The 57,671-nt window shown below is 56.3% G+C and carries 58 protein-coding genes (1 of these 58 only partly in view); 24 read left to right on the forward strand and 34 right to left on the reverse strand.

Going from position 1 to position 57,671, the window contains the following annotated elements:
- The 10 genes from CLV44_RS04110 to CLV44_RS04155 form a co-directional block, all read right to left on the reverse strand.
- Positions 1 to 548, reverse strand: the beginning of a protein-coding gene (locus CLV44_RS04110; RefSeq protein ID WP_106590838.1) for a CpaE/TadZ family protein. Its footprint begins 700 nt before the window's first position; the window shows 548 of its 1,248 coding nt (coding positions 1-548); its start codon is at positions 546 to 548; its stop codon lies beyond the left edge, outside the window.
- Between the two features lie 66 nt (positions 549 to 614).
- Positions 615 to 1,094 (reverse strand): TadE/TadG family type IV pilus assembly protein, encoded by a 480-nt coding sequence (locus tag CLV44_RS04115; protein ID WP_106590839.1) that lies wholly within the window; start codon positions 1,092 to 1,094, stop codon positions 615 to 617.
- Position 1,095: 1 nt separating this feature from the next.
- Entirely contained in the window at positions 1,096 to 1,596 is a 501-nt protein-coding gene (locus tag CLV44_RS04120) for a TadE/TadG family type IV pilus assembly protein (protein WP_170069256.1), read from the reverse strand.
- The gene (locus CLV44_RS04125) at positions 1,596 to 2,978 is read right to left on the reverse strand and encodes a pilus assembly protein TadG-related protein (RefSeq protein WP_106590841.1); all 1,383 of its coding nucleotides are present in this window, start codon (positions 2,976 to 2,978) and stop codon (positions 1,596 to 1,598) included. Before CLV44_RS04125 ends, CLV44_RS04120 begins: the two co-directional genes overlap by 1 nt.
- A gap of 70 nt (positions 2,979 to 3,048) precedes the next feature.
- On the reverse strand, positions 3,049 to 3,321 hold the full coding sequence (locus CLV44_RS04130; RefSeq protein ID WP_106590842.1) for a hypothetical protein: 273 nt from the start codon (positions 3,319 to 3,321) through the stop codon (positions 3,049 to 3,051).
- Positions 3,322 to 3,348: 27 nt separating this feature from the next.
- Positions 3,349 to 4,851 (reverse strand): type II and III secretion system protein family protein, encoded by a 1,503-nt coding sequence (locus CLV44_RS04135; protein WP_245912597.1) that lies wholly within the window; start codon positions 4,849 to 4,851, stop codon positions 3,349 to 3,351.
- Positions 4,852 to 4,960: 109 nt separating this feature from the next.
- Complete coding sequence (cpaB, locus tag CLV44_RS04140; protein WP_106590844.1) at positions 4,961 to 5,776, reverse strand: Flp pilus assembly protein CpaB; 816 nt, start codon at positions 5,774 to 5,776, stop codon at positions 4,961 to 4,963.
- Entirely contained in the window at positions 5,769 to 7,160 is a 1,392-nt protein-coding gene (locus CLV44_RS04145) for an AAA family ATPase (RefSeq protein ID WP_106590845.1), read from the reverse strand. The genes cpaB and CLV44_RS04145 overlap by 8 nt, the downstream gene beginning before the upstream one ends.
- Positions 7,157 to 7,741 carry an A24 family peptidase gene (locus CLV44_RS04150; RefSeq protein ID WP_106590846.1) on the reverse strand — a complete coding sequence of 195 codons (585 nt, stop codon included), beginning with the start codon at positions 7,739 to 7,741 and terminating at the stop codon, positions 7,157 to 7,159. The genes CLV44_RS04145 and CLV44_RS04150 overlap by 4 nt, the downstream gene beginning before the upstream one ends.
- A gap of 46 nt (positions 7,742 to 7,787) precedes the next feature.
- Positions 7,788 to 7,994 (reverse strand): Flp family type IVb pilin, encoded by a 207-nt coding sequence (locus CLV44_RS04155; RefSeq protein WP_106590847.1) that lies wholly within the window; start codon positions 7,992 to 7,994, stop codon positions 7,788 to 7,790.
- A 353-nt stretch (positions 7,995 to 8,347) separates the two neighbouring features.
- On the opposite strand from CLV44_RS04155, the gene CLV44_RS04160 reads away from it, so the two are divergent.
- The gene (locus tag CLV44_RS04160; protein ID WP_106590848.1) at positions 8,348 to 9,241 is read left to right on the forward strand and encodes a helix-turn-helix transcriptional regulator; all 894 of its coding nucleotides are present in this window, start codon (positions 8,348 to 8,350) and stop codon (positions 9,239 to 9,241) included.
- A gap of 46 nt (positions 9,242 to 9,287) precedes the next feature.
- Here CLV44_RS04160 and CLV44_RS04165 read toward each other — a convergent pair whose 3' ends face one another.
- Positions 9,288 to 10,583, reverse strand: coding sequence for a uracil-xanthine permease family protein (locus tag CLV44_RS04165; RefSeq protein WP_106590849.1), 1,296 nt, complete (start codon positions 10,581 to 10,583; stop codon positions 9,288 to 9,290).
- Between the two features lie 14 nt (positions 10,584 to 10,597).
- On the reverse strand, positions 10,598 to 11,224 hold the full coding sequence (gene upp, locus CLV44_RS04170) for a uracil phosphoribosyltransferase (RefSeq protein ID WP_106590850.1): 627 nt from the start codon (positions 11,222 to 11,224) through the stop codon (positions 10,598 to 10,600).
- A 206-nt stretch (positions 11,225 to 11,430) separates the two neighbouring features.
- On the opposite strand from upp, the gene CLV44_RS04175 reads away from it, so the two are divergent.
- Positions 11,431 to 11,991, forward strand: coding sequence for a hypoxanthine-guanine phosphoribosyltransferase (locus CLV44_RS04175; protein WP_106590851.1), 561 nt, complete (start codon positions 11,431 to 11,433; stop codon positions 11,989 to 11,991).
- Between the two features lie 326 nt (positions 11,992 to 12,317).
- On the opposite strand, the gene CLV44_RS04180 is transcribed toward CLV44_RS04175, so the two are convergent.
- Positions 12,318 to 13,091, reverse strand: coding sequence for a ParA family protein (locus CLV44_RS04180; protein WP_106590852.1), 774 nt, complete (start codon positions 13,089 to 13,091; stop codon positions 12,318 to 12,320).
- Positions 13,092 to 13,109: 18 nt separating this feature from the next.
- Positions 13,110 to 14,138, reverse strand: coding sequence for a DUF2333 family protein (locus CLV44_RS04185; RefSeq protein ID WP_106590853.1), 1,029 nt, complete (start codon positions 14,136 to 14,138; stop codon positions 13,110 to 13,112).
- Between the two features lie 278 nt (positions 14,139 to 14,416).
- Here CLV44_RS04185 and aroQ point away from each other — a divergent pair, with 278 nt between their 5' ends.
- The 21 genes from aroQ to CLV44_RS04290 all read left to right on the forward strand — a co-directional run bounded on the left by aroQ (position 14,417) and on the right by CLV44_RS04290 (position 36,362).
- Positions 14,417 to 14,866, forward strand: a complete 450-nt coding sequence (gene aroQ, locus CLV44_RS04190) for a type II 3-dehydroquinate dehydratase (protein ID WP_106590854.1) — start codon at positions 14,417 to 14,419, stop codon at positions 14,864 to 14,866.
- Positions 14,867 to 14,914: 48 nt separating this feature from the next.
- Entirely contained in the window at positions 14,915 to 15,364 is a 450-nt protein-coding gene (gene accB, locus CLV44_RS04195) for an acetyl-CoA carboxylase biotin carboxyl carrier protein (protein WP_106590855.1), read from the forward strand.
- A gap of 22 nt (positions 15,365 to 15,386) precedes the next feature.
- Positions 15,387 to 16,727: an acetyl-CoA carboxylase biotin carboxylase subunit gene (gene accC / locus CLV44_RS04200; protein ID WP_106590856.1), complete on the forward strand. Its 1,341-nt coding sequence runs from the start codon at positions 15,387 to 15,389 to the stop codon at positions 16,725 to 16,727.
- A gap of 175 nt (positions 16,728 to 16,902) precedes the next feature.
- Entirely contained in the window at positions 16,903 to 17,808 is a 906-nt protein-coding gene (prmA, locus tag CLV44_RS04205) for a 50S ribosomal protein L11 methyltransferase (RefSeq protein WP_106590857.1), read from the forward strand.
- Positions 17,809 to 17,811: 3 nt separating this feature from the next.
- Entirely contained in the window at positions 17,812 to 18,672 is an 861-nt protein-coding gene (locus CLV44_RS04210; RefSeq protein ID WP_106590858.1) for a DUF3426 domain-containing protein, read from the forward strand.
- Between the two features lie 134 nt (positions 18,673 to 18,806).
- Positions 18,807 to 19,784: a tRNA dihydrouridine synthase DusB gene (dusB, locus tag CLV44_RS04215; protein WP_106590859.1), complete on the forward strand. Its 978-nt coding sequence runs from the start codon at positions 18,807 to 18,809 to the stop codon at positions 19,782 to 19,784.
- Entirely contained in the window at positions 19,774 to 20,091 is a 318-nt protein-coding gene (gene fis / locus CLV44_RS04220; protein ID WP_425436394.1) for a DNA-binding transcriptional regulator Fis, read from the forward strand. Before dusB ends, fis begins: the two co-directional genes overlap by 11 nt.
- 29 nt (positions 20,092 to 20,120) lie before the next feature.
- Entirely contained in the window at positions 20,121 to 21,704 is a 1,584-nt protein-coding gene (purH, locus tag CLV44_RS04225) for a bifunctional phosphoribosylaminoimidazolecarboxamide formyltransferase/IMP cyclohydrolase (protein WP_106590861.1), read from the forward strand.
- Positions 21,705 to 21,731: 27 nt separating this feature from the next.
- Entirely contained in the window at positions 21,732 to 23,018 is a 1,287-nt protein-coding gene (gene purD, locus CLV44_RS04230; RefSeq protein WP_106590862.1) for a phosphoribosylamine--glycine ligase, read from the forward strand.
- 62 nt (positions 23,019 to 23,080) lie between these two features.
- Positions 23,081 to 23,695, forward strand: a complete 615-nt coding sequence (locus CLV44_RS04235) for a LysE family transporter (protein WP_106590863.1) — start codon at positions 23,081 to 23,083, stop codon at positions 23,693 to 23,695.
- A gap of 18 nt (positions 23,696 to 23,713) precedes the next feature.
- Positions 23,714 to 24,154 (forward strand): hypothetical protein, encoded by a 441-nt coding sequence (locus CLV44_RS04240; protein ID WP_106590864.1) that lies wholly within the window; start codon positions 23,714 to 23,716, stop codon positions 24,152 to 24,154.
- A 201-nt stretch (positions 24,155 to 24,355) separates the two neighbouring features.
- Complete coding sequence (locus tag CLV44_RS04245) at positions 24,356 to 25,411, forward strand: Leu/Phe/Val dehydrogenase (protein ID WP_106590865.1); 1,056 nt, start codon at positions 24,356 to 24,358, stop codon at positions 25,409 to 25,411.
- Positions 25,404 to 26,504: a pyruvate dehydrogenase (acetyl-transferring) E1 component subunit alpha gene (gene pdhA, locus CLV44_RS04250; protein WP_106590866.1), complete on the forward strand. Its 1,101-nt coding sequence runs from the start codon at positions 25,404 to 25,406 to the stop codon at positions 26,502 to 26,504. Before CLV44_RS04245 ends, pdhA begins: the two co-directional genes overlap by 8 nt.
- On the forward strand, positions 26,476 to 27,486 hold the full coding sequence (locus CLV44_RS04255) for an alpha-ketoacid dehydrogenase subunit beta (RefSeq protein ID WP_245912598.1): 1,011 nt from the start codon (positions 26,476 to 26,478) through the stop codon (positions 27,484 to 27,486). The genes pdhA and CLV44_RS04255 overlap by 29 nt, the downstream gene beginning before the upstream one ends.
- On the forward strand, positions 27,483 to 28,595 hold the full coding sequence (locus CLV44_RS04260) for a dihydrolipoamide acetyltransferase family protein (RefSeq protein ID WP_106590868.1): 1,113 nt from the start codon (positions 27,483 to 27,485) through the stop codon (positions 28,593 to 28,595). The genes CLV44_RS04255 and CLV44_RS04260 overlap by 4 nt, the downstream gene beginning before the upstream one ends.
- A 223-nt stretch (positions 28,596 to 28,818) precedes the next feature.
- On the forward strand, positions 28,819 to 30,741 hold the full coding sequence (locus CLV44_RS04265) for a PrkA family serine protein kinase (RefSeq protein ID WP_106590869.1): 1,923 nt from the start codon (positions 28,819 to 28,821) through the stop codon (positions 30,739 to 30,741).
- 88 nt (positions 30,742 to 30,829) lie between these two features.
- Positions 30,830 to 32,125: a YeaH/YhbH family protein gene (locus CLV44_RS04270; RefSeq protein WP_106590870.1), complete on the forward strand. Its 1,296-nt coding sequence runs from the start codon at positions 30,830 to 30,832 to the stop codon at positions 32,123 to 32,125.
- Positions 32,112 to 33,644, forward strand: coding sequence for a SpoVR family protein (locus CLV44_RS04275; RefSeq protein ID WP_106590871.1), 1,533 nt, complete (start codon positions 32,112 to 32,114; stop codon positions 33,642 to 33,644). Before CLV44_RS04270 ends, CLV44_RS04275 begins: the two co-directional genes overlap by 14 nt.
- A 48-nt stretch (positions 33,645 to 33,692) precedes the next feature.
- Positions 33,693 to 34,064: a histidine triad nucleotide-binding protein gene (locus CLV44_RS04280; RefSeq protein ID WP_106590872.1), complete on the forward strand. Its 372-nt coding sequence runs from the start codon at positions 33,693 to 33,695 to the stop codon at positions 34,062 to 34,064.
- A 154-nt stretch (positions 34,065 to 34,218) separates the two neighbouring features.
- On the forward strand, positions 34,219 to 35,181 hold the full coding sequence (locus tag CLV44_RS04285) for a bifunctional enoyl-CoA hydratase/phosphate acetyltransferase (RefSeq protein ID WP_106590873.1): 963 nt from the start codon (positions 34,219 to 34,221) through the stop codon (positions 35,179 to 35,181).
- On the forward strand, positions 35,181 to 36,362 hold the full coding sequence (locus CLV44_RS04290) for an acetate/propionate family kinase (RefSeq protein WP_106590874.1): 1,182 nt from the start codon (positions 35,181 to 35,183) through the stop codon (positions 36,360 to 36,362). The genes CLV44_RS04285 and CLV44_RS04290 overlap by 1 nt, the downstream gene beginning before the upstream one ends.
- Positions 36,363 to 36,382: 20 nt before the next feature.
- Here the strand turns inward: CLV44_RS04290 and rlmB are convergent, their stop codons facing one another.
- The 18 genes from rlmB to rpoE all read right to left on the reverse strand — a co-directional run bounded on the left by rlmB (position 36,383) and on the right by rpoE (position 54,951).
- Positions 36,383 to 37,132 (reverse strand): 23S rRNA (guanosine(2251)-2'-O)-methyltransferase RlmB, encoded by a 750-nt coding sequence (rlmB, locus tag CLV44_RS04295; protein ID WP_106590875.1) that lies wholly within the window; start codon positions 37,130 to 37,132, stop codon positions 36,383 to 36,385.
- 104 nt (positions 37,133 to 37,236) lie between these two features.
- Positions 37,237 to 37,893: an adenylate kinase gene (gene adk / locus CLV44_RS04300; protein ID WP_106590876.1), complete on the reverse strand. Its 657-nt coding sequence runs from the start codon at positions 37,891 to 37,893 to the stop codon at positions 37,237 to 37,239.
- Positions 37,894 to 38,117: 224 nt separating this feature from the next.
- Complete coding sequence (gene ppc, locus CLV44_RS04305; RefSeq protein ID WP_106590877.1) at positions 38,118 to 40,724, reverse strand: phosphoenolpyruvate carboxylase; 2,607 nt, start codon at positions 40,722 to 40,724, stop codon at positions 38,118 to 38,120.
- Between the two features lie 112 nt (positions 40,725 to 40,836).
- A complete protein-coding gene (gene mazG / locus CLV44_RS04310; protein WP_106590878.1) occupies positions 40,837 to 41,640 on the reverse strand; it encodes a nucleoside triphosphate pyrophosphohydrolase in 804 nt (267 codons plus the stop codon).
- A complete protein-coding gene (gene relA, locus CLV44_RS04315; protein WP_106590879.1) occupies positions 41,640 to 43,910 on the reverse strand; it encodes a GTP diphosphokinase in 2,271 nt (756 codons plus the stop codon). The genes mazG and relA overlap by 1 nt, the downstream gene beginning before the upstream one ends.
- 155 nt (positions 43,911 to 44,065) lie before the next feature.
- On the reverse strand, positions 44,066 to 44,962 hold the full coding sequence (cysM, locus tag CLV44_RS04320) for a cysteine synthase CysM (protein WP_106590880.1): 897 nt from the start codon (positions 44,960 to 44,962) through the stop codon (positions 44,066 to 44,068).
- A 102-nt stretch (positions 44,963 to 45,064) separates the two neighbouring features.
- A complete protein-coding gene (acpS, locus tag CLV44_RS04325) occupies positions 45,065 to 45,442 on the reverse strand; it encodes a holo-ACP synthase (protein ID WP_106590881.1) in 378 nt (125 codons plus the stop codon).
- Positions 45,439 to 46,212, reverse strand: coding sequence for a pyridoxine 5'-phosphate synthase (pdxJ, locus tag CLV44_RS04330; protein WP_106590882.1), 774 nt, complete (start codon positions 46,210 to 46,212; stop codon positions 45,439 to 45,441). The genes acpS and pdxJ overlap by 4 nt, the downstream gene beginning before the upstream one ends.
- Complete coding sequence (recO, locus tag CLV44_RS04335) at positions 46,205 to 46,897, reverse strand: DNA repair protein RecO (protein ID WP_106590883.1); 693 nt, start codon at positions 46,895 to 46,897, stop codon at positions 46,205 to 46,207. Before recO ends, pdxJ begins: the two co-directional genes overlap by 8 nt.
- On the reverse strand, positions 46,897 to 47,799 hold the full coding sequence (era, locus tag CLV44_RS04340) for a GTPase Era (RefSeq protein WP_106590884.1): 903 nt from the start codon (positions 47,797 to 47,799) through the stop codon (positions 46,897 to 46,899). Before era ends, recO begins: the two co-directional genes overlap by 1 nt.
- Positions 47,796 to 48,482 (reverse strand): ribonuclease III, encoded by a 687-nt coding sequence (gene rnc / locus CLV44_RS04345; protein WP_106590885.1) that lies wholly within the window; start codon positions 48,480 to 48,482, stop codon positions 47,796 to 47,798. The genes era and rnc overlap by 4 nt, the downstream gene beginning before the upstream one ends.
- The gene (locus CLV44_RS04350; RefSeq protein WP_106590886.1) at positions 48,479 to 48,859 is read right to left on the reverse strand and encodes a DUF4845 domain-containing protein; all 381 of its coding nucleotides are present in this window, start codon (positions 48,857 to 48,859) and stop codon (positions 48,479 to 48,481) included. The genes rnc and CLV44_RS04350 overlap by 4 nt, the downstream gene beginning before the upstream one ends.
- Before the next feature lie 13 nt (positions 48,860 to 48,872).
- Positions 48,873 to 49,685, reverse strand: a complete 813-nt coding sequence (lepB, locus tag CLV44_RS04355) for a signal peptidase I (protein ID WP_211298076.1) — start codon at positions 49,683 to 49,685, stop codon at positions 48,873 to 48,875.
- 9 nt (positions 49,686 to 49,694) lie between these two features.
- A complete protein-coding gene (lepA, locus tag CLV44_RS04360) occupies positions 49,695 to 51,494 on the reverse strand; it encodes a translation elongation factor 4 (protein ID WP_106590887.1) in 1,800 nt (599 codons plus the stop codon).
- 135 nt (positions 51,495 to 51,629) lie between these two features.
- Complete coding sequence (locus CLV44_RS04365; RefSeq protein WP_106590888.1) at positions 51,630 to 53,033, reverse strand: DegQ family serine endoprotease; 1,404 nt, start codon at positions 53,031 to 53,033, stop codon at positions 51,630 to 51,632.
- A gap of 22 nt (positions 53,034 to 53,055) precedes the next feature.
- Positions 53,056 to 53,484, reverse strand: coding sequence for a SoxR reducing system RseC family protein (locus tag CLV44_RS04370; protein ID WP_106590889.1), 429 nt, complete (start codon positions 53,482 to 53,484; stop codon positions 53,056 to 53,058).
- A 2-nt stretch (positions 53,485 to 53,486) separates the two neighbouring features.
- Positions 53,487 to 54,317, reverse strand: coding sequence for a MucB/RseB C-terminal domain-containing protein (locus CLV44_RS04375; RefSeq protein ID WP_106590890.1), 831 nt, complete (start codon positions 54,315 to 54,317; stop codon positions 53,487 to 53,489).
- A gap of 46 nt (positions 54,318 to 54,363) precedes the next feature.
- Positions 54,364 to 54,951, reverse strand: coding sequence for an RNA polymerase sigma factor RpoE (gene rpoE / locus CLV44_RS04380; protein WP_106590891.1), 588 nt, complete (start codon positions 54,949 to 54,951; stop codon positions 54,364 to 54,366).
- 240 nt (positions 54,952 to 55,191) lie between these two features.
- Between rpoE and nadB the strand changes: the two genes are divergently transcribed.
- Positions 55,192 to 56,829, forward strand: coding sequence for an L-aspartate oxidase (nadB, locus tag CLV44_RS04385; RefSeq protein ID WP_106590892.1), 1,638 nt, complete (start codon positions 55,192 to 55,194; stop codon positions 56,827 to 56,829).
- Here nadB and CLV44_RS17205 read toward each other — a convergent pair.
- Complete coding sequence (locus CLV44_RS17205) at positions 56,783 to 57,202, reverse strand: hypothetical protein (RefSeq protein WP_146139979.1); 420 nt, start codon at positions 57,200 to 57,202, stop codon at positions 56,783 to 56,785. The two genes, nadB and CLV44_RS17205, sit on opposite strands and share 47 nt — an antisense overlap.
- Positions 57,203 to 57,230: 28 nt before the next feature.
- Positions 57,231 to 57,485 (reverse strand): FAD assembly factor SdhE, encoded by a 255-nt coding sequence (locus CLV44_RS04390; RefSeq protein ID WP_106590893.1) that lies wholly within the window; start codon positions 57,483 to 57,485, stop codon positions 57,231 to 57,233.
- Between the last annotated feature and the right edge of the window lie 186 nt (positions 57,486 to 57,671).

Below are 57,671 nucleotides of genomic sequence, written 5' to 3' on the forward strand. Positions count from 1 at the left end.
CTGCCATTCGCCAGCTGATGCGCAAGGTTGGTCGCGATCAGGCTGGCACCCGATCCACCCTTGGCATTCATCACTACGGTCAGGCGGGCATTCAGTGTCCCCTGCTGGTCCAGCGTTTCCCGATACAGTTGATCAACGACACGCTGCAGCTCCCCACTTTCCAATGGTTCGGGGAAAAAATCCCGGGCCCCCGCCTTCATCGATAGGCGCATCGCCTGCGAGGGTGACTCGGAACTGACGATCAAGGTCGGTATCCGCATATCCTGCGGACGTGAGCAGAGTGACTCCAGCTCCGCCTGCCAGCACTCGCCGATGCGGAAAATCAGCAGATCAGGCAACCGCTCCAGCCCATGGAGCGGGTCCGAATGGCCATTGCTGATCAAACGGCAACTGATATCCACACCGGCAGGCATCAAGGCCAATGAAGTCTTGAGTTGAGCCAAAGCGTCAGTTGAACGGCTCGCGATCAGAATCGAGAACTGCTGCGCATGCTCGCGCTTGATGCTCGTCGGTTTTTTTACTTCATAGAGCAAGTTCTGTTTCATCATGGCAGCTTTCCTCTCCAGCTGATCGTTTCCGTCAGATACCGAGATAATTCAACCTCTGGGCTGTGGTTAACTCCCGCAAGCTGCTGGGCCTGCTCCCGGAGCATGTACGCCAAGGCTTTCTGCCGGCAGCGTGGTTTCAAACCTCAGCGCATCCAGGGTAATGTCGAAAAACGGAATCAGCATCTGGTGCGTGTAGCCGGTAATACCGGCGCTTACGTAATAGGTATTTGCAGTTGCGGTTGCTGGCGTAATGCCGTCTTCCTGCCAGTAACCGAGCGCAATATTGGCTTCAGTAAAACCGGGGAGTAAAGTGCCCCCGAATGCACCGGTTGCCCGTGCAAAAGCTTGTCCCTCATTTGTTACCGGACAAACCACGGCAATGCGTGCCGCGCGTCGCGTCGCCTCATCCAACACATTCCAGGTAAACATCAACCGGCCAAATTCGATCAGCCCGAACAACACGACAAACAAAACCGATCCGATCAATGCAAATTCAACGGTCGCAATACCCTGCTGACGTGTGCGGTTAGTAATATGCGGCATCATCTCAGCCTCCCCCCAGCACACGCATGCTGATTGAGCTGTCGAGCGTAAATTCCAGATCGATTGGGTCTCCACCGAAGGTCGGTAGCTGCGTGAACATCATCGGCGTGAAATCATATTCCAGATGCACCTGTACCTCGTTCAAGGCAGGCACTTCACAGAACCCCACTCCGGCAGTCGTGAGCCCGGGGAGCACGGCCTCGCCAGCTCCCACCTCTGAACCGTACACAATCAGGTTACTGGCCCGGTTAATCAGGTTATCGGGAAGTGTTCCACCCAGCATAGGGCACTCACTCAGCGTCGACTGCTGACCATAATTCAACTGGGTCGCCAACAGGCGTACCCCGTTTCGCTGCGCCTTGGTCAGGGTGTTGTATTGGTATAACATCCGGCCAACCTCGGCCGTTGCCAGCATCAGCAGCAGCAGTACCGGGAGCACCAATGTCATCTCCACAGCGGCCACCCCCTGCTGACGTTTTTGCCTCCCTTTTGCCTGTCTGCTCATCATGAATCTCCGCTGTCCGTATTGCGAAACAGAACAATCTTGAACGTCGAACTAGGGTCAACCGCGTCATCGGTAAAGGTCCCGATGGCATCACAGCCTTCCGACTCGGTGAAGAACTGGCCGAAAACTTCGGCATCATTACCGACATCAACGTCCTGCATCAGGAAAAAGCACCCAGCGCTGTAGATATGAACATCTTCACTGGTCCCGGATATTTCCCCGGTACAATCACCAATCGGCAATACCAGTTCCCGGCGCTTACAGGCATCGCCTTCGCAGTCGGGAAAGTTGGATGTGTATTCGGCCAAGTAGTCCTGATAATCAAATATACCGTCGATGCTGGTGCTGCCATCCTCACGTTTGATGACCGGTTTACCCTCTGCGTCAAACCCATCCAGAATCAATCGATTGGAGCTTTGGGGAGTAGGCCCGGCAGGAGTCGTACCATTGAAATGGGTATAACTGACTTGATCGGCAGGGGCTTCGTCCTGATTTACCGGCCCCTGATAAAGACCCAACCGCGTATTCAACCCCTGCCCCGTCGGTCCGGCCTTGTTACCGGGTTCGGTATCAGCCGCGTTGTCATCGCCGATACTTGCACACTGGTTCGCCGTACCGGCCAAGGCATCACGCAGATCGGCACCACCGATCCCGTCCAGACGCAGCAATCGGAAGTTCCCCGGGCCTACATCGGTCCCGCTGCCTCCGGCCAGCTTGATCACGCTGATATCAGCCAAGCTGGCAACATTGTTATCGTCGTTATCGGGATAGCCGAAATAAGTGTTAGGGTCGCTGCAGTCATCCTCCGGATTAAACGGGGTATGTGTCCCATCGGTATCACAGCCGCAAGCTAGTATCGGCAACACATCACACACCATCGCGTTGAGCCCTATCGGCCCGGCCACCGCACTGGCACTGACAGCTTTATCTGTCCATCCGACGACCTGTAGCAACCAGGTATCCAGCTCCAAATCACTAACAATGACGCGGACATACGGCAAGGCGGTAGCATCAGGGTTGAAGGGGTTCAACGTGGTCGAAAATTCCACAACCAATGCATTGCCACCCTCGGTGTATGCCGCGTTGAGTTCACCGTTATCAGCCAATCCCATATTACTCATGAAGGTGGCCAGCGCGGCCGCTTCGGCGGAAGCATGTACAACCGCTACGGAGCTGTCCTCCGGGAAATCGGCCATGGTGCGGGCGGCGCTCAGTGCTGCCGCATCAACTGCATTCTGCAATCGGGTCTTATTCAGTAACAGATGCCCACCATCAAGTGCCAGACCGGCCATTGCCAGCAGAGCCAGCATGGCGATGGCGACCAGCACCAGCACCACCCCCTGCTGTTTTTTTCTCATCACTGTTTCGATTCGGCGTTTCATCTTCGCCTCCTTTCAGTGTCCAGGTATAAAACCCTATTCCTGAAAGTTGTTAACGGTTTTTCATCCCTGTTCAATTACCGATATTGATCTTGATATCGCCTGCGATGCCTGTGGCACTTTGCGCTTCGCCACGATAGCCCGTGATCACCTGCTGGGCCTTGTTGCCATCCAGGCGCAAGGATTGCGGGTCGTCCGCTGCATCAGGATTCTGTGTCTGTGCCTGCATCATCGCCTGTACTGCCATGCCCATCGGTTCAGGAGGCGGGTTGCCATACCCGCTGCACCCCTGAATCAGCAGCACAGCTGCGGCGAGAATACTCAGTGTCCAGTTCGATCTATTCATGACTCTGCTCTCCACTCAATGCTTGCGCTACTCGATGCTATGGCCGAAGGTCGACTCTGTTCCGTTGCTGACCGGAAACACTCTGACACTTGAGTCGCCGGACATGTCACCCGCCGTCGCGCCGGTGTCCATGCCTGCAGCCATTGCGTCTGTATCAGCAGCAGCCGTAATCATTCCATTACTGGCATGACGCCCATGGGTGCGCCCCAACAGGTAGAACTCCGCATCGCTGGGTTCGACAAAACCATCCCCCGGAAGCACCAGCCCTTCATTCTTGAAGGGTTTTGCCAGCGTCGGCGTTACCAGGATAACCAGCTCCGATTCACCACTCTCAAACTCCTGACTGCGGAACAGGTGACCCAGCACCGGCACATCTCCCAGCCCAGGAAACTTGTTCACCACTTCACGGGTACTCTGGTTAATCAACCCGGCAATACCGATCGTCTGACCATCACCCAGTTCAACGGTGGCACGGGCACTGCGCTTGGTCAGTGCCGGAACAAAGAAGGTATTACTGGAATCGACGCTGTTATTGATTGAATTGAGTCCGGTCAATTCGGTTACAGCCACGTTTAGACTGAGGTTAATCGTGCCTGAGTCGAGAACCACCGGTACGAATTTCAGCCCAATCCCGAATTCCTTGAATTCTATGGTGACACCATCTTCATTCGGTACAGGTATCGGGAATTCGCCACCGGAGAGGAATTCAGCTTCCTGGCCGGTGAGAGTCGTCAGCGTGGGTTCAGCCAGTACGCGAGCACTACCATTTTCCTTGGCGGCATCAAATGCGATATTAAACAGCAAGTTACTGTCAGCATATTTCGCCAACAATCCCTTACCCACAAAGCCGACATCGCCCAAACCGTCAGCTACAGATCCACCGGTACTACCTGCTCCTATACTCCAGAGGTTATCCCGCGAATCCAGAAGATTGAACTTGAGCCCCATGCGTTTCATCGTGTCACGCGACATTTCCGCCACGGTCACTTTCAGCATCACCTGTTGAGACCCACCGACCTTGAGCAAGTTAACGACTTCGCCTGCCTGGGACGCCCCCTCTCCGGAAGGTTTCTGTAGGAAACTATCTGCCAGGCGTACTGCCATATCCATGGTCCCCACATTGGAAACTTCGCCACTGAGCAGGATCGAGCCTTGGGAAGAGTTGACCCGGATGCTCTCATTGGGTGCCATCTCATAAAGCTTGGATTTAAGGCTGTTCACATCCGGTGTCACCTCCACATCAATGGAAGCAGTCAGCCGATTGCTTTTATCCCACAGCAGGACGTTGGTGGTGCCGATCCCCTTGCCCAGTACATAGATTTGTTGGGAACGCATCACCAGAATATCGGCAACTTCTTCATTGCCGATCGAGACTTTGTGTACCGGGCCATTCAGTTGCACCACCTTGGATTTGTACAAGGGAACCGACAGGTGCTGTACACCCGCATCACTCGATGTGTCGACTGCAGCCGCCTGGAGCCCTTGCCCGGTCAGTAGTGCCAGCAGCAAGATCAGTATGAGCGCGGGCACAAGTCCCTCATACCTCGGATGATCTCGACTTGTACTGGCTGTTTTTTGTTGTATTCGTATAGCCATTGTCCTGTCTCCTCAATCGACCTGTCCTGCTGGCACCGTGTGACTACATGGGTACCCGTTTGCGTTCCCAATTTACCCCTTTGATCACGATGACAGACGGCGGAGCACTGTAGCTCCGGCTCGGTTGTCGTTTCACCGGCACCGGAGCCACAACCGGCTCACCGACCGGCAATGCTTCGGCCACGACCGGGGTCAACGCTTCCTCACTCAGAGGATTACGCAGTGTCAGCTGGATCCGCCCTTCTTCCCGCGCCATCGCCAGTTCTTCCGATTCTTTCGGCGTCAGTTCCAGCGTCACCGCGCGCACAACCACCGGATCGTTCTTGTCCGTCCGCGCTTTCTGATCCACGGCCAACACCTTGATATCCTTGAGTACCGTCTTCGCTTTAACGTTGTCCCCTTGCGTTTTCGTGGCGATGATATCGACATGATTGCCCGGTAACAGGAAACCCGCGACCCCGACCACATCATTCACGCGCACGGTAAATGCCCGTTTTTCAGGATCGATCAACGCCGCCAGTGTTGCACCCTCCTTAAGTTCGCTGAGACGTTCCTGGCGCAAGGCATCACCGGCCAGAATATCCTGGATTGGAATCATCCCTTCCACGATCATCGGGTCGGTGAAGCTGCTGGCCGGTACCAGATCGTCCGGCATCCACTTGATCTTCAAGTGACGCTGTTCAATCGGCTGGCCATAGGGAATATCCATCGCAGCATAGACCACCGGCGTACCCTCTGTTGCAGCCCTATCGGTACTGCCAGGCATCTGCTGTTTCAGCCAGGTATTGGTATATATTGCTGCTCCGGCGGCCAACAAAACCGACAGAACCAGCAGTAAAAATGTTCTCCCTTTAAACATGACTATTCCTCCCGGTTACGGAGTTCGGTGACATCTCCACGTCCGCATCAAGGCTGACGAAGTAGCTGTCCCAGGCCCAGCTCAGTGACTGGGTGTCCAGTGAGGCGGCATCACCGCCGAGATAGCGTACGCGGTCCTGCGCCATGCCCAGCAGATCTCGCGGATGACAAGGACGTAATCCGACCTCGTGCCGTGCATGCAGTTGCGTCAATGCAAAGTCGAGCAGTTCGGGGGTGAAATCGATCCCCTTCTCTGCGCACACCTGCTGCCAGATACGGCTGTATTCATCCGGTTGCAGATAGCCAAAATAGATTTTGTAACCGATACGACGCAGGAAAGCCTCATCGGCAAGATCCAGCGGATTGATGTTGGACGAGAACACCAGTATCTGGTCGAACGGGGTCTGGAAGTGACGTCCTGCCCCCAAGGTCAGATAGTCCTGCTTCTCTTCCATCGGCACGATCCAGCGGTTGAAAATCTCCATCGGTGTTGCCCGTTGACGCCCCATGTCGTCAATAATGAAGATGCCGTTGTTGGCCTTAAGCTGCAGTGGCGCCTGATATTCCTTGGTTACCGGGTTGAAATGCACCTCAAGCATATCCATTCCCAGCTCCCCACCGGTAATGACTTCCGGGCGTCGGCAATTGACAAAGCGAGGGTCGTAACCCTGATCGAACATCAGACTTGGGGCTTGGACTGTTTCCTCAACTGGCTGGTGTAGCAGGGGGTCAAACAGTGAAATCACCTGTTCGTTGACCGAAATCGCATAGGGAATAAGGCAACTATCCGTGAACAGGCCGGTCAGCTTCTGGGTAATGTAGGTTTTGCCGGTCCCGGCCGGACCGTAAATAAACATGGCACGGCCGGAATTCATCGCCGGGCCGAGTTGTTGCTTAAGGGAATCTCGCAGCACCACATTGGTAAACAACTGGTTCATCGACTCGGCAGTCACGTTGGTGTGATGCACGGTCTGTGCAGCCACGACCTCGCGATAACGCTGAATCGGTACCGGGGCGGGCCCCAGATAACCGCTACGGGCGTAGGCATCAATGGCCGATTCCCGTCCCCGCTGGGTCAAGCCATAACTCAGTTCGCGCTTATCGAAGCCCTGACCATGCACATCAATCATGACTTCCTTGCGCAGGAATTCGATCAACACCTCAAGCACAGGGCCTGCAAGTGCCGTGCGCTGCATCAACTGCTTTAACGTCAGCAAGCCCGCATCATAGAGGTGCTTGATCATCAATTCGGTAAGAAAGTGGCGGCTTAAACCCGTCTCGTCCAGTGCCAGCGGCCGCGGCGCCAGTGTACGCAAATGTTGAGCCTGTGAGGTATCGGCTGCCTCGGTAGACCCAGCAGCCGTGAGATTCATCGAGTGGTTCATTGCATCACTCCCAACGCCTGTAGCTGATACCCGATCTGAGTAGTCAGGTGATAAAACTCCAGATTATTGTCGATCAGCCCCTGTTGAATCAGGGTACCGACCGCAATCGAGAGAGAGAAAGGGAAGCGGCGACGAGCTACCGATCCGACTTCTGCCGAAATCAGAGTCCTCGCTGAAATCATCACCAGGTAACGGCGATAGATACTGGCCAGCTCGCCACTGCGCAACACCATATAAAAGGCAAAGCAGCCACCAATCACCAGAGCAAAGCAGGCTGCAGTTAACGCAGGCATCGGCCCAATGAAGGCCCCGATAGCTGCCATCAGTTTGACATCACCGGCCCCCATACCGCCGGTCAGGTAGAATGGCAACAGAACAACCAAACCTACCGCTGCACCCGCGAGGCCGGTATGAACTTCAGTGCTTGGAAGGAAGAGATAACTCAGCAGTAACCCTGCCACCAAAGTACTGAAAGTGAGCCAGTTGGGAATACGGTGGCGACGCCAGTCAAACAATACTGAAAATATTAATATTAGTAGCAGGAGGAGCGTCGAACCATCATAAGTATAAAGCGACAGCATATAGACCTCCCCTTGCTACATGATTTTTACAATCAATTTGTCTAATTCAACATGCATCAGCCTGAGCAGCATCAGCCCCTGTATCTAATGTGGTAGCTAGTGCAGCAATCACCTCACCCACCTCACAGCCCAAGTCGGTAAATGCCACAATCACAGCTGCTGCCACCAGGCTCCCCGCAATTGCATACTCCACCGTAGTCAACCCTTCTTCTTCCTTGATGAAGTCCACAAATTTTTGAGTCATAACATTCATTGGTCCGCCCTCTTTCATTCGTGTGCCCCTCAGGGCCGATGCCGGTGCAACCGCTACCGTAGATAGATATGCGCCGGGTACGTGAGTGACTATAGGCAGGTGAAAGGACGGGTGTTGGAACTATCTTGCACAAAAAATAGGACTATTTTGCAAACGAGTGTTTCAGGCCTGAAACACCAATGGCTTATATCGGTTATGAAACAACACACTACCGTTTTGTATAAAAAAACAGCAAAAAGCCCGCACTAAGAGCCCGGTTTGTTCACTATACTGAACACTATCCGCGACAACGGACTAAGCGGGTGCCCCCACATCGCAACAATGAAGAACCACTCAGTGGGAGACCCACCGTCATGCTTCAACCTGACACTCCAACCCTGTTGTGGTTGGACCTGCGCAGCTCCGACCGTTCGGCAACACTGCTGGAACTGTTCGAACGCCGGTTCACCATCGAACAGCTGGACATCCACCATCCGGTCTATGACAGGCAGCAACTGTCACCCATCGCCATCTGCGTCGACTTTGACTACCCCGACATGCACGGGTTGTCACTGGTGCGGAACCTACACGAAAAGTACCGACTGCCAATCATCATGATGACCGAACAACACTCGGAATCACTGATGCTCTGGGCACTGCGGGTGCGGATATGGGAAATTTTTCTGAAGCCGATGCAACGCTCGGCCGCCGAGCACCAGATCGATGCTCTGTACCGCTGCCTGGCCAACGCCGGTGATGACCCCACCCTTTTGAGTACAGCCAGCCCCATGCTGCGACTGCCGGAAGAATCACGTTTCCACGGCAGCGGCACTGAAGCGCGTACCGTTCACCCCGCCCTGTCCTATATGCAGCTGCATCTGGGCGAGCGCATCAACGAAGAGCAACTGGCACAATTCTGCAACTTGCGCCCGCTGCAGTTCAGCCGCCAGTTCAAAAAAGCATTCGGAGTAACGTTTCAGGAGATGTTGCAGCAACTGCGCATACAGGAGGCAACACGTTTGCTGGAGAACCCCGAGCTGCAGATCCTTGATGTGGCTCTGACCGTCGGTTATCGGGACCATTCCTATTTTTGTCGGGTGTTCAAGAAATACCTGGGGGTGACTCCCAAAACCTATCAGGAGCAGCAGCTGTCACAGCACGCACGCGCCCAGCAGATGGTCGAAATCAAGCTGCAGGCGGTTGCAAATCTGACTTCAGTGCGGCAACAACGGGAAACTGAGCAGTGGAGCCGTCAACATTCCTGTTAACGGCTCCGTATAATCAGAACAGCCTAACGCAGGCGGGGCGCGAAGATCAGCGGCTGTGATCCAGCAGGTCTTCAACTACTTCCTGCTCTTCATGCAGATCATTGTCGACCGGCTTTGACAGCGGCAGAATCAGGTTGAGCAGGATGGCTACCGCGCCACACAGGCTGATGCCCTGAAGACTCAAATCACCTTTACCAACCGCCATGCCACCGATACCGAACACCAGTGTAGTAGCGACAATCACCAGGTTACGCTGCTCAGCCAAGTCCACATGCGCCTTGATCAGGGTATTCATGCCTACCGCTGCGATAGAACCGAACAGCAGGATCAGAATACCGCCCATGACCGGTGCCGGAATGGTCTGCAGTGCCATGCCGAATTTGGCAATAAAGGCCAGGGCAATCGCCACGACTGCCGCCCACACCATCACCACCGGGTTGAAGGACTTGGTCAGCATCACTGCCCCGGTCACTTCCGAATACGTGGTATTGGGTGGCCCGCCGAAGCAGGCTGCCGCCGCTGTCGCGACGCCATCGCCAAAGAGCGTACGGTGCAGGCCCGGCTTGCGCACGTAGTCCTTGCCCGTGACATTGGAGATCGCCAGGATATCGCCCACATGCTCGATCGCCGGAGCCAGCGCCACCGGCACCATGAACAGAACCGCCTGCCAGTGGAAAGCCGGCATCACGAATTCAGGCATGGAGATCCAGCTCGCACTCTGGATCGGTGCGTAATCAACCATGCCGGTAAAATGCGCGGCAACATAGCCCACGACTACACCTGACAATATGGGCAGCAGGCGGAAGACGCCACGTGCCAACACGGCAACCGCCAGCGTGGTCACCAACGCACTCATCGACACCAGCATCGCCTGATCATATGGAAACAGGACCTCGGAGCCATCGCCGCTCTTGCCCATCGCCATGTTAACGGCCAGCGGCGCCATCCCCAGCCCGATAATCATGATCACCGGGCCGGTGACAACCGGCGGCATCAGCCGATGCAGAAACCCGACTCCACGTACCTTGACCGCCAGCGCCAGCAGCATGTACACCGCGCCAGCTGCCATCAATCCACCCATGGTGGCCGCAACACCCCAGTTCTGTACCGAATAGGTGATCGGCGCAATGAACACGAACGACGACGCCAGGAAAATTGGAACGGTCAGTCCGGTCACGAAGTGGAACAGCAATGTGCCAATCCCGGCGGTAAACAGCGCGACGCTCGGGTCGAGGCCGGTCAACAGCGGCATCAGCACCAATGCGCCAAACGCGACAAACAACATCTGTGATCCGGCCAGTACGGTACGCCAGTGAAACGCACTTGGTTGCAGGTTTTGCATCAGCCAATCCTCGTTTATTGGGTGCCGAAGATCTTGTCACCGGCGTCACCCAGACCCGGCATGATGTAGCCCTGCTCATTCAAGCCCTGATCCACCGATGCGGTAAACAACTCCACATCAGGATGTGCCGCCTGTACCTTGGCGATCCCTTCCGGTGCAGCCACCAGTACCAGCGCGCGGATCGTGGTGCAGCCAGCCTTCTTCAGCAGGTCAATGGTCGCGATCATGGAACCGCCCGTCGCCAGCATCGGATCAACGACCAAAGCCATACGGGCATCTATGTCACTGGCAAGCTTTTCGAAGTAGGTAACCGGTTCCAGAGTTTCTTCATCACGGTACAGGCCAACCACCGAAATTTTCGCACTGGGTACAAGTTCCAGCACACCGTCGAGCATGCCCAGACCTGCACGCAAAATCGGCACCACGGTGATCTTCTTGCCCTTGATCCGCTGGGCTTCAATGTCACCGCACCAGCCCTTCACCGTGTATTCTTCCAGCTCCATGTCCTTGGTTGCTTCGTAGGTCAGCAAACAGCCCACTTCAGCGGCCAGCTGGCGAAAACTGCGGGTACTGATCGTACTGGAACGCATCAGGCCCAGCTTGTGCTGAACCAGGGGATGTTTGATTTCGTGGACATTCATGCAGGGCAGCCTCTTCATGCAGCGGACAGTTATGACCAATGTCCGGCTTGACAAAAAATTCTCGGCAAGATTAACGAATGATCAGCCATCTGTCATCAAAGAACCCCTGCATATTGCCCCGCCAGCCAAACCTGAGTAACCTGCTCACTTTTTTTACAATCAGGCCGTCGCCCCTGCGGCCCACTGACCATTGCGGAGCAGGTTCCATGAGCACCATCAGTGCTGACGAAATCAAGAACGTCTATATCGAGGCCGACCTTTTACACAGCCAGGCCGAGGTTGACGCTGCCATCAGCAAAATGGCCGCCGAAATCACTGCCGAGCTGGAAGACAAGGACCCTGTCATCTTCGCCGTCATGAACGGCGGGCTGGTAATTGCCGGCCAACTGCTGACCCGGCTCAATTTCCCGTTGACTGCCAGCTACCTGCACGCCACCCGCTACCGCAACAGCACTTCAGGGCAGCAGCTGGAGTGGAAAGTACCGCCGATGGTCGACTTCAAGGATCGGCCCGTGCTGGTCATTGACGACATCCTTGATGAAGGCCACACCCTGGCCGAAGTGATGGACTATCTCAAGGCAGAAGGTGCCGCCTCGGTGCAGTCTGCGGTATTGGTCGATAAAAAGCATGATCGCAAGGCACGCCCGGACTTGCATGCCGATTTCGTTGGCATCGAGATCATCGACCGCTACATCTTCGGCTATGGCATGGACTACAAAGGCTACTGGCGCAACGCCCCCGGCATTTTCGCTGTAAAGGGAATGTAATCAGCGCTTGCCATCGGTCACCGGCTGGTTACAATGCAAGGGTCTGAATATATTTGACAGGGTTTGCATGACGGAAATGGTCATTCTCACGCTGTCAGCCACGGCCTTGGCCACTTGGCTGCTGCGTTTGAGACGCAAATCGCTCGCCGCACGGGACTGTGCCGCTCTCCGCGACTGCGTATTTATGAGTGATGGACGGGTAATCGCGCCGGATAAATAATATCGGGCACTTGATCCCTGGCGATACAGAAACGGAGCCTACATGGCTCCGTTTTTTTATGTCCTGATGAACGTATGTCCTGAACAACGCCAAGCGGATAACGCGGCTATTGCCCCGCTTCCAACTCCTCGTACAACAGCACAAATTCCTGGGTCAGCTTGTGATTCGGAGCCATGTAAATCAGCGGCCGTGCTTCATTATGGGATTCCTTCATCTTGACCGACGCCGATAGTCGTGTCGCCAGCACCGGCAGATTTTCCGCTATCAATCCGGCCACTATTTTCTGCGGCAACGATGCCCGTGGCTGGTACTGGTTAACCACAATACCCTCCACTTCGAGTCGGTCGTTGTGATCAGCCTGAGTCTCACGCACGTTATTGAGCAGGTTATACAGCGCCTGACGGGCAAACTCGTCACAGTCGAACGGAATCAGACACCGTTCGGCCGCCACCAGTGCCGATAAGGTAAAGAAATTGAACGCTGGCGGCGTATCGATGTAGATTGCCTCGTATTCTTCGGCCAGCTGTTCAATAGCATCACGCAACTTGTAGATCTTGTGCTTGCTCTCAAGTTTCGACTGTAAATCACCCAGCTCCGGGTGCGACGGCAATATCGACAGGTTAGCGAACGGTGTCGCATGCACAAAAGCATCCGCTGATTTCGGCTTGAGCTGGAAACTCAGTGCCTGCTCAAAGAAACCGTAGGCATCGGTTTCGGGCACATTTGAATCATCGCCCAGTAAATAGTGGGTGGAGTTGCACTGCGGATCCAGGTCCACTACCAACGTGCGCACACCCCGGCTGGCACTGATTGCTGCCAGGTTAACCGCGATGCTGGATTTACCCACACCGCCTTTCTGATTGAATACCACTCTGCGCATAACGCTGGTTCTCCGTACTTATCCCTGAGACAGAAGATCACGCAAGTCGATGATCGCGGCATTGGCCCGTGAAATATAGGACGCCATGACCAGCGAGTGGTTGGACAGAAAACCGAATTCGGTGCCATTCAGGATCATCGGACTCCAGATGGTAGACTGGGTCGCTTCCAGCTCGCGGATGATCTGGCGCACACTGGCGCGGGCATTTTTCTTGTCCAGTGAATCACCGAAATCATGTTCAATCGCTTCCAGCACATGAATCAGCGCCCAAGCCGTGCCCCGTGCTTCGTAGAACACGTTGTCGATCTGCATCCAGGGCGTTTTGATTTCAAGCTCGTCCCCAGCCGCGGTCGCCTGGCGACCGGCACTGTCACCGGCCAGATCGGTATTGATACGACGCTGACCGACACTGGCACTCAGACGCTGGGACAAGCTGCCCAGGCGGGTCGACACGTCGCCGAGCCAGTCACGCAGATTGTCGGCACGGGCATAGAACTGAGCGTCGGGCTGATCGACATCGCTCAAGCGCAACTGGTAATTGCGCAGATGCTTCAAGGCCTTGCGGTATTCGCTCTCGGTAGAGGGCAAAATCCAGTTGCGGTGGTCAAAATGCAGCATCGGTTCGGCTTTGGCTAAAGCCGGATCTTCGGTTGATTGGGACTGGGAACGGCTGAAGCTCTTACGCAGTGCTCGACTCATATCACGCACCTGCACCAGCACACCAAACTCCCAGGCAGGGACATTGTCCAGCCAGAGTCCCGGTGGGGCCACATCATTGCTGAGATAACCACCTGGCTTGTCGAGCAGTGTATCGATCATATGAATCAGCGTGGCCGTGGTATATGCACCGGTCACAGGTACTTCCGTTTGTGTCTGCTGGCGCGCCTGTACCGCCACATCAAAGCGCTCCGGTTCAACACTCCAGTACATGCCCAGTATTGCGGCCAACAGCAGCCAAAGCACGACTGCCGCAAGCACTAACTTGAGCCGTTTCGCCGAGTTGATGCTGTCCCACAGGGTTAACCAGAACCGTTCTAATCGTTCCACCCAGATACTCCTTGTTCGAATAGGGTCCCACAGGGGCCTGCGGGGTTTGATGCTGCATTGCACTATGGCGAATTTCTGCAAACCGGTCAATTACACTACATTTATGGCCGTGTCATTGCGTAACGACAGGATGCTGGCCTATATAGGGCTAACTTCGGCAAACTCGCTGCTAACAACCGAAAATTAATAGTGTGGCGTAGACAGCGTTTTCAGATTCATGCACACTAGTCGACCTTAGTTTTACCCCTTGGCAATCACGATCTTTGCGGAGCATCTGCATGGCTCACATCCTGGTTTTGAACGGTCCCAATCTGAACCTTCTCGGAACCCGGGAGCCCGGCATCTATGGTGCTACAACGCTCGCTGAAATCGAGCAGCAGATCCAGTCGCACGCCAAGTCACTGGGGCACTCTGCCGAGTGTTTCCAGAGCAATGCCGAATTTGAGCTGATCGAGCGGATCCACCAGGCTCCCGCTCAAGGCACCGCGTTTATCATCATCAACCCGGCCGCCTTCACTCATACCAGCGTTGCCATACGCGATGCCCTGCTGGGTGTCGGTATACCTTTTATTGAAGTTCATCTATCGAATGTGCATGCCCGTGAACCGTTCCGCCAGCATTCCTATCTGTCGGACAAGGCCGTGGGCGTCATCTGTGGACTCGGCCCTGCCGGGTACCGGTTTGCACTTGAAGCGGCACATCAGCGCCTGGCGTCGGCCCCGCTTTAATTCGATAGCGTCACCCTTAAACATCAGAGTCAGAGAAGCCGTCTTAGTATGGATATTCGCAAAGTTAAAAAACTGATCGAGCTGTTGGAAGAATCCAACATTAACGAAATCGAGATCAAGGAAGGCGAAGAGTCTGTCCGCATCAGCCGTGGCGGCAGCCAGATCATCGCAGCACCGGCACCGCAGTACATGGCTCCGGCACCTGCAGCACCCGCTCCTGTTGCTGCACCGGTTGCTGAAGCGCCGGTTGAGCCGCAGTTGGCCGGTCACGCTCTGCGCTCACCCATGGTCGGCACGTTCTACCGTTCACCGTCTCCCTCTTCAGGCCCGTTTGTCGAAGTCGGCCAGAGCGTCAAAGCCGGTGATGTCATCTGCATCGTCGAAGCCATGAAAATGATGAACCAGATCGAAGCCGACAAGTCAGGTGTGATCGAAAGCATTCTGGTTGAAGACGGCCAGCCGGTCGAATTCGACCAGCCGCTGATCACCATCGCCTGATTGCTGAGCAAGGATTTTCACTATGCTGGATAAAGTGCTGATTGCAAACCGTGGCGAGATTGCGTTGCGCATCCTCCGCGCCTGCAAAGAGCTGGGTATCAAGACCGTCGCCGTCCACTCGGTTCCTGACCGCGACCTGATGCATGTGCGTCTGGCCGACGAAGCCGTGTGTATTGGTCCTGCCTCCTCAACGCAGAGCTACCTGAACATTCCGGCACTGATCAGTGCGGCCGAAGTCACCGACTCCGTCGGCATTCATCCGGGCTACGGTTTCCTGGCAGAGAACGCCGATTTTGCCGAGCAGGTTGAACGCTCAGGCTTCACCTTCATTGGCCCTCGCGCTGATACCATTCGCCTGATGGGCGACAAGGTGTCCGCTATCGAAGCGATGAAGAAAGCCGGCGTCCCGACCGTTCCCGGTTCCGACGGCCCGCTGCCGGAAGATACCGAAGAGCTCTACAAGATTGCCCGTCGCATCGGCTACCCGGTCATCATCAAGGCGGCTGCCGGTGGTGGTGGTCGCGGCATGCGTGTGGTTCACACCGAAGCGCACTTGGGTAACGCCGTACAGGTAACGAAATCAGAAGCCAAATCCGCTTTTGGTGACGAAACCGTGTACATGGAGAAATTCCTCGAGAAGCCGCGTCACGTCGAAGTTCAGGTTCTGGCCGACGGTCAGGGTAACGCCATCCATCTGTACGACCGTGACTGCTCCATGCAGCGACGTCACCAGAAGGTGGTTGAGGAAGCCCCGGCTCCGATGATCGATGAAGCGGCTCGTGCCAAGGTACTGAAGTCCTGCGTCGACGCCTGCATCGAGATCGGCTATCGCGGTGCCGGTACGTTTGAGTTCCTGTACGAAGACGGCAAGTTCTTCTTCATCGAGATGAACACCCGTGTCCAGGTTGAGCATCCGGTAACGGAAATGGTCACCGGCGTGGATATCGTCAAGGAACAGTTGCGCATCGCCTCCGGCCTGCCGCTGTCCTACACCCAGGATGATATCAAACTGCGCGGTCATTCCATCGAATGCCGACTCAATGCCGAAGACCCGAAAACCTTCATGCCGAGTCCTGGCAAGGTGACCCACTTCCACGCAGCCGGCGGCAATGGCATCCGTGTGGATTCTCACCTGTACAGCGGCTATACCGTGCCGCCGCACTATGACTCGCTGATCGCCAAGCTGATCACGTTCGCTGATGACCGTGAAACCGCACTGGCGCGCATGGAAAGTGCTCTGGATGAGACCCTGATTGAGGGCATCAAAACCAATATCCCGCTGCACCGGGAAATTGTACGCGATGCCAACTTCGCTCGTGGTGGCGTCAATATCCACTACCTCGAGAAGAAACTCGGTCTGTAAACGGCCGGTCGCAGCCCGGGGCTCCGGGCTGCTTTCCTCCCCCGCACACCACTTCCATTCCTGCTCTGCGCAGGTGATCCCGCCGCTATTTTATGTATGCTGACGCACGCCTTTGGGTTTTACCTGTCGCATACTTGTTACATAATTGAACGACCGAGTAAAAAGGAGCCGACGCATGCCCTGGCTACAAATCAAAGTTTCCATCCCACCCGAGCAGGCCGAAGCCTACGAAGACCTGTTGCTGGCCGCCGGTTGTGCTGCTGTTACCTATCAGGATGCTGCTGATCAGCCGATCTTCGAACCGGATCTGGGAACAACCCCTCTGTGGAGCGATACCGTTGTAACCGGCCTGTTCGCCGCCGAGCATGACCTGCGTGAAACACTGCAGTTGCTGCAGGCTGCGCAACAGCAAATCGCAACCGGTCAGACAGCACTGCCTGAGTTCAAGGCCGAGATTCTGGAAGACAAGGATTGGGAACGCGAGTGGATGGACAGCTATCACCCCATGCGTTTCGGTAACCGCCTCTGGGTCTGCCCCAGCTGGCGCGAAGCCCCGGAACCCGACGCGGTCAACCTGATGCTTGACCCCGGCCTGGCATTTGGCACCGGTACTCACCCCACCACTGCACTGTGTCTGGAATGGCTCGATGGCCAAACCCTGACTGAACAGCAGGTGGTCGACTATGGTTGCGGCAGCGGCATTCTCGGTATCGCCGCCCTGCTGCTCGGAGCCCGTCACGTACAGGCCGTGGATATCGATCCGCAGGCACTGACCGCGACCCGTGACAACCTGCAGCGTAACCAGCTGCCGGATGCCGCGCTCGATACGTACTTGCCGCTACAGGCTCCGATACTGGAAGCCGATCTGCTGGTGGCTAATATCCTGGCCGGGCCGCTGTGTGAGTTGGCACCGACCCTGGCGGCACGTGTACGCCCTGGTGGTAAAATCCTGCTATCCGGACTGTTGTCCCAGCAAGCAGATGAGATAAGATCCACCTATAGTCAATGGTTTAAAATGGACGAGCCCGGTGAGCGCGAAGGCTGGATACGCATCAGCGGGACCCGGCTGCAGGAGAGCTGATACTTGGTCATAACGCGCTGCCCCGATTGTCATGCCCGCTTTCGTGTGACCGATGGTCAGTTGATGCTGGCCGGGGGGCAGGTGCGATGTGGTGCCTGCCTGAGCGTCTTTGATGCTCAGGCCCATGCGTTGCAGCCACCATCACAGCCACCTGCGACGGTGGCACCGGCTCCTGCCGTAACAGCCAACGCGACACCGGCAAACACGATTGTCGAGCCCCCTGTCGAGGCATCGACCACACCTGACAGCAAGGCTTTCATCGCCACCGAGGCTATCGCTCCGGCTACCCCGACAGCGGCCCCGGCCTCCCCCCCATTGCCCTTCCGCGCCGAACCAATTGCCCTGCACAGTAATGCCATTAAGGACAGCAGTCCATTGGCAACCGCTGGCTGGCTGCTGCTCAGCCTGTGCGCCACCCTGATGCTGGCCGTACAGCTGCTGTGGTTTGAACGTGCCCATCTCGCCAGCCGCCCCGAACTGCACAGCATCTATGCCCTGCTGTGTGAGCAGGTCGACTGCAGCCTGACCCGCAACACCTTGAACCTGATCGAAAATCAGGGACTGCATGTACAACCGCACCCACAATATCGGGATGCGCTCAGTGTTTCCCTGCTACTGGAAAACACGGCCGCCTTCAGTCAGCCCTGGCCTGCGCTGCAGCTACGCTTCACCGATCTCAAGGAACGTCTGGTTGCCCAGCGCACGTTCCAGCCGGAGGAGTATCTGGATACCGCCAGCATCGACCCGCTGCGGATGCCGACCGGGCAACCGGTACAGATCGCGCTGGAACTGGCGTCCCCCGGACGTCGGGGTGTCAGTTACGAGCTGAAGCTGGTTCCCGCCCGCCAGACACCGGCAAAATAGGTTATTTTTTCATCAGAAACGGTTGGCCCTAAGAGGCCGAAAGAGTATCATTGGCCGCCTTCCGAAAGTTGACTCTGATTTGTTGCAGTAATGCCACGAATGGAGTTTCTTTTACCTTTTTGACAGGATGCGGCATGTTCAGGATCGGCCCATACAGCATTGACAGTCGGGTGATTCTGGCCCCTATGGCCGGGGTAACCGACCGTCCATTCAGGCAGCTCTGTCGTCGTATGGGGGCTGGCTTGGTTGTGTCCGAAATGGTCACCTCCGACAGCAGTCTCTGGCACACCCGCAAATCCAGCTTCCGGTTGGATCATAGTGGTGAAGCCGAACCCCGTTCAATCCAGATCGCCGGTGGCGACCCTGAGATGATGGCGGAAGCCGCACGGCTGAACGTAACCAACGGCGCACAAATCATCGACATCAACATGGGCTGTCCGGCCAAGAAGGTCTGTAACAAGGCCGCCGGTTCAGCACTATTGCGCGATGAAGCTCTGGTTCAGGACATTCTCCACGCCGTCGTCGAAGCCGTGGATGTGCCGGTGACCCTGAAGATCCGCACGGGCTGGTGCCCGGATAGCCGCAATGGCGTACGTATCGCCGAGATGGCTGAAGCGTCCGGCATTGCAGCACTGGCAGTACACGGACGTACCCGCGCAGACGCCTACCGTGGCGAGGCCGAATATGACACCCTCGCCCGTATCCGGCAGGCCATCACTATTCCCCTGTTCGCGAATGGCGATATCGACTCTGCACACAAGGCTGCCCATGTTCTGGAACAGACCGGTGCCGATGCCGTCATGATCGGCCGTGCGGCCCAGGGACGCCCCTGGATTCTTGGCCAGATCGATCATTATCTGCGCACCGGCGAACTCAGGCCAGACCCGGATATGGATGCCCAACATGAGATTCTCCGCGAGCATCTACATGCCTTGCATCAGTTTTACGGTGAGTACCTGGGGCTGCGCATCGCGCGCAAACACGTAGGCTGGTATCTGCAAAACAGCCACGACAACCGGGACTTTCGGCAACATTTTTTTCAACTTGAAACCGCATCAGATCAAGTGAACGCCGTGGACGCGTATTTTGCAGCCCGGCGTGATGCTGCTTGATCGCTGGATTGGGTACAGAAGTACAGTGGATACCAAAGACTTGAAACAGACAAAAAACAGCGCACCGACGCAGATCCCGCAACAGACACTGCGTGATACCGTACACCAGTCCCTGACCAGCTACTTCAAACAGCTGGACGGTCAGCCTGTTACCGATGTCTATCAGATGGTTCTGTCCGAAATCGAAGCCCCGCTGTTTGAAAGCGTGATGGCCTACACCAAGGACAACCAGACCAAGGCATCCGAAGTACTGGGCCTGAACCGTGGCACCCTGCGCAAGAAACTGAAACAGTACGGCCTGCTGTAACGAATTCATCTCGAACTGGAACGCTTAACATGTCTGAACAGAACACCACCCCGATTCGCCGCGCGCTGATCAGCGTGTCGGACAAAACCGGTATTGTTGATTTTGCCCGCGCACTGACTGCCGAGGGTGTCGAAATCCTGTCTACCGGCGGCACCTACAAGCTGCTGTGCGACAACGACATCGCCGCCGTTGAAGTCTCCGACTACACCGGTTTCCCGGAAATGATGGACGGCCGCGTCAAGACGCTGCACCCGAAAGTACACGGCGGCATTCTGGGCCGTCGCGGCACCGACGACGCCATCATGAGCGAGCATGGCATTCAGCCGATCGATATGGTTGTGGTTAACCTGTACCCGTTCGCGGCTACCATCGCCCGTCCGGATTGCGACCTGCCGATGGCAATCGAGAACATCGATATCGGTGGTCCGACCATGGTGCGTTCTGCAGCCAAAAACCATAAAGATGTTGCCATCGTCGTCAATGCATCTGACTACGACAGCATTATTGCCGAGCTGAAAGCCAACAGCGGTCTGGGCTACAAAACCCGTTTCGATCTGGCTGTGAAAGCGTTTGAGCACACCGCCGGTTATGACGGCATGATCGCCAACTACCTGGGTGCCATCGTTGAAGGCGACGAAGAGGTACCGGCCGACTTCCCGCGTACGTTCAACACCCAGTTCATCAAGGCGCAGGACATGCGTTACGGCGAGAACCCGCACCAGCGTGCGGCGTTCTATGTCGAACCCAACCCGTCCGAAGCCAGCGTGGCTACGGCCCGTCAGTTGCAGGGTAAAGAACTGTCCTTCAACAACGTGGCCGACACCGATGCGGCTCTGGAATGCGTCAAGCCGTTCCAGGAACCGGCTTGTGTCATCGTCAAGCATGCCAACCCCTGTGGCGTCGCCGTCGGTGGCGACATTCTGGAAGCCTATAACCGTGCCTTCCAGACCGATCCGACTTCGGCCTTCGGCGGCATCATCGCCTTCAACCGCGAGCTGGATGGCAAGACCGCTCAGGCGATCGTCGACCGTCAGTTCGTTGAAGTGATCATCGCCCCTACCGTCTCCCAGGAAGCCTCCGACATCGTTGCTGCCAAGCCGAACGTGCGCCTGCTGGCCTGCGGTGAATGGAGCAAAGAACGCATTCACGGCTTCGACTACAAGCGCGTCAACGGCGGCCTGCTGGTGCAGGACCGTGATCTGGGCATGATCGACGCGTCTCAGCTGAAGATCGTCACCCAGCGCCAGCCGAACGAACAGGAGATACGCGACCTGTTGTTCTGCTGGGAAGTGGCCAAGTACGTCAAGTCCAACGCCATTGTCTATGCCAAGAACGGCCAGACCATCGGTATCGGTGCAGGCCAGATGAGCCGTGTGTACTCCGCCAAGATCGCCGGTATCAAAGCCGCCGACGAAGGCCTGGTGGTACCGGGGTCTGTCATGGCATCCGACGCCTTCTTCCCGTTCCGTGACGGCATCGATGCTGCTGCCGAAGCCGGTATCACTGCGGTCATCCAGCCGGGTGGTTCCATGCGCGATCAGGAAGTGATCGACGCAGCTGACGAGCACGGCCTGGCCATGGTCTTCACCGGCATGCGCCATTTCCGTCATTAAAAGCGCCACTAAGACAGGGATTTGAACATGAATATTCTGGTTATCGGTTCCGGCGGTCGTGAGCACGCGCTGGCCTGGGCTGCGGCAAAAGATGCAGCCGTTGAACGTGTTTTCGTAGCACCCGGCAATGCCGGCACTGCCACTGAAGCCAAGGTCGAAAACGTCGCTATCGACGTGATGGATATTGACGCGCTGGTCGCTTTTGCCCGTGACAATGCCGTTGCACTGACCATCGTCGGCCCTGAAGCCCCGCTGGTTGCAGGCGTTGTCGATCGTTTCCGCGAAGCCGGTCTGGCCATCTTCGGCCCGACCGCCGGAGCGGCACAGCTGGAAGGCTCCAAAGCGTTCACCAAGGATTTCCTGGCCCGCCAGCAGATCCCGACCGCTGACTATCAGAACTTCACTGAAGTCGAACCGGCACTGGCTTATGTCCGTGAAAAGGGTGCCCCGATCGTGATCAAGGCCGACGGCCTTGCCGCAGGCAAGGGCGTTATCGTCGCGATGACCCTGGAAGAAGCCGAAGACGCCATCCGCGACATGCTCGCCGGCAACGCCTTCGGTGATGCAGGCAGCCGCGTTGTTGTCGAAGAGTTCCTCGACGGCGAAGAAGCCTCCTACATCGTTATGGTCGACGGCGACAATGTGCTGCCGATGGCCACCAGCCAGGACCACAAGCGTGTCGGCAACGGCGACACCGGTCTCAACACTGGCGGCATGGGTGCTTACTCACCCGCGCCCGTGGTGACAGCGGAGATCGACAAGCGCGTGATGGACGAAGTGATCATGCCGACCGTCAATGGCATGAAAGCGGAAGGCAACGAGTACACCGGCTTCCTGTACGCCGGTCTGATGATCATGGCCGACGGCACACCGAAAGTGATTGAGTACAACTGTCGCTTTGGTGATCCGGAAACCCAGCCGATCATGCTGCGCCTGAAATCCTCGCTGGTTGCCCTGTGCCAGGCGGCACTGGACAAGAAGCTGGATCAGACCACTGCAGAATGGGATGCACGCAAATCCGTTGGTGTGGTAATGGCAGCCGGTGGTTACCCTGGCGACTACGCCAAGGGCGACGTGATCAGCCTGCCGGACACCTGCCCGGAAGGCAGCAAAATCTTCCACGCCGGTACTCAGCTGGATGACAACGGCAACGTGGTCACCGCAGGGGGTCGTGTACTCTGCGTCACCGCACTGGGTGACAGCGTGACTGAAGCTCAGCAGCGTGCCTACGCGCTGTTGAAAGACGTCAGCTGGAAGGATGCCTACTTCCGTACCGATATCGCTTACCGCGCTATTGCACGGGAAAACGGCTAAGCCTTATCGAGTGTTGAAACAGCCGCCTTCGGGCGGCTGTTTGCATTCCCGAGAGCACCATGATGAACCTTGAAATATGGATCGCCCTGTTCGGCACCGCCGTACTGATCAGTCTATCACCCGGCGCAGGTGCCGCGACGGCCATGAGTGCCGGTCTCACCTACGGCGTTCGTGGTGCAGGCTGGACCACCTTCGGGCTGATGGCCGGTTATGCCATACAAATACTGATTGTGGCTGTCGGCCTGGGCAGCCTGATCGAGAGCTCCCCCGAACTGTTCACGACGATCAAATGGGTGGGCGTTGGCTACCTGGTCTGGCTCGGTATCCAGTTCTGGCGTCAACGGCAAAGTGCCGATATTGAATCCCAGATCTCGGCCCCCGGACCAAAGCGTTTCTGGCAGGCTGTACTGGTTAATACCACCAACCCCAAAGGGATCGTATTTCTGGTTGCACTGATGCCTCAGTTCATCGATCCGACGCTGCCGCAACAGCCTCAGCTGCTATTGATCAGTGCTACACTGCTGCTGACCGATGTGTGCATCATGACCGGTTATAGTGGCTTGGCTGCCACTTTACGCCACCGCTTTGCCGACCCTGTCGCCATGGTTTGGCAGCAGCGCATCGCCGGTAGCGCACTGATTGCAGCGGCCATGGCGTTATCGCTTGCCGCTCTGTAACCCTCAGGAGAAGGCAGGATGCCCAGCGCACACATACATGGAGTTCTGGTTGCTGCTCTGATCGCTACTCAGGCCATGGGCCTGAGCGGTTGCAGTCTGCGTCCATCACCCTCCACAGCGGTAACCGACGCGCCTTACTGCCTCCGTGCCGGTGACAACCAAGCATTCGATTGCACCGCTCCAGCCTTGCCGGTGCGCGACGTGCGCGACCCCCTGGCCCCTGCAACACAGGTTAATGATGAAGAGCTGATGACCTTGCTGGCCGAAATCAAACGCTGGCTGGCGCATCGCAAGCTGACACTGCAAGGGCACACCCTGCCACCTGAACCGGCTCCTGCAACCGCAACACCGGTAGCATCACCGACTGCCTCACCATCACTGCCCCGCCCCTGGTTGCTGATACTGGACGATTTCTCCCCGCAATCATTGCAGCGCACCAATTCCAGGCCTGCACCCTGAGCACCTTCCGACCCCGCTGCCATTGGCGCAATGCTGCACCCGCACACAACCATTGAGTTCACAGTAAATCTTTGATCGTAAAGCTGTACTTTGACCACCGCTGTGCTATTCCAAAGGTATCGGCGCTGCGATCCACAAGATCCGACATCGCCGCTTTTCATATCCGTTTTCCGATTTGGCTTGACCACGGAGGACCCCGTTATGTTGAAGCAGATGGAAAACGCCGGCTTGACCGACCTGCATTTCGGTCTGGATCCGGCAACAGGCCTGAGGGCGATCATCGCCATTCATTCCACCGCACGCGGCGCGGCCATCGGTGGCTGTCGCTTTATTCATTATGCCCGCGAACAGGATGCCATTACTGATGCCCTGCGGCTGGCCCGCGGCATGAGTTACAAGGCGGCACTGGCCGGACTGCCACACGGCGGCGGCAAGGCTGTCGTCATCCAGCCCGAAGGTGACTTTGATCGTACAGCCTTGATGCAGGCATTCGGCCGCTTTGTCGATCAGCTGGGGGGGCGTTACATCACCGCGATGGATAGCGGCACCGAAGTCGACGATATGGATACGATCGCCAGCAGCACGCGTTATGTCAGCTGTACCAGCGCCAGCGGCGATCCGTCCCCGCACACCGCTTTGGGTGTATTCGAAGGCATCAAATCAGCCGTACAGCACCGTCTGACACGCAGTACCCTGCAAGGGCTGACCGTCAGCATCCAGGGCCTGGGACATGTTGGCCACGCCCTGGCAGCCCATTTGCACAGCGCCGGAGCCCGTCTGATCGTGACCGATATTGATCCCGCCCGAGTACGCCGTTGTGTTGAAGAGTTTGGTGCCGAAGCGGTCGATGCCGATGCCATCTACGATGTTGAGGCCGACATCTTCAGCCCTTGCGGACTCGGTGCCACGCTCAATGCCGACACCATTCCCCGACTTCGGTGCAGCATTGTTGCCGGCTGTGCCAACAATCAGCTGGCGACCGATGACGACGGTAACCGCCTGCAAGCACGCGGCATTCTGTATGCACCGGATTACGTCATCAACGCCGGTGGACTGATCCACGTTGCTCTCCACCACGCCGGTCAGGACGGTGCGCACCGTGATGCCAAGATCCGTGAGATCGGCACAACGCTGGCTCACCTGTTCAGCGAGGCCGAGCGCAGTGGCCAGTCGGTGCACCATGTCGCCGATCTGCACGCTGAAACATTACTCAAGGCCGCCGTATCCGAATCTGCACAGGAGCGTCACCATGCATGAGATCAGTTACCGGGGTGAAATCCGCCTGACCCGTTACCTGGATGAGTCGGGTGCACCACTGGGCGACATGCCCGACTGGGCCTGTGGCGAACAGCCATGGGTACATTATTATCAGCAGATGGTGCTCGCTCGCCAGTTCGATACCAAAGCCATCAGCCTGCAGCGCACCGGTCAACTGGGTACCTACGCTTCACTGCTTGGTGCGGAAGCGATTGATGTGGTGTGCGCTTCACGGATGCAGACCGAAGACGTACTGGTGCCCTATTACCGCAATCATGCGATGCAGATGATTCGTGGCACGCCGATCGCTCGGTTGCTGCAATACTGGGGGGGCGACGAGCGCGGCAGCAGTGCCCCGGAAATGCAGCATGATCTGCCCAACGCCGTGCCCATCGCCACCCAGTGTCTGCACGCCTGCGGTGTCGCCACTGCACTCAAGTTGCGCCAGCAGCATCAGGCCGTCTTGACCGTTATTGGTGACGGCGGCACCTCCAAGGGCGATTTCATGGAGGCACTGAACGTGGCCGGAGCCTGGCAACTGCCCGTAGTCTTTGTCATCAACAACAACCAATGGGCCATTTCAGTACCGCGCAGCAAGCAGTGCATTGCCCCAACGCTGGCACAAAAGGCGCTGGGTGCCGGCATCCGCGGCGAACAGGTCGACGGCAATGATGCCATCGCCCTGCATGATGTGGTTGGTCAGGCACTGGAACGTGCTCGTGCCGGCAAGGGACCAACCCTAATCGAGGCACTCAGCTACCGCCTGTCGGACCATACCACCGCCGATGATGCCACCCGCTACCGCTCGGCGGATGAACTGAAGGCCGCCTGGGCACGAGATCCGGTGGCCCGTCTGCGCCATTGGCTGCACCAGCAAGGGCATTGGGATGAAGCACGCGAGCAGGCCTGGCAAGCGGAGACCAAACAGCTGATCGAGGCTGCCGTGGCTGATTACCTGGCTCTGCCGGCACAGCCGGTCGATGACCTGTACGACCATTTATATGCCGAGTGCCCGCCAACGCTGGCGGTACAGCGTGAGCAGGCGCGCGCCAAGCAGGCACGGCATGAACAGGGAGGAAGCGGCCATGAATGACAACGCCATTACGCTGCTGGAAGCGGTCAATCTTGCGCTGGCCCGCGCCATGGCCGACGATCCCGACGTTGTACTGCTGGGCGAGGATATTGGCACCAACGGCGGCGTATTCCGCGCCACCGCAGGCTTGCAGGAACGTTTCGGCGAGCGCCGGGTGATCGATACCCCGCTGGCGGAAACCATGATTGCAGGGCTCAGTGTAGGCATGGCCACGCAGGGCATGCGCCCGGTAGCCGAAATCCAGTTCATGGGCTTCATCTTTCCCGCCTTCGAACATTTGGTCGCTCATGCCGCCCGCATGCGTGCCCGCACGCGCGGACGCCTGAGTTGCCCGATGGTGTTGCGTGCGCCCTTCGGTGGCGGCATTCATGCACCGGAGCATCATTCAGAAAGTACCGAGGCGCTGCTCGCCCATATTCCGGGCCTGCGGGTTGTCATCCCCTCTTCACCGGCGCGAGCCTACGGGCTGTTACTGGCCGCCATCCGCTGTGATGATCCGGTTATTTTTCTGGAACCGAAACGGATCTATCGAGCCAGCAAAACCCTGATTGAAGACAACGGTCAGGCACTGCCGCTGGATACCTGTTTCACTCTGCGCGAAGGCAGCGATATTACCCTGATCAGCTGGGGAGCGATGATCAGTGAAACGCTGGATGCCGCCGACCGCCTGGCCGCTGAAGGAGTCAGCTGTGAAGTCATTGATGTCGCCACGCTCAACCCGATCGATCACGCCACGCTGGTGGCATCGGTCAGCAAGACCGGCCGCTGCGTCATCATCCATGAAGCCCCCCGCCACGGTGGCATGGGTGCCGAAATCGCGGCCACGCTGGGTGAACAGGCCCGTGCCGCACTGCTGGCACCTCCGTGCCGAGTCACCGGCCATGACACCCTGATGCCCTACTACCGCAACGAGCAGCTCTACCTGCCCGACACGGACGATATCGTCACCGCAGTCAAAGCGACAATGGAGTATGTGGAATGAAATATTTCAAATTGCCTGATCTGGGTGAAGGTCTGCCCGAAGCCGAAATTGTCGAATGGCACGTCAGTGAAGGCGATACGGTGGAGGTCGATCAGATTCTGGTCGCCGTGGAAACCGCCAAGGCCATTGTCGAGGTGCCCTCTCCTCAGGCCGGGGTCATTAGCCACCTGTTTGGTGCTGCCGGCGATACCATCCACACCGGCGAGCCACTGGTAGAGTTTGCCGGCAACGAAGACGCTGACAGCGGTACGGTTGTCGGTCAGCTGAGCCGGGCCAAGAGTACGGACAGTCAGCGCGAAAGCTTCATCATTGGTGCCGCTCCCAGCAGTAAACAGGCAGTGGGCCAGCGTACCACCGCCGCAGTACGGTCGCTGGCCCAGCGGCTGGATGTCAGTCTCGACACCCTGCACGGGTCGGGTCCCGAGGGACGCGTAACCGTTGAAGATGTCGAACATGCCGCCAGTCTGGATCAATCCGTTGGTGCTCCTGAAGCCCTCAAGGGCGTGCGCAAACAGATGGCTCGCACCATGGCCCAGGCACATGCCGAAGTGGTGCCGGTCACTCTATGCGAAGATGCCGATATCGATCATTGGCCGGAGGGCAGCGATATTACCCTGCGTCTGATTCAGGCGATCGGTGCAGCCTGTGAAGCAGTGCCGGAACTGAACGTCTGGTTCGACGGCCATCAACTCGCACGTCGGCACCACCAGAAGATCGACCTCGGTGTTGCCGTCGATACCGAACAGGGGCTATTCGTGCCTGTGTTACGAGATATCGGCAACCGCCCGTCTGCGGACCTGCGTGCAGGACTCGACCGGCTCAGAACTGATGTGCGTGCCCGCTCAATCCCGCCAGCGGAAATGCAGGGCGCGACCATTACCCTGAGCAATTTCGGCACCCTGGCCGGACGCTACGCCAGCCCGGTGGTCGTCCCACCCCAGGTCGCCATCGTCGGAGCCGGTGTCATCCGCCGCCAGCCGGTCGCCGTAGACAATGACGTACAGGTCCACAAAGTGATGCCGCTATCGCTGACCTTTGACCATCGAGCCGCCACCGGGGGCGAAGCTGCACGTTTCATGCAGGCATTGATCCAATCCCTGTCGGCGTAACCTGATCATCACCGCCTTGCACGACTGAACGAGTACGGGATACAGAACGTATTCCGTACAGTACGGTCGATATTAATAAGGGAGGTGAAATCGATTTATTACACGCGTCTTTGCCCTTGACTCCCGCTAATCTGGACTACACTGAAATTAGCGAAGAACGCAGCCCACTGGTTCATAAGCGTTTGAAATTTCAGTGGCTAGCGCAAATAACAGGAAGGTGAGCATGAGTATATTTGACCACTACAAAGCCCGTTATTCAGCGATCCAGCAGGAAGAAATGAGCCTGCAGGAATATCTCAGCCTGTGTAAGGAAAAACCGGAGGTTTATGCCAACGCACCTGAGCGCATGCTCAAGGCGATCGGTGAAGCGGAAGTCGTTGATACTGCGCGGGATCCGCGTTTGAGCCGTATTTTTTCCAATAAGGTTATCAAGCGCTATCCAGCTTTCAGCGAGTTCTATGGCATGGAAGAAGCGATCGAGAACATCGTCTCCTACTTCCGCCATGCGGCGCAGGGGCTGGAAGAGAAGAAACAGATTCTATATCTGCTGGGTCCGGTCGGCGGCGGCAAGTCTTCATTGGCCGAGCGCCTCAAGCACTTGATGGAACACATTCCCTTCTACGCGATCAAGGGTTCTCCCGTCTTTGAATCACCACTGGGCCTGTTCAAGCCCGAGGAAGACGCTGAAATTCTGGAACAGGAATATGACATTCCGGCGCGCTACCTGCGCGGTATCATGTCGCCCTGGGCCGTCAAGCGCCTGCATGAATATGGCGGCGATATCACCAAATTCAGGGTGGTAAAACTGTTCCCGTCCATTCTCGATCAGATCGGGATTGCCAAAACAGAGCCTGGCGACGAAAACAACCAGGATATCTCCAGCCTGGTCGGTAAGGTCGATATCCGTAAGCTGGAAGAATATCCACAGCACGATCCTGATGCGTACAGTTTTTCAGGCGCACTTTGCCGCGCCAACCAGGGCATCATGGAGTTCGTCGAGATGTTCAAGGCGCCGATCAAGGTGCTGCACCCGCTGCTGACCGCGACCCAGGAAGGTAACTACAACAGCACCGAAGGCATGGGCGCCATTCCCTATGACGGTATCCTGCTGGCCCACTCCAACGAATCCGAGTGGCAGACTTTCAAGAACAACAAGACCAACGAAGCGTTCATTGACCGTGTATACACCGTGAAGGTGCCGTACTGCACCCGGATCACGGAAGAAGTGGATATCTATGCAAAACTGCTGGAAAACAGCTCACTGCACGAGGCCCCCTGCGCACCTGACACCCTGAACATGCTGGCCCAGTTCACGGTATTGTCACGACTGAAAGAGCCGGAAAACTCCAGCATTTACTCCAAGATGCGGATCTACGACGGTGAAAATCTCAAGGATACCGACCCCCGCGCCAAGTCGATGCAGGAATACAAGGACGCCGCCGGCGTTAATGAAGGCATGGACGGCCTGTCGACCCGTTTCGCCTTCAAGATTCTCTCCAAGGTCTTCAACTTCGATCCTACCGAAGTGGCCGCCAACCCGGTTCACTTGATGCATGTGCTGGAACGCGAAATCGGCCAGCAGCAGTTCCCCAATGAAGTGCAGGAACGTTACATCGGGTTCCTTAAGGAGTTCATTGCGCCGAAATATATCGAATTCCTCGGCAAGGAGATCCAGACCGCTTATCTGGAATCCTATTCCGAATATGGCCAGAACATCTTTGACCGCTACGTCACCTATGCGGACTTCTGGATTCAGGACCAGGAGTACCGTGATCCGGAAACCGGCGACATCCTCGACCGCCAGGCGATCAACGAAGAACTGGAGAAAATCGAAAAACCGGCCGGAATCAGCAACCCGAAAGATTTCCGCCACGAAATCGTCAACTTCGTATTACGTGCCCGCGCCAGCAACAATGGCAAGAATCCGGCCTGGAACAGCTATGAAAAAATGCGTTCCGTCATCGAGAAGAAAATGTTCGCCAATACCGAAGACCTGCTGCCGGTAATCTCCTTCAACCCGAAAGCATCGTCCGACGATCAGAAAAAACATGGCGAGTTCGTCAAACGCATGACCGAACGCGGTTACACCGAGAAGCAGGTGCGCCTGTTGTCCGAATGGTATATCCGCGTACGCAAATCGCAATAAGGAGACCGCGCGCCACACACTGAAGGAATTGAACCGAACAGCCACGCAGCAACTTCCATACGTGGCTGTTTCTCCGGGAGCCGGATATATGAGCTATATCATCGATCGCCGTGAGAATGCGAAGAAGAAAAGCACGGTCAACCGCCAACGCTTTTTGCGTCGCTACAAGCAGCACATTAAAAAGGCTGTTGAAGAGGCGATACACGACCGCTCGATCAGGGATATCGATCAGGGCGGACAGGTTACCATCCCCAAACGGGACATCTCCGAGCCGGTGTTTCACCATGGTGAAGGCGGCCTGCGCCATAAAATTTTCCCTGGCAACAAGGAGTTCGTGGAAGGCGACGAATTCAAACGTCCCGAAGGTGGAGGCGGCGGTGCTGGCCAGGGCAAAGCCAGCAACCAGGGCGAAGGCGAGGACGAATTTACCTTCAACATCAGCCAGGAAGAGTTTCTCGACTTCATGTTTGAAGATCTGGAGCTGCCCTGGATGGTGCGTAAGCAACTGAAGGATGCCACTTCATTCGAGACCCGTCGTGCCGGCTTTACCAGCAGCGGTTCTCCGGAAAAACTGCACATCGTACGCTCACTGCGTGCTGCACACGCACGCCGCATCGCACTGACCGACAAGGACGTTCGCAAGCAGATCCGTGTCCTGCGCAAGGAGCTCTGGGCGCTGGAAGAAACGCCTGCAAGCCCCGAACGTACCGAGAAAATTGATGCGTTGCGTGCACAGATTGCCGTGCTGGAAAAGAGTTCACGCAAGCTGCCCTTCCTCGACGACTTCGATCTGCGCTACACCAACCTGGTCCGCGTGCCGCTGCCCTCAAGCAAGGCGGTGATGTTCTGCATCATGGATGTCTCAGGCTCAATGACCCAAAGCGTCAAGGATATCGCCAAACGCTTTTTCATCCTGCTGTATCTGTTTCTGAACCGGAACTACAAGCAGATAGAGGTGGTGTTCGTACGTCACCATACACATGCCAAGGAAGTGGATGAGCAGGAATTTTTCTACTCTCGGGAAACCGGTGGCACCATTGTGTCCAGCGCCCTTTCCATGAGTGCCGATATCATTGACTCACGTTACCCGCCGGAAGACTGGAACATCTATATCGCCCAGGCCTCCGACGGCGACAACTGGGACGGTGATTCAGCCACCTGCAGCAAGATTCTGACCGAGCGCATTCTGCCCAAGACTCAATATTACGCCTACGTCGAGATCACCACCGGTCCACACCAGAATCTCTGGCATGAATACGAACATGTCCATGAGGCCTTTGAGGAACGCTTTGCCATGCAACAGATTACCGATGCCGGTGAGATTTATCCGGTGTTCAGACGTCTGTTCGAGAAACGTACGGAGGGAGCCCATGAGCCGTCGTAAAGCATCCCAACCGATTTCCACCGGGTCTGACTGGACCTTTGAATTGATCGAGGCATACGACCGTGAAATAGGCCGTATTGCCGCTGATTTCGGACTGGACACCTACCCCAACCAGATCGAGATCATTACCTCCGAGCAGATGATGGATGCCTATTCATCGGTCGGTATGCCGCTGAACTACAACCACTGGTCATTCGGCAAGCAGTTCGTCGATACCGAACAGAACTACAAGCGTGGCCGCATGGGGCTGGCCTATGAGATTGTCATCAACTCCGATCCCTGCATCGCGTATCTGATGGAAGAAAACACCATCACCATGCAGGCGCTGGTGATCGCCCATGCCTGTTATGGCCACAACTCCTTTTTCAAGGGCAACTACCTGTTCCGCACCTGGACCGATGCCAGCGCCATTATTGACTACCTCCTGTTTGCCAAGAACTATATCCGTCAGTGCGAGGAAAAACACGGCGTCGAGGAAGTGGAAAAACTGCTCGACTCCTGCCATGCGCTGATGAACTACGGGGTCAACCGATATAAACGTCCACGTCCGCTGACCGCCGCCGAGGAGCGTGAGCGCCAGCGTTCGCGGGAAGAGTACATCCAGAGCCACCTGAATGATCTGTGGAACACCACCGTACCGCAACGTATCGATGAGGAGGCTGGCAAATACCCACGCTTTCCCGCTGAACCCGAAGAAAACATTCTCTATTTCATCGAAAAGAACGCCCCACTGCTGGAGCCCTGGCAGCGTGAAGTCCTGCGTATTGTGCGCAAGATTGCCCAGTATTTTTATCCGCAGAAACAGACTCAGGTGATGAACGAGGGCTGGGCATGCTTCTGGCATTACACCCTGCTGCATCAGCTGTTCGATGAAGGCCTGGTCACCGACGGCTTCATGATGGAGTTTCTACATTCGCACTCCAGCGTTATCTATCAGCCACCATTCGACAGCCCCTACTTCAATGGCATCAACCCCTATACGCTGGGTTACCACATGATGCAGGACATCCGTCGTATCTGTGAGCATCCCACCGATGAAGACCGCGAATGGTTCCCTGATATTGCCGGCAGCGACTGGCTGAAAACGTTGGATCAGGCCATGCGCAACTTCAAGGATGAGAGCTTTATCCTGCAGTTCCTGTCGCCCCGACTGATCCGCGAACTGAAGCTGTTCTCAATCATGGACGACAGCAGCCGCCCGACACTCAAGGTCGACGCCATCCACAACGAGCGCGGTTATCGGGCCATACGCGAGTCGCTGGCAGCCCAATACAATTTGGGCAACCGCGAACCCAATATTCAGGTCTACAACGTCAACATCCGTGGCGATCGTACGCTGGCACTGAGGCATTACATGCACAACGGTCAGCCCATGGGAGAATCCACCGATGAAGTGCTCAAACATCTGCACCGCCTGTGGGGGTTTCAGGTTCAGCTCGACTCGGTGACACCCGATGGCACCACCGTGAAATCCTATGCCTGTCCGGCGCAAGAAGCATCAGTTGAGGCGACCGCTTAGAGATGGCTATACTGATAGCCATCTACCCATGGAGAATATGAGCCCGTTATGGACTGTCTGTTTTGTAAAATCCTCGACCGGGAAATTCCGGCCGAGGTCGTCTATGAAGACGACAAGGTTCTGGCCTTCCGCGATATCAATCCGCAGGCACCGTTCCACTGCCTGATCATTCCGCGCAAGCATATCGCTACGCTGAACGATATTGCGGATGCAGACCAGGCTCTGGTTGGCCACATGATTCAGGCGGCCGCCACTATTGCCCAGCAACAAGGATTTGAGCAAGACGGCTACCGCACCGTGTTCAACTGCAACACGCACGGGGGCCAAACCGTCTACCACATTCACCTGCATCTGCTCGGAGGCAAGCCTATGGGCTGGCCTCCCTATCAGGACACACTGAAAACTCCCGTAACCAACTAGACACTGCCGCCGGGTCTCCTGTACCCGGCTTGCCTCACCGCCTTGCCCACGATCAAGCCCAGCGCCGGTATCATCCATTTAATGTTGCACTGCGTCATAAAGCGTTCATTATGGAACTCTAGTCTTGGCCATTAGATAAGCAGAGGGATTTTTCATGTCGACTACAGCCGATTCGCCCGTTACCACCGAAACACCTCCCATGCATAACCAGCTCGAGTTTTTCATCGAGCAGGCACGCAAGGCAGGCCCGATTCGTACCGCCGTCGTCCACCCCGTGGACCACAACAGCCTGCTGGGTGCAATCGAAGCGGCTGAACAGGGTCTGATCGAGCCCTTGCTGGTCGGCCCCGAATACAAGATCCGTGCGGCGGCAGAGATCGAGAATATTGATCTGACGCCTTATAAAATCATCAGTACCGAGCATAGTCATCAAGCAGCAGAATGCGCCTGTGATCTGGTGCGTCAGGCCAAGGCCGAAGCCTTGATGAAGGGTAGCCTGGGCACCTCCGAACTGCTCAGTGCCGTCGTGCACAAAACCAAGGGCATACGCACCGAGCGTCGCCTGAGCCATGTCTTCGTATTCGATATCCCCAACTACCACAAACCCCTGGTGATCACCGATGCCGCCATCAACGTGGCACCGGACCTCTGGGTGAAACGCGATATCGTGCAAAACGCGATCGATTTCTGTCACTCCTTGGGCAATGCGCAACCCAAAGTGGCAATCCTGTCTGCGGTGGAAAAGATCAAACCCAATCTGCAAAGCACCATCGATGCCGCCGCACTGTGCAAAATGGCGGACCGAGGACAGATTACCGGAGCCATTCTCGACGGCCCGCTGGCCTTCGATAACGCGATTTCGCTACAGGCGGCGCTCGACAAGCATATCAACTCACCCGTGTCCGGTGATGCCGACATTCTGCTGGCACCCGACCTGGAAGCCGCCAATATGATCGCCAAGCAGTTGATCTATCTGGCCGATGCCAAGTCCGCAGGCCTCGCCGTAGGTGCGCGCGTACCGATCATTCTGACCAGTCGCGCCGAAGGCACACTGGGCCGCCTGGCATCCTGCGCACTGGCTTCGTACATGGTCAAGCATGCTCAGGGAGTCAAGTGATGGATACCATCCTCACCGTCAACGGCGGCTCTTCCAGCCTTAAGTGCGGTCTGTATGCCCTTCGAGCTGGCGAGCTGCACTGCCTGTTTCACCTCAAGGTAGAAAATTTGCTGGGTGAACGTACCCTGTTCAAGGTTCGTGACGAACAGAACTCGGTGCTGGATGAACAGCTACTGGATTGCCAGGCGGTAGCCCATGACGCGCGTCACCAGTTTGCGCTGCAGGCCGTTCTGCAATGGGTGGAGGCGCATTTGCCCGACTCACACCTGATCGCCACCGGTCACCGTGTGGTACATGGCGGCGACCTCTTCAGTGCACCGGTATTGCTGGATGATGACAAACTCGAACAGTTGCAGCAGTTCATCCCGCTGGCCCCGCTGCATCAGCCGTACAACCTGAAACTGGTCGAGGCCTGCCGCCTGCTGGCACCGGAACTGCCGATCGTGGCCTGCTTCGACACCATGTTCCATGCGGCACAACCTCGCCTCGAACGTCTTTATGCCCTGCCGCGTCGACTGGTCGACAAAGGCGTCCACCGCTACGGTTTCCACGGTCTGTCCTATGAGTATATCCAGCGCCAGCTAACGCTGGCCGGTGCCGGTCATTTTAAAACGGTCGCTTGCCATCTGGGCGCCGGTGCCAGCATGTGTGCCATCGGCCAGGGTCAGTCCATCGCCTCCAGCATGGGCTTCACTGCCGTAGAAGGTCTGCCGATGGGCAGTCGTACCGGCAACCTGGACCCGGGTGTACTGCTTTACCTGATGCGGGAAGAGAACATGGATGTGGATGCACTGGAACACCTGCTTTACAAGGAAAGCGGCTGGCTGGGAATTTCCGGCATCAGTTCCGATATGAAAACGCTGCATGCGGCCGATGATGCCAACGCCGAAGAAGCGATCGATCTGTTCTGCTATCGCATCGCGCTGGAGATGGGACGCCTGACCGCAGCACTGGAAGGGGTCGAACAACTGGTGTTTTCGGGCGGTGTCGGCGAAAACGACGCCGACGTTCGCGCCCGCGTCCTGCAACGCTGTGCGTGGCTTGGAATCAAGCTGGACACCGACGCCAACCAGCGCAACGCAGGCATCATCAGCACACCCGACTCAACCGTGACCGTACGCGTGATCCCCACCAATGAAGAAGCGATGATCGCCACGCATGTCACAGAGCTGTTGCACTAAGGTGATGAGGGGTGGCGGGCTCAGCTCTGAGCCGCCGCCCGCTGTCTGACCGCCTCGAACAGGCATACGCCGGTAGCCACGGAAACGTTCAGGCTGCTGACTTCTCCGGCCATGGGAATGTTGATCAACTGATCACAATTCTCACGGGTCAAACGACGCATGCCCTTGCCTTCCGCGCCCATCACCAATGCACAGGGACCGGTCAGGTCGGTCTGATACACGCTGGCTTCCGCTTCGCCAGCAGTACCCGTGATCCAGATGCCACGCTGTTGCAATAACTGCAGGGTACGCGCCAGATTGGTAACCTGAATATAGGGCACCACTTCGGCTGCACCACAGGCAACCTTGGCAACAGTCGCATTCAACGGCGCGGACTTGTCCTTGGGCGCAATCACCAGCGTGACTCCGGCCGCATCCGCCGTACGCAGGCAGGCACCGAGATTATGTGGATCGGTAACGCCATCGAGAATCAGCAGCAGCGGCGCTTCACCGGCATAATCCAGCAGAGTGTCCAGCGCCTTTTCCGACAGCGCCTTGATCGGCTCACATTCAGCAATCACACCTTGGTGACGCCCACCACCAGTGCGCAGATCCAGCTGTGCTTTCGGCTCTTCGACCACTTTGATATTCAGGGTCTCGGCGGTGTCCAGCAGCGTCTGCACACGCTCATCACGTCGCCCCTGCTGCACCCACAAGCGGCGTACACGGCCGGGGTTACGGTTGAGCAAGCTGGTTACGGCATGCAGACCAAAGATATCGGTTTGACTCATGGGACTCCCAAGGGTGCAATCAGAGGAATTACGGCTGCCTATTATGCGGTAAAACCAATAAAAAAGCCGCCCATTGGGCGGCTTTCTCATACCTGCGGAGTGGATCAGCCCGCGAGGCCCGCAAATACCTTATCGCGGATATCATCAACGCTACCAACACCTTCTACGTAAACGTAGGCCGGTGCATTGGCATCACCGCGCTCGTTCCAGCCACGGTAGTAATTGATCAGCGGTGCCGTCTGCTCGTGGTATACCTTCAAGCGCAGACGCACGGTTTCTTCCTTGTCATCTTCACGCTGCACCAGCTCGTCACCGGTCACGTCATCAATGCCTTCCTGCTTAGGCGGATTGAATACGACATGGTAAGTACGACCTGACGCCGGGTGTACACGACGACCGCTCATGCGGTTAATGATTTCAGCATCGGCAACGTCGATTTCAACAACGGCATCAATATCAACACCGGCGTCTTTCAGGGCATCGGCCTGCGGCAGCGTGCGCGGGAAACCGTCGAACAGGAAGCCCTTGGCGCAGTCAGCTTCGGCAATACGCTCTTTAACCAGACCGATAATGATGTCATCGGAGACCAAACCGCCAGCATCCATCACTTCTTTTGCCTGTTTGCCCAGCGGAGTGCCTGCCTTGACTGCGGCACGCAACATGTCGCCCGTGGAGATCTGCGGAATGCCGTATTTTTCAGTAATGAACTGGGCCTGTGTGCCTTTGCCCGCTCCGGGTGCTCCAAGCAGAATAATGCGCATTTATTTTGTCTCCTGAAAGTTATTGTAATCGGTATAACGGTGGCGCAACGGCAACACACTGCCTGCCATTGCGCTAAAATTCGCTGTCGGCATCACTGCAGGCTATAACTACAGCCGCTATAGACACAATTCGACATTAGACCTAGCACCTGCCGGACCGTTGACAAAGCACTCGAGAGTACGCAAAGCACGAAAGTGATTCAACCCCCTTTTGTGCGTCGCAATCAGCCGGTATTGCGCATACCGGCCGAGATCCCGGCCATGGTCACCATCAGTGCCTGCTCCAAACGCTGGTCCGGCTGGTTGCGGTCACGGAACAGCAGTTCGGCCTGCAACACATGCAGCGGGTCGATGTAGGGATTACGCACCTCAATCGATTGGCGAATCACGCCGTTGCCCGCCAACAGGCGTGATTCCTGCTTGATCGCTTTGACCTGCTCGACCGCTTGCTGCAGGCGACTGCGCAGGCTCGACCCGAGTACGCGCAGTTCGGCCGATACCAAACGGCGCTCATAATAAGAGCAGATATTCACATCGCTCTTGGCCAGCACCATCTCCAGCATGTCGATCCAGGACTGAAAGAACGGCCAGTCACGGTACATTTCATGCAGCAGTGTCAGCTGTTCATCTTCCACCGCCATTTTCAGTGCGGCACCGGAGCCAAGCCAGGCGGGCAGCATCAGCCGCGTCTGTGTCCAGGCAAAAATCCAGGGAATGGCCCTGAGACTTTCGACGCCGCCATCCGCCTTGCGCTTGGCCGGCCGAGAGCCCAGCGGCAATTTGGCCAACTCCTGTTCCGGCGTCAACGCCCTGAAATAGGGCACGAACTGTGGCTCTTCACGTACCAGCGAGCGGTAAATTTTCATGCCACAGTGGGCCATGCTATCCATCAATTCACGCCAGGCCGCGTCGGGCTCCGGCCCCGGGGTCAGCGTCGCCTTGAGCACAGCGGTGGTGTACAGGGTCAAGTTGCGCACGGCAATTTCGGGAATGCCGAACTTGAAACGGATCATCTCGCCCTGCTCGGTCACACGCAGGCTACCGCCCACCGACCCCGGAGGTTGGGCCAGAATCGCGGTATGACTGGGACCGCCGCCACGGCCGACGGTACCGCCACGGCCATGAAACAGGGTCAGGCGCACACCCTCGCGCTCGCACAGTTCGGTTAGTGCCGCCTGCGCCCGATACTGCCCCCAGGCGGCGGCCAACTGGCCGGCATCCTTGGACGAGTCGGAATAACCGATCATGACTTCCTGATGGCCATCGACATAGGTGCGATACCAGTCAATGGCAAGCAGCGCACCGATGCAGCCGGGTGCATTATCCAGATCATCCAGCGTCTCGAACAGCGGGACCACCCGCATGTTATGTTCAACCCCAACCTCCTGCAGCAGCAAGTTGACCGCCAGCACATCAGAGGGCTGGCTGGCCATGGAGATTACATAGGAGCCCAGGCTGTATTCAGGGTTGGCAGCGATCACCCGGCAGGTGTTGATCACTTCTGCCACGTTGGCATCTGGCTGCCAGTTGTGCGGCAGCAAGGGACGGCGCGACTGCAGCTCCTGCAACAGAAACGCCTGCTTGCGTTCTTCTTCCCAGTCGGAATAGTGTCCCAATTGGTAAAAGTCGGTCAATGCATCAAAGACTTCGGCATGTCGATCAGCGTTCTGGCGCACATCCACCCGCACCAGTGTCAGGCCGAAACAGGCGATCCGACGCAGCAGGTCTTCCAGCGCACCGGACGCGATGCAGCTCATGCCGGACTCTATCAGGGAACGGTGGCACACCTGCAGCGGCACCAGTATTTCGTCCAGATCGCTGATCCAGCGTTCAGGGTCCGTAGGTGTGCCCTTGAGATAAGCCTCAATGCCATTGCGGGTTTCCAGCAAGCGACTGCGCAAGCGGCCAAGCAACTCGCGATAGGGCTCCGGGTGACTATCGGTCAGGTGCCGCAACTCTGCATTGGCAGCGTACATCGACAGTTCGCCGCGCAGCTGGTCCACATCACGGGCATACAGATCAGCAGCCATCCAGCGTGCTAACAACAGGACTTCCGAAGTAACGGCCGCAGTCACATTGGGGTTGCCATCACGGTCCCCTCCCATCCAGGATGAAAAGTGGATCGGACTGCAGGTCAACGGCAGGCCAACACCGAGTTCAGACTGCATACGCTTGTCCAGCAACCGCAGGTATTGCGGCAATGCCGTCCACAGGGAGTTTTCGATAACGGCAAAGCCCCATTTGGCTTCTTCGACGGGCGTCGGCCGGTGCTGCCGGATCTCATTGGTGTGCCAGATCTGGCTGATCAGCTGGTCCAGCCGCGACTGCACCGGCTCACCACGATCTCGCTGTTTCAGCGTTGCGGCGATGGCATCGTATTTCTGAATCAGGGTGCGGCGATTGACCTCGGTCGGGTGGGCCGTCAACACCAGGTCAATACTCAGGTTCTGCACACATTCGAGCACCGCTTCGGGACTCAGCCCAGATGCCTTGAGCTCGGCAAACAGCTGGTCCAGCTGCTCAGCATCTTCATCACCGGCCGTTTGCAGGTGGCGTCGAACCCGGTGGTGCTCTTCGGCGATATTGGCCAGGTTGAGAAACTGGGTGAAGGCACGGGCGGTCGGCAACACCTCGTTCTCATCGAGGTCGTCCAGTGCCTGACGCAGGGGTTCCTGGCTGGCGTCTTCAGCCAGTCGTGCCGACTTGGCCAGTTTGCGGATATGTTCAACGCGCGCCAGAAACGGCGAGCCTAAATGGGCTTCCATGGTGCGCCCCAGGCTCTCGCCAAGAATGCGGACATCATCACGTAGTGCTTCATGCAGGTCACTCATGCCTTCCCCTCAGTTCAGGTTCCATACCTTCGATGCTAACCGATTAAGCCGGTTGGCCGATAGCGCCATTGGTATGAATTGAACGCGGCGGAAGGTACACCTTACTCAGGTATCAGAGTCCATGAGCCTTGGCCTCGTCCCACCAGATATCCAGCTGCTCAAGGCTCAGCTGCTCCCAGTCCTGCTCATTGGCACGAACTTGGGCTTCGACATGGCCGAAACGGCGCTCGAACTTGGCATTGGTATTCCGCAACGCCTGTTCGGGATCGATATCGAGATGGCGGGCCAAATTGACCTGCGCGAACAGCAGATCCCCGATCTCTTCTCGGGCGTTGTCGTCATCCCCCTGCGCCAGGGCCTGACGCAGCTCGCCGATCTCTTCTTCAATCTTGTCCAGCACGCCGCCGACGTCTGGCCAGTCGAAACCGACGCGGGCGGCACGGCGCTGCAACTTGGCTGCCCGGCTAAGTCCCGGCAGATTGAGCGGCACATCGTCAAGAATACCGCCACGGGCCTTGGCATCGCGTTCCTGCTGTTTGATCGCTTCCCAGTTGCTGTTGACCTGAGCCACTGCAACAGCATCCCCACCACACCGATCAAGGGTACCTTCGGGGAACACGTGCGGGTGTCGACGGATCAGCTTGGCCACCAGCTGGTCGATGATGACATGCAGGTCAAAGCCTTTCTGTTCATCGGCCAGACGGGCGTAAAATACGACCTGGAACAACAGATCTCCGAGTTCGTCACGCAGGTGCTCCCAATCCTCGCGCTCGATGCAGTCGGCCACTTCATAGGCTTCTTCCAGCGTATGCGGCACGATGCTGGCAAAGGTTTGCTGCAAGTCCCAGGGGCAACCGGTTTCAGGGTCGCGCAGCGCATCCATCAGCCGGATCAAGTCATCAAGGGTGTAGCGCATCAACGACCTCCACTGCGTTCACGGTGTACATCCAGCACATTGGGGACCTGGTTGATCTTATCCATCAGCCGCCCCAGACGCTCCAGCCGCGGGATTTCAACGGTCATGGTCAGCTTGGCCATGTTGTTCTTGCGATCTGTCAGAGTGTTGGCGGCCAGAATATTCAGCTTTTCGTTGCTCAGCACCAGCATCACATCACGCAGCAGGCCGGTACGGTCAAACGCCTCAATGGTGATATCCACCGGGTAGGTATGCTCGTGCTCATCGCCCCAGTCAACGCTGATGACGCGATCGGGTTCCTGCTCACGCAGCGTCATCAAATTGAGGCAGTCCTCATGGTGCACGGAAATACCACGACCCTGAGTGATATAGCCCATGATCGGGTCACCGGGCACCGGTTTGCAGCAGGTCGCCAGTGATGTCAGCAGGTTGCCGACACCTTCGATATTGATGCCACTGCCACCCTTGCGTGGTCCCAGCGCTGCACGACTGGTCGGCAGTTCCAGATCCAGCTGGGTCTCGTCATGTTCAGGCTCCAGCTGACGCTGAGCTTCATGGATAATCTGTGACAGTCGAAGATCACCGGCCCCCAGCGCAGCGCAGAGGTCTTCCGATGTCTTGTAGTTCAGGGCCACGGCAATCTTGTCCAGACTGATCGCCTGCGGATCCAGTGCCAGACGGCGGAACTCGCGCATGATGATGTCGCGGCCAGCGTCAGCATTCTGCTCCTTGGCCTGCAATTTGAACCAGTGTGCAACCTTGGCGCGCGCACGCGAAGTGGTAACGAAGCCATAGTTGATATTGAGCCAGTCACGCCGCGGAGACTCTTCCCGCGAGGTCATGATTTCGACCTGGTCACCGGTTTTGAGAGGCTTGTTCAGCGGGATGATGCGGCCGTTGACCTTGGCACCGCGGCAACGATGCCCCACTTCGGTATGGACTCGATAGGCGAAGTCCACGGCGGTAGCCCCCTTGGGAAGGTCGATGACATGCCCTTCCGGAGTGAAGACATAGACCCTGTCCTGCACGACGTCACCGCGCAGCATATCACCCAGAGCTTCGGTGTCGCCCAGATCATCATGCCATTCGAGTACCTGACGCAACCAGGCGATTTTCTCTTCATAACCATCGCCACGAGACTGGATGTCCGTGCCCTTGTACAGATGGTGGGCACATACGCCCAACTCGGCTTCTTCATGCATGGCAAACGTGCGAATCTGCACTTCCAGCACCTTGCCTTCGGGCCCGAATACCGCCGTATGCAACGAACGGTAACCATTCGGTTTGGGCGAGGCAATGTAGTCGTCGAATTCGTGCGGAATGTTGCGCCAGAGGCCGTGAACAATGCCTAATACGGTGTAGCAGTCGCGAATCTCGGGCACCAGAATACGCACGGCACGCACATCGTAAACCTGGCTAAAATCGATATTCTTGCGCTGCATTTTGCGCCAGATGCTGTAGATATGCTTGGCGCGCCCCATGACATCGCCGTCGATACCCGCATCCGAAATGCGGCTGCGCAGCAGCTCGACAACCTGATTGATGAACACTTGCCGATCGAGGCGCTTTTCATCCAGCAGACGGGCGATATGTTTGTAGTCGTTGGGTTTGAGGTAGCGGAAGGAAAGGTCTTCCAGTTCCCACTTGATATGTCCGATGCCCAGCCGGTGTGCCAGCGGTGCATAGATATCGAAGACCTCACGCGCCACCAGATACCGCTTCTTGCGGTCACCGTTTTTGACCCCACGGATCGCGCAGGTACGTTCGGCAATCTTGATCAGTGCGACTCGTACATCATCGATCATCGCTACCAGCATCTTACGCACGTTATCAACCTGCGCGGTGCTGGCACCGAGTACGGCGTCGACGGAGCGGGGATTCTTGCGACTGCCGATGGCGGCCATCTGCAACACGCCATCGATCAGGTCGGCGATATCGTTGCCGAAGCGTTCGCGTACGGTTGTCAGTGAGAGTTTACGCTCACGCACCGAACGATAGAGGATCGCCGCCACCAGGGTATCCTGATCCTGCTGCAACTCCGCCAGAATTTGAGCCATTTCCAGGCCGGTCCGAAAGCTGCCGACGGTATTCTGTGCCCAGTCGTCATCGGTCTCGGCAATGGCTGCCCGGGCTTCCTTGGCCAGTACACAGGCCTGCCTGATCTGGTTGATATCGCTGACTTCAACCTGCTGCTGCAAACGCAACAACCACAGGTCCAGATCAACAGTGCCATCTTCCCGTATCGGGTGATCTTCTCGAACCTTCACCATGGCCTAAGCCACTCCTGTCTTGCCTCCGGCGACGATGACTGGGTATGTGGAGTCAGCCGGTCTGATGCGGCCCACACACTCAGGATGGACCCACATTTTAATCGGTAAGGCCGATCAGTGCGAGTACGTTCCCGGCTACTCCGGGAGAACAGGGGTTAGGCGTCGAAAACCCCAGTTGACAGGTATCGATCACCACGGTCACAGATGATGCAGACGATGGTGGCATTTTTGACCCGCTGAGCCAGCTGCAAGGCACCCGCCACCGAACCGCCAGACGATACGCCACAGAAAATGCCTTCCTCACGTGCCAGTGCGCGCATGGTGGTCTCGGCTTCCTGCTGACTGATGTCAATGACTTCGTCTACCCGACTGCGCTCGAAGATTTGCGGCAAGTAAGCTGCCGGCCAGCGGCGAATCCCCGGAATCTGAGAGCCTTCCTGCGGTTGCAGCCCCACAATCTGTACCTCTGGGTTCTGCTCTTTCAGGTAGCGTGATACTCCCATGATGGTGCCCGTTGTACCCATGGAACTGACGAAATGAGTCACCGTTCCCTGTGTCTGCTGCCATATCTCCGGTCCGGTACCGGTGTAATGAGCTTCCGGGTTATCCAGATTGGAGAACTGATCCAGTACCTTGCCCTCACCGGCAGCCTGCATCTCCAGCGCCAGGTCTCGTGCACGCTCCATGCCCTCGGCCTGAGTGACTTCGATCAGCTCGGCGCCGTAGGCTGTCATCGCCGCCTTGCGTTCGGCACTCATGTTAGCCGGCATGATCAGCTTCATCTTGTAGCCCTTGATCGCGGCTGCCATTGCCAACGCAATACCGGTGTTGCCAGAAGTGGCTTCGATCAGGCAATCACCGGGCTGTATGTCGCCACGTGCTTCCGCTAACGTAATCATACCCAGTGCGGGACGGTCCTTGACGGAACCGGCGGGGTTGTTGCCTTCAAGTTTGCACAGCACGATGTTGCCATTGGGAACCGGCAGGCGCTGCAGACGAACCAGGGGGGTATGACCGACGTAATCCGCGATCGTGGGGTATTCTAGGGACATGATGACTCCGCACAACTTCAGCAATGGAGCTATAAGAAAAAGGTTATTTATTCCTGACAGCTATAGTCGGAATAATATCAGCCCGACCCGCTGCAAACAATGTCAGCACTGCTCGGCAATGACAAACGCGGAGATGTAGTCGCGCTCATCGGTATAGCTCAAATGCCAGTGGGTGATCCCACGCACGGCAGCCTGGCGCTGCGCCTCGCCACACACCCTCAGCAAGGGACGCCCCAGTGGGTCGTGGCCAATTTCGAAGTGTTGCCAACTGATGCCACGACCAATACCGGTACCGAGTGCCTTTACCGCCGCTTCCTTGGCTGCGAAACGCTTGGCCAGAAAAATCGCTGGTTGACGGTGCTGCTGAAACAGCACCAACTCTGCCGGTGTCAAAATTCGCTCCGGCAGCCGGGGCGTACGCGCCAGAGCCGCCCGTATACGGGCGATCTCCAGCAGGTCGGTACCAATACCAACAATCATGAGCGGATGGCGTCACGACGGGCTTGTACCCGCTGCTGTACCTGCTGGATCAGGTCGCGCATTTCCTGCACTGCAGGCTTCAGACCCACCATAACCGCACGGGCAATCAGAGCATGACCGATATTCAGTTCGTTCATTTCCGGAATTTCAGCAATCGGCTCGACATTATGGTAGTGCAGACCATGACCGGCATTGACCACCAGACCCAGCTGCCATGCGTGGCGTGCGGCAATTTTCAGCCTTTCCAGTTCTTCACTGCGGGCCACCACGGTTTCGGCATCAGCATAGTTGCCCGTGTGTAACTCAACCACCGGCGCACCACAACGAGCCGCCGCATCAAGCTGCTCAGGCTGTGGATCGATAAACAGGGACACTTCACAGCCCGCATTCGCGAGCCGCACACAGGCCGCACGAATCTGTGCCTCCTGACCCAACACATCCAGACCGCCTTCGGTAGTCAGCTCTTCACGCTTCTCCGGTACCAGGCAGACATGTGCCGGCCGGATTGTTTCAGCCAGCTGCAGCATCTCTTCCGTGACGGCCATCTCAAAGTTCATCCGCGTTTGCAAAGTATGCGCCAGCAGCTGGATGTCACGGTCCTGAATGTGTCGACGGTCTTCACGCAAGTGGACGGTGATGCCATCGGCACCCGCCTCTTCTGCCAATGCCGCAGCCTGTACCGGATCAGGATAACGGGTGCCACGTGCCTGTCGCAGGGTGGCGATGTGGTCAATATTGACGCCTAACAGCAGGCGATCGGGGTCAGTCATCCTTCGCTCCTTTGCGTTTCAAAAAAAGTTCACGGCTGCGCAGGGGTTTATCCCCCAATAGAGCCGCCAGGCGCATGCGCATCAAATGTTTGGCGCTGCGTCTGATCGCCGGATCATCATAACAGTCCTGCTCGATTGCCAGCAGATGCTCACCGCTAAAACCCATGCCTTCCGACTGGCGCTGCAGCCCATTGTCATGACTCCAGCCATATACGTAAGCAGGCACAACAATAGAGCAGTCAAGGCCAAAGCCCAACAGTTCCAGAAATTGCCGTTCAAAGGTTCGCAGTGCCCCTTCTATATCACGGGCAAGGGCCAGCTCATTCAAGGCATAGCGGAACAGGACAAACAGTTTGGGGTGAGGATCATGAGGACTGAGCAGGCGTTGCACAAGCTCATTCAGGTACAGGCCGCAAAGCAGAGAGCGCCCTTGTAACAATGCACCAATTTCGGTGGTTTCAGCGCCGTTAAGGTTTTTCAATTCACTGCGGCCCTGCCAACCAACCTGCAACAGCTGGAATGGCTGCAGTGTTGCCCGCAGCCGCGATCCAGGCTTACGGGCACCGCGGGCGACCAGACTGACTAAACCGTGTTCCAGTGTCAGCAAATCGACCAACAAGCTGGTTTCCCGATACGGCCGCGAATGCAGCACATAGGCTGCGGCCGTATCCACACGCTGAGCCATCACTCGTGCCGGTAACCCAGACTCTGCAAGGCACGTTCGTTATCGGACCAGCCACGTTTGACCTTGACCCACAGGTTGAGCATCACCTTGGTGTCGAACATGCGCTCCATATCCAGACGAGCATCACGACCAATGATTTTGATCACGGCACCCGAATCACCAATGACAATCCGTTTCTGGCCATCACGCTCAACCAGAATCAGAGCGCTGATATTCAGAATATTGCCATCATGGCTGAACTCTTCAATCTCAACCGTGGTGCCATACGGCACCTCCTCACCCAGGTTACGCATCAACTTCTCGCGTACCAGCTCGGCGGCAACAAAGCGTGAGCTGCGATTGGTGATCTGGTCTTCAGGGAACATGTGCATGCCTTGCGGCATCCGACTTTCCACTTCGCTCTGCAAGCGTTCGACATTGTGTCCCTTTTCCGCAGAGATCGGAATGATGACATCGAAATGACGTTTGCTGGCCAGCAGATCCAGCTGCGGTAACAGCGCGTCCTTGTCCTTGAGCTGGTCCACCTTGTTGATGGCCAGAATCACCGGACAACGTACGCTCTCAAGCTTATCCAGCACGATCTGGTCTTCGTCAGTCCAGGCCGTGCGGTCAACGATAAAGATGACCAGGTCAACATGACGCAGAGCCTCTGACGCCGTGCGGTTCATGAACCGGTTCAGTGCCTTGCCCGTGCTATCCTTGTGCAGTCCTGGCGTATCCACATACACCACCTGCAAATCACCCTCGGTGTGAATCCCGAGAATCTGGTGACGGGTCGTCTGCGGTTTGCGAGAGGTAATGCTCAGTTTCTGGCCCAGTATGTAATTCAGCAGCGTCGACTTGCCCACATTGGGACGGCCGACAATAGCTACATAGCCACAACGTTGGATGGTATCACTCATGCGCCTGTCTCCTGTCCCAGTGTCTGCAACGCCTTACGAGCGGCTTCCTGCTCCGCTTGTCGGCGACTACTGCCATGCCCTTCGGTTGCCTGTTCGAGCAAGGCAATCCGACAACGGATGTGGAAGGTCTGATCATGCGGATCACCTTCAACCGAGATCAGCTCATAGCACGGCAGTTCGGCACGACGTGACTGCAAGAACTCCTGCAAGCGGGTTTTTGCATCCTTCAGGGAGATGTTCAGATCCAGCTGCTCCACGTGACCGGCAAACCAGTGCAAAATGAACACACGGGCGGCCTCAATGCCCTGATCCAGATAGACGGCACCGATAATAGCTTCGACGCTGTCGGCCAGGATTGAATCGCGCCGGTAACCGCCGCTTTTCAGTTCTCCCGACCCCAGTTTCAGGTAATCACCCAGTTGCATGTCACGGGCAATTTTAGCCAGTGTCTCGCCTTTGACCACGCGTGAACGCAGCCGGCTCATCTGGCCTTCTCGCGCCTCGGGAAAGCGTTTATACAAATCATCGGCAATGACAAAGCTCAAAATGGCATCACCTAGAAACTCCAGCCGTTCATTGTTGCGTTTACCGCAGCTACGGTGGGTCAGTGCCAGTTCAAACAGCTCTGTATCGGTACAGGGGTTGCCCAGTTTACGGGCGAGTTCAGCAGCAGGTTTAATCAAGGTTTTATAGCTTCGTAGTGTTCTTCAAACATAACCAGAGCATCGACGTTATAGAACATCGGCACACGGACTTCATAGACCAGATCAAAATACAGCACGCCCTCTTCAAGACGTACTTTTAACGAATCCTTTTCCGGCAGTTCAACCTGGTTGATATAGAACTTCTTGTCCAAATCCCGACGCAGTTCACGCAGTGACTTGGACAGTTCATCAGGATCTTCACTGGTGGTTTGCACGATCGAGTTGATCGTGGCGTGGTCCCAGTAAACCGAAAACAGCTTGAAGCCGACGGTGAAGAAAATCCCCGCCACTATCAGGCTGATCAGAGTGGAGGTAAATGACGCTCCCCGCTGATATTGTGCAATGCCTTTATCCATGTTTTTTCATCCTCTAGTGTATGCGACGAACATCACTGAAATCGGGCAAGCTGAAAAAGCCGTCCCAATGCATCCATACCGCCGTGGCCTTACCGACCAGCAACTCTTCAGGCACAAAGCCCCAGTAGCGACTGTCCTTACTGTTGTCACGGTTATCGCCGAGTACAAAGTAGTGACCTTCCGGCACTTCCCAGCGGCCATCAACAACAGGGCTATAGACATCCCGATAGATCCGGTGGTTTTCGCCAGCCAGCGCCTCGTTCAGCAATAACTGTGTCGGCCGCGATGGCGGCAGTTTGGCCAACAATTCCTGCTGCTGAGGCTCACCGTTCACATACAGGATCTTGTCCTTGTAGGTGATGACGTCACCCGGCACACCCACTACACGCTTGATGAAGTTGATACGGGTGTCTTCAGGATAGCGGAAGACGATAACATCTCCATGCTCTGGATCATTGTTGCTGACAAAGCGGGTGTTCAGTACCGGCAGACGTAATCCATAGTGGTACTTGTTGACCAGAATGAAGTCACCGATTTTCAGTGTCGGTAACATGGAACCCGACGGAATCTGGAACGGCTCATACAGAAACGACCTCAGCACCAGCACTACCAACAGGACCGGAAACATCGAACGTGACGTATCCGCCCAGCCGGGCTGACGCAACAGTGCCGTGCGTTGAGTCTCTGGCAATGCGTCCTGCGCCTGCGCTTCAGCCTGCTGCAGAGCCTGCCGACGCCGAGGCGCAAACATCAGGCTATCCAGCAGCCACAGCACACCGGTCAACGCCGTGACCAGAACCAGTATCAGTGAGAAATCCAGATTCATTATCGGGCCTTAGCTGTCGACTTTAAGAACGGCCAGGAACGCATCCTGCGGAATTTCGACGCGTCCGACCTGCTTCATGCGCTTCTTGCCCTCTTTCTGCTTGGACAACAGCTTTTTCTTGCGGCTAACGTCACCGCCGTAGCATTTTGCCAGTACGTTCTTGCGCAACGCCTTGACCGTAGTACGGGCGATAACCTTACCGCCCAGGGCGGCCTGGATCGCTACATCGAACATCTGCCGCGGAATCAGCTCTTTCATCTTTTCACACAGCATACGGCCGCGGTAGGCGGCGTTATCCTTGTGCAGGATGATCGCCAGCGCATCAACACGCTCACCATTGATCAGAATATCCATGCGCACCAGGTTAGCCGGTTCAAAGCGCTGGAAGTTGTATTCCAGTGAGGCATAGCCACGGCTGACGGACTTGAGGCGGTCGAAGAAGTCGAGCACGACTTCGGCCATCGGCAATTCATAGGTGACCTGCACCTGCTTGCCGACGAAATGCATGTTTTTCTGCACACCACGCTTGTCGACACAGAGTCCTATCACCTGGCCGAGATATTCATCCGGCACCAGGATATTGGCCAATACTATCGGCTCACGCATCTCACGGATTGATCCCGGATCCGGCAGCTTCGACGGGCTGTCGATCTGAATCACGTCGCCGGTGTTCATTTCCAGCTCGTAGATTACGGTTGGCGCGGTTGTGACCAGATCAAGATCGTATTCACGCTCCAGCCGCTCCTGGATAATTTCCATGTGCAGCATGCCGAGGAAACCGCAACGGAAACCAAAGCCCAGAGCATCCGAACTTTCCGGTTCAAAGAACAGTGAGGCATCGTTCAGCGTGAGCTTATCCAGTGCCTCGCGGAAGTCTTCGTAGTCGTCTGAGCTGGTCGGGAACAAGCCTGCATAGACCTGCGGCTGTACTTTTTTGAAGCCTGGCAGGCTGTCCACATCCGGATATTTGGCATGGATCAGCGTATCGCCGACCGGCGCTCCGTGAATATCCTTGATACCGGCTACAACAAAACCCACTTCGCCTGCGCGCAGTGTGTCGGTTTCCTTACGCTTGGGCGTAAAGATACCCACCGCATCAATCTGATGGGCCTGACCGGTGGATTTCACCAGAATCTTGTCTTTCTTGCGCAGGGTGCCGTTCTTAACGCGCACCAGCGAGACCACACCCAGGTAATTGTCGAACCAGGAGTCAATGATCAATGCCTGCAAGGGTGCATCCACATCACCTTCCGGTGGGGGAATAACCTTCACCAGTGCTTCCAGAACCTCTTCGATTCCTACCCCGGTTTTGGCCGAACATGCAATCGCGCCAGAAGCATCAATACCGATGACCTCTTCTACTTCCTGACGCACCCGCTCCGGATCTGCCTGAGGCAGGTCCATCTTGTTAAGGACAGGCAGAACTTCAAGCCCCTGCTCGATGGCGGTATAACAGTTGGCTACCGACTGGGCTTCAACCCCCTGCGCTGCATCCACAACCAGCAGTGCCCCTTCACAGGCAGACAGGGAGCGCGAAACTTCATAGGAGAAGTCGACATGCCCCGGAGTGTCAATGAAGTTCAGCTGGTAGGTTTTACCATCCTTTGCGTGGTAATCGAGCGTGACGCTCTGTGCCTTGATAGTGATCCCGCGCTCGCGCTCGAGATCCATGGAATCAAGCACCTGAGCCGCCATTTCACGATGAGTCAGCCCCCCGCAGGTCTGAATAAGACGGTCAGACAGGGTGGATTTGCCATGGTCGATATGGGCGATGATCGAGAAATTACGAATATGATCCAGGTTACTCACAATAGGGCTACCCGACTCCAGCTGAAAACAGGGTTATAAAGAGGACGCAGTTTAACGTAAGAAGGGGTATCAGGTCACCAGAACGACGATACTTATCATATAAGCAAGGGGGCTTGACGCCCCCTTGCTGTCGGTTCAGTTCGGTTTGACGGCAATAAACATTGGGCTGCCTCTGCGAACGATGCGCATCGGCACCGAACGCTGCGACGATAGATCAGCCACAATACGCGTGAACTGCTCGAGCGTTTCCACCCGCTCGCCATCAAGCATGGTAATTACATCGCCACGTATCAGACCTGCACGAGAGCCGGCACCCTCTTCCACCCGCTCGATAATCACACCGGAACGGATGCCCCACTTTTCTTTCAGTTCATCAGGCAATGGTGCCACCACGACGCCTAGACGACTGGTTTCAAGCGGTTGCTCCGGTTGTATCGAGGCCTGCTGCTGCTCATCTGGCAAACGGCCAATCGTAACTTCAAGTGTCTTGCGGCGTCCTTCGCGGACCACCTCGACTTCGGCACTTTCACCCGGCTTTACCCGCCCAACCAGTGGCGGCAAGTCAGAGGACAGCTCTACGTCATGTCCGTTGAAGCTAAGAATAATATCGCCGTCCTGTAGGCCCGCTGATGCGGCCGGACTGTCTGCCATCACTTGCGCAACCAGGGCACCCGCCGGTTTTTTCAACCCGAAAGATTCAGCCAGGTCACGGTTAACCTCTTGAATGACCACGCCCAACCAGCCGCGTTCAACAAACCCCTGCCCCTTGAGCTGCTCGGACACTTCAAGCGCCACATCGATAGGGATCGCGAATGAAAGCCCCATGAAACCGCCGGAACGGGTATAGATCTGGGAGTTGATACCGACAACCTCGCCTTCAAGGTTGAACAGGGGACCACCGGAATTACCCGGATTGATCGCCACGTCCGTCTGGATGAAGGGCACATAGTTCTCATTCGCAAGCGCACGTTCGGTCGCACTGACAATGCCGGCCGTCACGCTATGATCGAAACCGAACGGTGAACCGATCGCCAACACCCACTCGCCGACCTTGAGTTCAGACGATTTCCCCAGACGTACAACCGGAAGTCCATCCGCCTTGATTCTCAGCAGCGCGACATCCGTCCGCTCATCGGAACCAATCACCTCGGCTTCCAACTCACGCCGATCATTCAGCCGCACCATTACCTGATCGGCATCCTTGATCACATGGTGGTTGGTGAGGATATAGCCATCACGGGAAATGATGAAGCCAGACCCCAATGACTGGGGTGCCTTGTGCGGACGGTCGCGGAACTGTGGCATATCACGGAAAAAGTGCCGGAATATTTCCGGAATTTCTTCACCATTGGGGCCATGAAACTGGCCAAAAGGTGTCGATAAGGCCGATGTCTCACGCTTCTGCACAGTACTGATGTTCACCACCGCCGGCGAAGCATCTTCCACCAACTCGGTAAAATCAGGCAGTGACGCCGCGCTGAGCAAGGGCGAGAACAAACCGACAAACACACAAATAAGACTGAGTTTAATGCGTTTCATCCAACACTACCTCTTCTCTTTATCATAGTGCTCTAAGCAATATCGGCTGGTAACGAGCGTCAGCCCCATGACCGGAACTCAACCGCCGAGCGATTACAAAACCTGCAAACATGAACAATACAGACAGGGTAATCTGCTGCCACTCTGCCAGCGCAGCGCCCAGCAGCGCACCCACGATCAATAATGCCAGCGGCAACAGATACAGCAGGAGCGACGCTCGGATCAGACTACCTTCATTCAAGCCAATCATGACTTGCTGCCCTGGTTCGACCGTCAATTTATCGGGATTCTGCACCTCGATTTCAACCGTTTTGCCCTGCCCCCATTCGGACAGAATTCCCTGACTGCAGTTTGATTTACTGGCACACTGGGCACAGGCACTGCTCCGCGCGGCAGCGACCTTAACCCCAGCAGCATCCACTGCAGATACAACCACCATCTCTTCAATCATGTTTATCGTTCTGGCTGCACAGCACTGGCAATACGATCGGCGATCATCAACGGTACATCTCCAACCACCGTTACAAAATGGTCTCCGCGCCGCTTGCCTACCGCGATATAGCCGTCAGCCTGGGCGACACCTTCAGGCAGGCTCTGGTGTCCCAACTCCTCGACGCTAACCGAAAACGCATCCCGGCCATTGGCAAAAACCATCACTTCACCATGCGGTAACAGTTCGTGGCGTACGATCGAATAACCTTCCGGCATCCAGCGCGTACTCCACTGTGGCATCCGTTGCGCGCTGATTAAATGCTGGTGCTGATCAATGTACTTTGTCAGGCCATCCGATAACCGGATGACATCCGGCGACTCATACCGTCCAAGCTCCGGAGCTGCGCCGCCTAAACGAGTTCGCATCAAATCATTGGTGACGCTATTCCCCGGTAAATAAAATGTTGGCGATTGGGTAGGCGCTTCGGAAAAACTGCCGGCACCGAAAATGACGGCGGCCGTAACTGATGCAGCAACCGCCATACTGCTCAGAGAGCGCCACCAACCGGCAGCCTTATTCTGCTGAACAGCTGCAGGCTGGGCAGCAGCTTCAGTATAGACTGAGGGGTGATATGTAGGCTCCTGCTCCAGTGCTGCCATTACACCGGCACTGATATCTTCCTGTAGAGCTGCCTGCGGCTCTCCCCTGAGGCTTGCGCGCGCCGCATGGTAGCGGCGCCACTGCTGGCCCAACTCAGAGTGTTGCTCAATCTGCTCCAGTGTCCGACGCAGCTCGAATTCGCCGACCTCGCCATCCATAAGGGCAGAGATGGAATCGTTCGCTTTGTGCATAGCGTTACCTCGAGTGCCTGAGAGTGGCAAACATCTATCTACTCGATTAATTGGCAAGCAAAGGAGCAATCTCTTTATCGATCGCCTCTCGTGCTCGAAATATACGTGACCGAACAGTCCCCACGGGGCAATCCATCACATTGGCAATATCTTCATAGCTCATCCCCTCGAATTCACGTAACGTCAAAGCAACGCGCAAATCTTCCGGTAAACGGTCCAGTGTTGTTTTTACAACCCGTTCCAATTCATCGCGATATAGCGCATGCTCAGGCGTATCCAAGTCACGCAATTCCGAATCAGTGCCTATGTAATGCGCATCATCAACATCAATATCCACATCCGGTGGTCTACGACTGCGTGACACCAGGTGGTTTTTGGCCGTATTGATCGCAATCCGATACAGCCATGTGTAAAAAGCACTGTCACCACGAAATCCGGGTAATGCACGGTACGCTTTAATAAACGCTTCCTGTGCAACATCCATTGCTTCGTGCGGGTCGTATACATAACGGCCAATAAGACCGATTATCTTGTGCTGGTACTGCTTAACCAGTAGATCAAAGGCGTATTTATCGCCCGCCTGTACCCGCTTGACCAGTACCTGATCATTGGCTGCCTGACTCTCGTTAGACACTCGGTATCCTTAATTAAGTCGCTGCGACTGTGTGTCCTTGTACATGGACAAGGTGATATTCCAATTCGATGCAGTATGTAACGCCGACCTAATGCATTGCAACCTCACGTCTACAGCAGGCACGCTTCTTCTATGAGCCTGAATACCGCGTGAAGTTCCCAAAAAAATGTTGGTCCGCAGACTTACACTCCTCTGCACGAGACCGCATAATAGATTGCAGTAACAGTACGGAATGTGAATATGAGTTCTAGCCAAGGCACCCCACTGGATTACGATGTACTGATCATCGGGAGCGGCGCAGCCGGATTGACACTCGCCCTGCAACTTCCCTCCCGACTACAGATAGCAGTACTCAGCAAAGCCGACTTCGAAAGCGGCTCAACCTGGATGGCACAGGGCGGCATCGCTGCTGTGCTGGAAACCACAGACAGTACTGAAGAGCATATTCAAGACACATTGGTTGCCGGTGCAGAGCTGAGCAGACCTGAAGCCGTCAGCCGTATTATCGAAGAAGGGCCCGACAGTATTCAGTGGCTGATTGAGCAAGGTGTGCCTTTTACTCGTGAAGGGGATCACTATCACCTGACTCAGGAGGGGGGACATTCGCACCGACGCATTATCCATGCTGCCGACGCGACTGGTCGAGCCGTGCATTCGACACTGCTCCAACGTGCACAGGCTGCCGACCACATCACTCTGTACGACCAGCATGTCGCCATCGATCTGATTACACGGCGTAAACTACGCCTGCCCCATAATCGCTGCATTGGTGCTTATGTCCTGAATAACCGAACCGGACACGTGCAGGTATTCCGAGCCAGCCAAGTCGTACTTGCAACGGGTGGCGCAGCCAAAACATACCTCTATACCAGCAATAGTGATGGCTCAACAGGCGACGGTATTGCCATGGCCTGGCGTGCGGGTTGTCGCGTTGCCAATATGGAGTTCAACCAGTTTCATCCGACCTGTCTGTATCACCCTCAAGCCAAATCATTCCTGATCAGTGAAGCAGTGCGCGGCGAAGGTGGACGACTCCTGCTGGCAGACGGCACTCGCTTTATGCCCGCGTTTGATGAGCGTGCAGAACTGGCCCCCAGAGACATAGTGGCACGCGCCATTGACCACGAAATGAAGCGTCTCGGCTGTGACTGCGTGTATCTGGACATCTCTCACCGTCCTGAAGACTTCATTAGAGAACATTTCCCGACCATTTATAAACGCTGTCTCGACTACGGTATTGATATTACTCGAGACCCGATTCCAGTCGTCCCTGCGGCGCACTATACCTGCGGCGGGATCATGACTGACAATGCAGGTAAAACCGACCTTGAAGGGTTATATGCCATCGGAGAAACCGCATTTACCGGACTCCATGGCGCAAACCGGCTGGCATCAAATTCATTACTCGAATGTATCGTTTTCGGCATTGCAGCAGCCCGTTCAATCGAAACGTCATTCTTGACGGAGAGCGTTGAAACCGTGCAAATCCCGCACTGGGATGAGTCTCTGGTAACCAATTCAGACGAAGATGTCATTATTTCGCATAACTGGGACGAGTTACGCCGTTTCATGTGGGACTATGTCGGGATCGTTCGCACAACCAAGCGCCTACAACGCGCTCAGCATCGAATAGAACTGCTTTTACTGGAAATTGCCGAGTATTACAGTAACTATCGCGTCAGCGCAGACCTGATTGAGCTACGCAATTTGGCCACCGTTGCCGAGTTGATCATACGCAGCGCCATTAGCCGGAAAGAAAGCCGCGGGCTGCACTACACTCTGGATTACCCTGAACTGGCACAGGAAAAGATTGATACCATCCTTTCCCCCGTCAATTTTCAGTGGCCGGATTCGGTGCGAGAGGAGCACCCCAAGTAATTGCCACGTGCAAGCGCCGGGCCTCCCCCTGCTCAAGGCGGTCCGGCGTAATGAACAACCAGCACGGCAGATACCTGTCACGCCGCTGAAGTACCAAAAGCTGCATCAGCCCCAGTACGGAAAAACGGCGATATATCTTGTCAACAGGTACCCACCGCTCCTCCGCTGTCAGCACTGACATCATCTTATGTTCAACATCCCAATTAAGCCCTGTTACCTGATCTGCAGGGTGAAGCCTTAACTGACAGTAAGCAACCATGCTACCTACAAGCAGGTAGGTCAGTACTATCAGTACAAGACGGTTGTATTCAACAGGTAATTGAACAAGCGCAGCCACTCCCAGAAATAGAGTCGAGATGTACAGCAAGGGCATGAGTCCCATCCCCTTTTTAAACTTGACTTTAACCAGGCTGAACGCGTTCAAGAATAATATCGATCATACGTTTAATATCGGCATTTTCCGGCTCGGAACGCTGCATGAACCAGACAAAAAGATCCTGATCTTCACATTCAAGCAGTTTCACAAACCGCGTTTGGTCCTCTTCGGGAAGGTCTGCAAATGCCTCCTGCATGAAGGGTACCAAAAGTACATCGAGCTCAAGCATGCCACGACGGCACTGCCAAGTCAGACGACGGATATCATCTTCTGAATACATCTGTTCACCTTAACTCATTGACGAGAAACATTGATTGCAGATATTAACCGCTGAGACACGGCAGAGCCATAGTTCAAAGGTTAAACGTCAGAAAAGCAAAAACCCCGGCCTCAACGAGACCGGGGTTTTCATATTAAGTGCCTGGCGATGACCTACTCTCACATGGGGAAACCCCACACTACCATC

It is taken from the genome of Marinobacterium halophilum, assembly GCF_003014615.1.
Lineage (GTDB): Bacteria > Pseudomonadota > Gammaproteobacteria > Pseudomonadales > Balneatricaceae > Marinobacterium > Marinobacterium halophilum.

Bases quoted from the DNA above. Each gene is read 5' to 3' on its own strand.
- CLV44_RS04280 (WP_106590872.1), top strand. From the start codon at position 33,693: ATGGACTGTCTGTTTTGTAAAATCCTCGACCGGGAAATTCCGGCCGAG.
- aroQ (WP_106590854.1), top strand. From the start codon at position 14,417: ATGGCTCACATCCTGGTTTTGAACGGTCCCAATCTGAACCTTCTCGGA.
- CLV44_RS04390 (WP_106590893.1), bottom strand. From the start codon at position 57,485: ATGTATTCAGAAGATGATATCCGTCGTCTGACTTGGCAGTGCCGTCGT.
- nadB (WP_106590892.1), top strand. From the start codon at position 55,192: ATGAGTTCTAGCCAAGGCACCCCACTGGATTACGATGTACTGATCATC.
- mazG (WP_106590878.1), bottom strand. From the start codon at position 41,640: ATGCGCTACACCCTTGATGACTTGATCCGGCTGATGGATGCGCTGCGC.
- acpS (WP_106590881.1), bottom strand. From the start codon at position 45,442: ATGATTGTTGGTATTGGTACCGACCTGCTGGAGATCGCCCGTATACGG.
- CLV44_RS04125 (WP_106590841.1), bottom strand. From the start codon at position 2,978: ATGAAACGCCGAATCGAAACAGTGATGAGAAAAAAACAGCAGGGGGTG.
- CLV44_RS04145 (WP_106590845.1), bottom strand. From the start codon at position 7,160: ATGAACCACTCGATGAATCTCACGGCTGCTGGGTCTACCGAGGCAGCC.
- CLV44_RS04265 (WP_106590869.1), top strand. From the start codon at position 28,819: ATGAGTATATTTGACCACTACAAAGCCCGTTATTCAGCGATCCAGCAG.
- CLV44_RS04120 (WP_170069256.1), bottom strand. From the start codon at position 1,596: ATGAGCAGACAGGCAAAAGGGAGGCAAAAACGTCAGCAGGGGGTGGCC.
- CLV44_RS04290 (WP_106590874.1), top strand. From the start codon at position 35,181: ATGGATACCATCCTCACCGTCAACGGCGGCTCTTCCAGCCTTAAGTGC.
- relA (WP_106590879.1), bottom strand. From the start codon at position 43,910: ATGGTGAAGGTTCGAGAAGATCACCCGATACGGGAAGATGGCACTGTT.
- cysM (WP_106590880.1), bottom strand. From the start codon at position 44,962: ATGTCCCTAGAATACCCCACGATCGCGGATTACGTCGGTCATACCCCC.
- CLV44_RS04240 (WP_106590864.1), top strand. From the start codon at position 23,714: ATGCCCAGCGCACACATACATGGAGTTCTGGTTGCTGCTCTGATCGCT.
- rlmB (WP_106590875.1), bottom strand. From the start codon at position 37,132: ATGAGTCAAACCGATATCTTTGGTCTGCATGCCGTAACCAGCTTGCTC.
- CLV44_RS04160 (WP_106590848.1), top strand. From the start codon at position 8,348: ATGCTTCAACCTGACACTCCAACCCTGTTGTGGTTGGACCTGCGCAGC.
- purD (WP_106590862.1), top strand. From the start codon at position 21,732: ATGAATATTCTGGTTATCGGTTCCGGCGGTCGTGAGCACGCGCTGGCC.
- CLV44_RS04175 (WP_106590851.1), top strand. From the start codon at position 11,431: ATGAGCACCATCAGTGCTGACGAAATCAAGAACGTCTATATCGAGGCC.
- CLV44_RS04115 (WP_106590839.1), bottom strand. From the start codon at position 1,094: ATGATGCCGCATATTACTAACCGCACACGTCAGCAGGGTATTGCGACC.
- CLV44_RS04180 (WP_106590852.1), bottom strand. From the start codon at position 13,091: ATGCGCAGAGTGGTATTCAATCAGAAAGGCGGTGTGGGTAAATCCAGC.
- CLV44_RS04275 (WP_106590871.1), top strand. From the start codon at position 32,112: ATGAGCCGTCGTAAAGCATCCCAACCGATTTCCACCGGGTCTGACTGG.
- ppc (WP_106590877.1), bottom strand. From the start codon at position 40,724: ATGAGTGACCTGCATGAAGCACTACGTGATGATGTCCGCATTCTTGGC.
- CLV44_RS04150 (WP_106590846.1), bottom strand. From the start codon at position 7,741: ATGCTGTCGCTTTATACTTATGATGGTTCGACGCTCCTCCTGCTACTA.
- recO (WP_106590883.1), bottom strand. From the start codon at position 46,897: ATGGCTCAGCGTGTGGATACGGCCGCAGCCTATGTGCTGCATTCGCGG.
- prmA (WP_106590857.1), top strand. From the start codon at position 16,903: ATGCCCTGGCTACAAATCAAAGTTTCCATCCCACCCGAGCAGGCCGAA.
- CLV44_RS04370 (WP_106590889.1), bottom strand. From the start codon at position 53,484: ATGATTGAAGAGATGGTGGTTGTATCTGCAGTGGATGCTGCTGGGGTT.
- upp (WP_106590850.1), bottom strand. From the start codon at position 11,224: ATGAATGTCCACGAAATCAAACATCCCCTGGTTCAGCACAAGCTGGGC.
- CLV44_RS04165 (WP_106590849.1), bottom strand. From the start codon at position 10,583: ATGCAAAACCTGCAACCAAGTGCGTTTCACTGGCGTACCGTACTGGCC.
- CLV44_RS04270 (WP_106590870.1), top strand. From the start codon at position 30,830: ATGAGCTATATCATCGATCGCCGTGAGAATGCGAAGAAGAAAAGCACG.
- cpaB (WP_106590844.1), bottom strand. From the start codon at position 5,776: ATGTTTAAAGGGAGAACATTTTTACTGCTGGTTCTGTCGGTTTTGTTG.
- purH (WP_106590861.1), top strand. From the start codon at position 20,121: ATGTCTGAACAGAACACCACCCCGATTCGCCGCGCGCTGATCAGCGTG.
- dusB (WP_106590859.1), top strand. From the start codon at position 18,807: ATGTTCAGGATCGGCCCATACAGCATTGACAGTCGGGTGATTCTGGCC.
- CLV44_RS04155 (WP_106590847.1), bottom strand. From the start codon at position 7,994: ATGAATGTTATGACTCAAAAATTTGTGGACTTCATCAAGGAAGAAGAA.
- CLV44_RS04350 (WP_106590886.1), bottom strand. From the start codon at position 48,859: ATGGATAAAGGCATTGCACAATATCAGCGGGGAGCGTCATTTACCTCC.
- CLV44_RS04245 (WP_106590865.1), top strand. From the start codon at position 24,356: ATGTTGAAGCAGATGGAAAACGCCGGCTTGACCGACCTGCATTTCGGT.
- era (WP_106590884.1), bottom strand. From the start codon at position 47,799: ATGAGTGATACCATCCAACGTTGTGGCTATGTAGCTATTGTCGGCCGT.
- CLV44_RS04255 (WP_245912598.1), top strand. From the start codon at position 26,476: ATGAACAGGGAGGAAGCGGCCATGAATGACAACGCCATTACGCTGCTG.
- CLV44_RS04285 (WP_106590873.1), top strand. From the start codon at position 34,219: ATGTCGACTACAGCCGATTCGCCCGTTACCACCGAAACACCTCCCATG.
- CLV44_RS17205 (WP_146139979.1), bottom strand. From the start codon at position 57,202: ATGCCCTTGCTGTACATCTCGACTCTATTTCTGGGAGTGGCTGCGCTT.
- pdhA (WP_106590866.1), top strand. From the start codon at position 25,404: ATGCATGAGATCAGTTACCGGGGTGAAATCCGCCTGACCCGTTACCTG.
- accB (WP_106590855.1), top strand. From the start codon at position 14,915: ATGGATATTCGCAAAGTTAAAAAACTGATCGAGCTGTTGGAAGAATCC.
- CLV44_RS04235 (WP_106590863.1), top strand. From the start codon at position 23,081: ATGAACCTTGAAATATGGATCGCCCTGTTCGGCACCGCCGTACTGATC.
- pdxJ (WP_106590882.1), bottom strand. From the start codon at position 46,212: ATGACTGACCCCGATCGCCTGCTGTTAGGCGTCAATATTGACCACATC.
- CLV44_RS04375 (WP_106590890.1), bottom strand. From the start codon at position 54,317: ATGCACAAAGCGAACGATTCCATCTCTGCCCTTATGGATGGCGAGGTC.
- adk (WP_106590876.1), bottom strand. From the start codon at position 37,893: ATGCGCATTATTCTGCTTGGAGCACCCGGAGCGGGCAAAGGCACACAG.
- CLV44_RS04365 (WP_106590888.1), bottom strand. From the start codon at position 53,033: ATGAAACGCATTAAACTCAGTCTTATTTGTGTGTTTGTCGGTTTGTTC.
- CLV44_RS04130 (WP_106590842.1), bottom strand. From the start codon at position 3,321: ATGAATAGATCGAACTGGACACTGAGTATTCTCGCCGCAGCTGTGCTG.
- CLV44_RS04260 (WP_106590868.1), top strand. From the start codon at position 27,483: ATGAAATATTTCAAATTGCCTGATCTGGGTGAAGGTCTGCCCGAAGCC.
- accC (WP_106590856.1), top strand. From the start codon at position 15,387: ATGCTGGATAAAGTGCTGATTGCAAACCGTGGCGAGATTGCGTTGCGC.
- lepB (WP_211298076.1), bottom strand. From the start codon at position 49,685: ATGAATCTGGATTTCTCACTGATACTGGTTCTGGTCACGGCGTTGACC.
- fis (WP_425436394.1), top strand. From the start codon at position 19,774: ATGCTGCTTGATCGCTGGATTGGGTACAGAAGTACAGTGGATACCAAA.